This is a genomic window from Streptomyces sp. NPDC006643, from assembly GCF_042870175.1.
Lineage (GTDB): Bacteria > Actinomycetota > Actinomycetes > Streptomycetales > Streptomycetaceae > Streptomyces.
This window is the reverse complement of record NZ_JBIAHA010000040.1, coordinates 1-56,945: the sequence shown is the minus strand read 5'-3', so window position 1 is coordinate 56,945 and position 56,945 is coordinate 1. Positions and strand designations below refer to the sequence as shown.

The following is a 56,945-nucleotide window of genomic DNA, read 5'->3' as shown; positions in this document are numbered from 1 at the left end:
CATACGTTCAGGTTATGGCCTCATAGCCACGAAGGGGCTGGTGGGGAGCCCTTGGAGCGACGAGGCTGCGAGCATGCCCACCCTCGCCCCTGCCGCCCTCAATCCCCTGGTCAAGCCGGTCACCACGGCCCGCCCCGGCCGCTTCCCGGTCCTGCGCCACGTCGGGCCCAACTGGTACGCGAGCGTGATGGGCACCGCGATCGTGGCGAGCGCGGGCGCCGCACTCCCCCGGGACCCGGCGCCGGTACCCGTCCCCGGACTCCGCGCCTTCTGCGTCACCGTGTGGGCCCTGTCCGCGCTGATGCTCCTGGTCGTCCTGGCCGCCCGCGCCGGGCACTGGATCCACCACCGCGACCGGGCCCGCGCCCAGCTGCTCGACCCCGCCGTCGCGCCCTTCTACGGATGTCTCGCGATGGCCCTGCTGGCGGTCGGCGGCGCCACCCTCACCGTGGGCCGGCAGGTGATCGGCGAGAGCGCGGCCGTGGCGGTGGACGCCGTACTCTTCACGGCCGGCACACTCGTCGGCCTGGCGGCGGCGGTGGGCGTCCCGTATCTCATGGTGGTACGCCACCGGGTACGGGCCGCCGACGCGTCCCCGGTGTGGCTGCTGCCGGTGGTGGCGCCCATGGTGTCGGCGGCGCTCGGCCCGGCCCTGATCCCGTATCTGCCCGCCGGTCAGTGGCGCGAGGCCCTGCTGCTGGCCTGTTACGCCCTGTTCGGCATGAGCCTGCTCGCCACGCTCATCCTGCTGCCGCTGGTCTTCGGCAGGCTCGTGCTGCTCGGTCCGCTCCCCGTCGCCCTGACACCGGCGCTCTTCCTCGTGCTCGGCCCGCTCGGGCAGTCCACGACGGCCGTCGGCCACTTCGCGCGGGCCACGCCCGCCTTCGCCGTACCGGACACGTTCGCCGTCCTGTACGGCGTGCCCGTGCTGGGCTTCGCCCTGCTGTGGCTGGCCCTGGCGGGCGCCATGGTCGTGCGCGCGGTACGGCGCGGGATGCCGTTCTCGATGACGTGGTGGGCCTTCACCTTCCCCGTCGGCACCTGTGTGACCGGCGCCGCCGGGCTGGCCCGCGTCACGGGCCTGGCAGCCCTGTCATGGCTCGCCCTCGGTCTGTTCGCCCTGCTCACCGCCGCCTGGGCGGTCGCCTGGACCCGTACGGTCCACGGCCTGGTCAGCGGAGCGCTGCCCGCAGCGCCGCCGGTGCCTCGGCCAGTGACGGCCCGTACCAGGTGAGCAGCCGCCCGTCGACCAGCGCGACGGGCAGTGCGGGAAAGGCTTCCGGGCCGTCGTCGGCGGTGAAGCGGTACGGCTCGTCGGGCAGGACCACCAGGTCGGCGCCGGAGGCCCGCAGTTCGGCCAGGGGGATGCGCGGGTAGCGCTCGGCGTGGTCCGCGTAGACGTTGTGCACACCGAGCCTGGCCAGCAGATCACCGGCGAAGGTGTCCCGGCCGAGCACCATCCAGGGCCGGCGCCAGATCGGCACGACCGCCCGGCGTCCGTCTGCGCGTCCGTCTGCGCGTCCGTCTGCGTGTCCGTCTTCGTACGGAGGCGGTGCGGGCAACGCCGCCCAGGCGTCGCGCGCCTCGTCCAGCCAGCGCGGTACGGCGAGCCCGCAGCCCGTGACGAGCAGCCGCTCCAGTTCGGCGAACGCCTGGTCGAGCTCGCGCACCTCGGTGACCAGCACCTCGATGCCCGCCGCCCGCAGCGTGGCCAGATCCGGCGCGCGGTTCTCCTCCTCGTTGGCGACGACGAGGTCGGGGCGCAGCGCGGTGATGGCGGCGATGTCGGGGTTCTTGGTGCCACCGACGCGTACGACGTCGAGGCCGGCGGGGTGGCTGCACCAGTCGGTGGCACCCACCAGCAGTCCGGGCGCGGTGACCGCGACGGCCTCGGTGAGCGAGGGGACGAGCGAGACGATCCGGGGGCCGGTCGGCATGGCGCGGCGGGCCGCCCCTCAGCGCCGGGTGTCGAACGTCGCGTCGATGTGCTCCGCGACGGCGACGACCAGGATGCGCGTGCCGGGCTCGGTGGCGCGCCAGCGGTGCCGGACACCGCCGGAGAGATACAGCGTGTCGCCGCGCTCCAGGCGGTACGCGCGGCCTTCGGCCTCGACCTCCACCGAACCGTCGGCGATGTACATCACCTCGTCGTTGCGGTGCTGGTACTCACGTCCGGTGTCCAGCTCGCCCGTGTACTCCTTGGCGTGCAGCTGGTGTCCGCCGCGGGCCACCCTGCGTACGCCCGGAGCGCTGTCCGCGTCGGCCCGTACGACATCGACCGTGCGCGCCGAGTCGGCCGCGGCGTGCAGCGCGGCGGTGGTCGTCTCCAGGGCGTCGGCGACCCGCTCCAGCGAGCGGGCGCTCGGCCGGGCCCGTTCGTTCTCGACCTGGCTGAGGAAAGGTACGGACAGTCCGCTGCGGTCGGCGACGGCCGCCAGCGTCAGCCCGAGGGACCTGCGCCGCCTGCGGACGGCGGCGCCCACCCTGAGCGCTTCCTTGTCGTCCATGTCTGGGCTCCCTCCGGCCGGATCGTCATCTTCTCAGAGTTGACGGCCGTGCAAGGGCGGTCTGTCCGACCCGCCGTCGATCCGTCCCGATCCGGTTACCGGCCCGTAGGGGGTGACACATCCAATCTACGCGAGCCGCGCCGACGGGGTACGGGGAAGGCGGGCACCGCCTCTCGGGGTGCCCGCCTTCTCGCTTTCCGTGACCCGTTAGCCGGCCGGCCGGTTTCCGTCGCTCACTGCGGAGCGATCTCGTCCGCGATGCCGGGATTCTTCTCCATCCAGGCCTCGACCGCCTCTTCCTCATGACCCGTGCCGCGCTTCTGGATCTCGTTCTCCAGGCCGGCGAGCTGTTGCTCGCTCAACTTGAAGTCCTTGAACCACTTGGTCAGCTGCGGATAGTTCTTGGGGAAGTCCTTGTTGCCGACCGTGCGGATCTGGTCGCCCTCGCCGAAGGCCTTCTGCGGGTCCTTCAGCTTGGTCAGCTTGTACTCGTTGTACGCCCAGTGCGGGGTCCAGAGCATGACCGCGATCGGCTCCTTCTTGCCGTACGCGCGCTTCAGTTCGGCCAGCATGCCGGGTGTGGAGCTGTCGACGACCTCGTAGCCGCCGTCCAGGCCGTAGCCCGGCAGGACCTTGTTCTTGAGGATGTTCATGGTCTCGGTGCCGGGCTCGATGCCGACGATCCGGCCCTTGAACTCGTCCTCGCGGCCCTTGAGATCCGCCAGCGAGTCGACGCCCTTCACATAGGAGGGCACGGCGATCTCCAGGGAGGTCGGCCCGTACCAGGAACCGAGGTCGGAGAGTTTGTCGCCGTACTTGTCCCAGTACTTCTTCTGTGTGTTGGGCAGCCAGCCGTCGAACTGGACGTCGATCTGCCCCCGGGACATCGCCGTGTACATCGGACCGACCTCGAACTGCTTGAGGTTCATCTTGTAACCCCGGTCCTCCAGCACCGCCTTCCACAGATACGTGGCGGCGATGTCCTCCTCCCAGGGGAACCAGGCGACCTCGATGGGCCGGTCACGCTCGTCCTTGCCGTTCGCGCCCTTGCTGACGCCGGCGACCGGGGTCCACTTGTCGGCGAGTTCGGGATTCTGCTTCAGCCAGGCGCGGACGGCCTCCTGCTCCTTGCCCTTGCCGGCGCCCTGGATTTCCGCCTCAAGACTGGTGAGCTGGTCCTCGGTCATCTTGAAGTTCTTCAGCCACTTGGCGACGCCCGGGTTGTCGGCGGAGAAGCCCTTGCGGGTCAGCGTGTGCACGCCGTCGCCGGTGCCCCAGGTGCCCTTCGGGTCCTTGAGCTTCTTCAAGTCGTAGGTGTTGTAGGCCCAGTGCGGGGACCACAGCGTGACGACGACCGGTTCCTTCTTCTCGTACGCGCGCTTCAGCTCGGCCAGCATGCCGGGCGTGGAGCCGTCGACGACCTTGTACTCGCCTTCCAGGCCGTACTCCTTGAGGACCTTGTCCTTCAGGATGCCCATCTCGCCCGCGCTGGGCTCGATGCCGATGATCCGGCCCTTGAACTGGCTCGCCTTGCCCTTGAGATCCGCCAGCGAGTCGACGCCCTTGACGTAGCTGGGCACGGACAGCTCCAGGGACGTCTGGTCGTACCAGGAGCCCATGTCCTCCAGCTTGTCCTGGTACTTGTCCCAGTAGGTGGCGTGGGTGGTGGGCAGCCAGGAGTCGGTCTGGATGTCGATCTGGCCGTTGGCCTGGCCGGTGTAGAGCGCCCCGGCCTCGTACTGGGTGGCGTCGACCTCGTAACCGCGCCGCTCCAGCAGCTCCTTCCACAGGAAGGTGGAGGCGATGCCCTCGTCCCAGGGGATGTAGCCCATGCTGATCTTCTTGCCCTGGCCGACGTCGCCGTCGGCGGCCACCGTCGCGGACTTGTCGCCGCCGAAGATGCTCATGCCGCCCGCGACGAGCGCGAGGACGACCACACCGACCACCGCGACCGACGGGCGCGGGCGGTGGTCCGAGATCTTGAACGAACCGCGCATCGCCTGCGCCTTGGCCAGCGCGCGGCGGCCCAGGGGGGAGACCTGCCGGCCCAGCGCGCCGGTCAGCCGGTCCAGATACATCGCCAGGATGACGATGGAGACGCCCGCCTCGAAGCCGAGGCCGATGTCGACGTTGCCGATGGCGCGGTAGACGGCGCCACCGAGGCCGCCGCCGCCGACCATGCCCGCGATGACGACCATGGACAGGCCCAGCATGATCACCTGGTTGATGCCGGCCATGATCGTCGGGAGCGCGAGCGGGAGCTGGACACGCAGCAGGGTGTTGCGGGGGCTGGTGCCGAACGCCTCGGCGGCCTCGACCAGTTCGGCGTCGACCTGCCGGATGCCCAGCTCCGTCATACGGACACCGGGCGGCAGGGCGAAGATGATCGTGGCGATGATGCCGGGGACCACGCCGACGCCGAAGAAGATGATGCCGGGGATCAGATAGACCATCGCGGGCATCGTCTGCATGAAGTCGAGCACGGGCCGGATGACGGCGCTGACGGTGGCCGAGCGCGCGGCCCAGACCCCGAGCGGCACCGCGATGACCAGGATGACGATCGTCGCGACGAGCACGAGCGAGAGCGTCGACATCGCGAGTTCCCACAACTCGATCGAGTCGATGAGGGCGAAGCCGACGAAGGCGAGTACGGCCGCGAGGAGACCGCGCAGCCACCAGGCGAGTACGGCCAGGATGCCGGCGAGGAGCAGCGGTTCGGGACCGTTGAGCACCGCGTCGACGACGTCGAACATATTGGTGACGAGCGAGCTGATCGCGTCGAACAGCCAGGAGAGATGGCGCTGGAGGAAGTCGACTCCGCTGTCGACCCACTCGCCGAGCGGGAGCCTAGGCACTGGCCGCCTCCTTGCCGACGGACAGCGTGGCCGGGTCGCCGGCGGTCACCGGGGCGGACGCCGGCGCGGTCGCGTCCGCGGGCGTCATCGGCTCGCCGAGCACGGCGAGCAGTCTGGATCGCGGTACGACTCCGACGAGGCGCCCCTCGTCGTCGACGACGGCGACGGGGACCGAGCTGGTCGAGCAGGGGGTGAAGAGTTCGATGATCGGGGTGTCCGCGGTGACGGTGGCGGGCGCCGCGTCGAGCACGTCCTTGTCGGTACGCAGTTCCTTGCCGTCGTCCGTACGGGTGCCATGGGCGGTGTCGGCGTCCGCCATGATCGCGCCGGCGGTCAGGACGCGCGAGCGGTCGACGTCCTGGGTGAAGGAGGCGACGTACTCGTTGGCGGGTGTGACGAGGATGTCCTCGGCGGTGCCGAGCTGGACGATCTCGCCGTCGCGCATGACGGCGATCCGGTCGCCGAGCCGCATGGCCTCGTTGAGGTCGTGGGTGATGAAGACGATGGTCTTCTTCAACCGCTTCTGGAGTTCCAGGAGCTGGTCCTGCATGTCACGGCGGATCAGCGGGTCGAGCGCGCTGAACGACTCGTCCATGAGCAGCAGGTCCGCGTCGGTGGCGAGCGCGCGGGCGAGGCCCACCCGCTGCTGCATACCGCCGGACAGCTCGTCGGGCCAGGCCTTCTCCCAGCCGGCCAGGCCCGCGAGTTCGAGCGCCTCGGTGGCGCGCCGGTTGCGTTCGGCGCGGGGGACGCCCTGGACCTCCAGGCCGTAGCCCGCGTTCTCCAGCACACTGCGGTGCGGGAAGAGCGCGAAGTGCTGGAAGACCATGCTGATCTTGGTGGAGCGCACGGTGCGCAGCTCCGCCGGGCTCAGGGCGGTCAGGTCCTGGCCGTCGAAGAGGACGCGCCCCGCCGTCGGCTCCAGCAGTCCGTTGAGCATGCGCAGCAAGGTGGACTTGCCGGATCCGGAGAGTCCCATCACGACGAATATCTGACCGGGATCGACGGCGAACGAGGCGTCGATCACCGCTGCGGTCGTACCATCGGCGCGCAACTCGTCACGGTCTGTGCCGTTTTCGAGCTTTTTCACCGCTTCTTCGGGTCGTGCGCCGAATACCTTGTACAGGTGTTCCGCCTGCAGCCTGGACACATATACCTCACGCCGTCGAAATGAGAAACGGCCCGCCACCCCCGCCGGCGGGCCGTGGAGCGGCACGGAGTCTGCCCGTGGTGTCCGGTCGACGGTCTGTGGGAGTCCGTGTCCGGGTCCGCTCCGCCTGCGCGCCTGCCCCGGTCGGCATGACCCAAACACTTATGTGGTCCACACCACTCGAACATGCTCCCCCGCAGGTCAGATGGGATCGGATCCGCCGCCCGACCGCTCCCCTGTCGCCGGCCGGCCGCCGACCGACCGCCGCCCTGCCGCTGCCCGACCGCTGCCCTGCCGCTGTCAGTGGGATACGGCATCATCAGGGTTGTGACGCGACGCCTGATGCTCCTCGACACCGCTTCCCTCTACTTCCGGGCCTACTTCGGGGTCCCCGACTCCGTGCGCGCCCCCGACGGCACACCCGTCAACGCGGTCCGGGGGCTGCTCGACTTCATCACCCGGCTCGTCCAGGACCACCACCCGGACGATCTCGTGGCCTGCTGGGACGCGGACTGGCGGCCCCAGTGGCGGGTGGATCTGATCCCGTCGTACAAGGCGCACCGCGTGGCGGTGGAGACACCGGAGGGACCGGACGAGGAGGAGACGCCGGACACGCTGGCGCCGCAGGTGCCGATCATCGAGGCGGTGCTGGACGCGCTGGGTATCGCCCGGGTCGGCGTCGCGGGGTACGAGGCGGACGACGTGATCGGCACCCTCACCGGTGCCGCGTCGGGCCCGGTGGACATCATCACGGGCGACCGCGATCTGTATCAACTGGTGGACGACGCCCGCCAGGTGCGGGTGCTGTATCCGCTCAAGGGGGTCGGCTCGCTCCAGGTCACGGACGAGGCGTGGCTGCGCGAGAAGTACGGGGTGGACGGCTCCGGCTATGTGGATCTGGCCCTGTTGCGCGGCGATCCGAGCGACGGGCTGCCCGGCGTGCCCGGGATCGGCGAGAAGACGGCGGCCAAGCTGCTCGACGCGTACGGGGATCTGGCCGGGATCATGGCGGCGGTCGACGATCCCCGGTCCGGGCTCACACCCTCGCAGCGCAAGCGGCTGGACGAGTCCCGGGCCTATGTGGCGGTCGCGCCGACGGTGGTGCGGGTCGCCGGTGACGTCCCCCTGCCGGACTTCGACCCGGCGCTGCCCGCCGAGCCGCTCGATCCGGAGACGCTGGACGCGCTGGCGGCACGCTGGGGGATTCAGAACGCGCTGCACAGGCTGCTGGTCACGCTCGGGAAGTGACGGCGGGGGCGCACGGATCAGGCGTGCGCCGACGGCAGGGTGTTAACTTAGGCATGCCTAAGCACCACGCGACCGCCGAGCGGCGGCCGTGTGCCGCATGAGTCGAGGGAGACGCGCCGTGGCAGCACAGCAGGCCCGCAGATCACCGAAGGTCCACGAGGCGCGGGTGATACGCACTCAGCGCATCACGCCGCACATGGTGCGCCTGGTCCTCGGTGGCGACGGACCCGCCGGGCTCGAAGCGGGCGAGTTCACCGACCACTACGTCAAGCTGCTCTTCGCGCCGGAGGGCGTCAGCTACCCCGAGCCGTTCGACATGGACCGGGTCCGCGAGGACTTCCCGCGTGAGCAGTGGCCCGCGACGCGTACATACACGGTGCGCGAGTGGAACGCGGACGCCGGCGAGATCACGATCGACTTCGTGGTGCACGGCGACGAGGGCCTGGCGGGACCGTGGGCCGCCGCCGCGCGGCCGGGCGAGCCGGTGCTGTTCCTGGGCCCCGGTGGGTCGTACGCCCCCGACCCGGCCGCGGACTGGCATCTGTTCGTCGGCGACGAGAGCGCGCTGCCCGCCATCGCGGCCTCCGTCGAGCAGGCCCCCGAGGGTGCCAGGATCCAGGTCCTCGTGGAGGTCGAGGGGCCGGAGGAGGAGCAGAAGATCGCCGCCCCCGCCGGCGCCGAGATCGTCTGGCTGCACCGCGGGAGCCGTCCGGTCGGCGAGGCGCTGGTCGCCGCCGTGCGGGCGCTGGACTTCCCCGCCGGGGACGTGCACGCCTTCGTGCATGGCGAGGCCGGTTTCGTGAAGGAGCTGCGCCGCCATCTGCGGCACGACCGGCAGATCCCGCGTGAGCGGCTGTCGATCTCGGGCTACTGGCGGCTGGGCCAGAACGACGAGGCGTGGCGGGCGGTCAAGCGCGAGTGGAACGAACAGGTGGAGCGCGAGCAGGAGGACGGCTCGGCGGCCTGAGTCCCCTCGCGCCCCCGGGTGCCCCTGGTGACCGCCACCGGGGGCCACCAGGGGCAACGGCCGGGCTACTACACGGACTTCTGGTACGAGCGGAACGTCAGGGTCGAGAGCCCGACCGCGACGATCGCGAGCACCAGCAGCGCTCCCCCGCGGCTCAGCACGTCACCCCAGCCTGGCTCGGACGCCATCGCCGAACGGCCCGCGACCATCGCCCAGTTCACGGGGTTGAAGTCCGCGATGCGCGCCATCCACGACGGCATCTGCGCGGGCGCCATGAACGCCGACGAGAGGAATGTCAGCGGCAGCAGCAGGAACGTGTTGATGCCGATGATCGACTCCCGCTGCCGTACGAGCATGCCCATCGCGTTGGACAGCGCCCCGAAGACCGTGCCGAGCAGGATCGCGCAGAGCAGCAGCACGAGCAGGCCGCCCGCACCGCCCGGATAGTGGGCGCCGCCGAGCTTCCCGAGCAGCAGGATGATCACGGACTGCACGGCGGTGCCGATGCCGTTCTGCACGACGTTGGCGTTCATCAGCGCGCTACGGCTGACCGGCGTGGTCAGGAAGCGGTTCAGCGTGCCGCGTTCGATCTCCTCCAGCGTGCCCATGCCGGCCCACATGCTGGAGCCGAGCGCGCTCATCACCACGATGCCCGGGATCAGAGAGCGCTTTCACGAGCGGTCGGGTCTGGGGTTCGTCACCCTGGCGGGGCTGGGCCAACAGCACCGCCAGGGCTTTCTCGTCCGGTCTTCTCTCAGCGCCCGCGTCGGCGCCCTTCTCAGGGCTTCAGCGGGTCCTCGCCCTCCAATTTCCGCCACTCCTCGGGTGCCTCACCGGTCGCGTGGAACTGCCGCCAGTCGTCGAGCCCGCTGAGCGTGCCCTCGGCCATCTCCCTCAACAGGCCCCGGATCCAGTCGGCTTGAGCGGCCACCATGTGCAGTTGGTACTCCGTCTCCACGACGAAGAGCCGGGGCAGCGTCCTGCCGAGCTGCGCCAGGACGGCGCGGCCGGCCGCGTACTGGACGTCGAGCTTCGCGAGCCGTTCCTCCAGCAGCCCCACCACCTCGTCGGGCGGCAGGACGCCGACGAGCGAGAGCGCCGTCTCGAAGAGCGGGAACTCACGCGCCGGTACGGCCACGAGATCGGCCAGCCAGTCGAGCATCTCCTCGCGTCCGGCCCCGGTCAGGCCGTAGAGGGTGCGCTCGGGGCGGTTGCCCTGCCGCTGGACGTCGGCGACCTCCACGTAACCGTGCTTCTGCAAGTTCTGCACGACGGTGTAGAGGGAGCCGAAATTGATCTTGACGCTGTTCTCCTTGCCGCGCTGCCGCAGCGTCTGGGCGATCTCGTACGGATGCATGGGCCGCTCCGAGAGCAGTGCCATGACGGCGAGGGCCAGCGGATTGCTCAGCTTGCGCCGTTTCGCTCCCATGCCACGCCCCTCTCCTTCGCCCGCCGCACCAACTACCCTGATACGAATACTCGGCCACGAACATATCGCGAGTGACCACAAGCGTCAACCGCGCTATATCGCGAATTTGACCGCCTGTGACACCATCGGGCGAAGACCTGACCAATCCCTCGCGAACGCGGCTCCGAATAGACGGGTGAAACCGTCCGCTCCGCCGGACGGCGGGAACGCCCGCACGCCCGCACCGTGGAGGAACAGCCGCGTGAAACAAGCCGTACAGATCGGCGGCCCCGCTTCTGCCGGGCCGGACCTACAGGAATTGCTGGGCAGGGTGGCCCGGGGCGACCAGGAGGCCTTCGCCCATGTGTACGACATGGTCTGCGGGCCCGTACTCGGACTCGTCCGCTCCGTCCTGCGCGACCCCGCCCAGTCCGAAGAGGTGACCCAGGAGGTCCTGCTCGAAGTCTGGCGCAGCGCCCCGCGCTTCCAGGCGGCCAAGGGCAGCGGCATGACCTGGGTGCTCACCCTCGCGCACCGGCGCGCGGTGGACCGGGTCCGCTCCGCCCAGGCCTCCAGCGACCGCGAGCACCGGGCGGCGCTGCTGGACCGGACACCGGCCTTCGACGAGGTGACGGAACAGGTCGAGTCCCGGCTGGAGCGTGAACAGGTACGGCGCTGTGTACGTACCCTCACCGAACTCCAGCGCCAGTCGGTCACCCTGGCGTACTACCAGGGGCTCGCCTACCGGGAAGTGGCCGAACTGCTCGCCGTGCCGCTCGGCACGGTCAAGACACGACTGCGCGACGGACTCATCCGGCTGCGCGACTGCCTGGGGGTGAGCGCATGAGCAGCACAGCCGAACTGCACACGTTGACCGGCGCCTACGCGCTGCACGCCTTGGCGCCCGACGAACGCGCCGAGTTCGAACGGCATCTGGAGGTGTGCCCGGCCTGCGCCCAGGAGGTACGCGAACTGGCCGCCACCACCACGCGGCTGGGACTGGCCGTGGCCGTGACGCCGCCGCCCGCCCTCAAGGAGCAGGTGCTGCGGCGGATCGCCACCGAGCGCCAGGAGCCGCCCAAGGTGGCCCGCGAGTCACGCGGCGCCGGCGGCGGGGCCGCCAGGGGGCGGGCGCTGTCGCGCTTCGCGCTGGCCGCGTGCCTCGCCGCGGTCGCCGGTTTCGGCGGGGTCGCCGTGTGGCAGCACCAGGAGGCGCAGGACGCCCGCGCGCGGGCGTCGGCCTCGGAACAGCGGTCCTCGGCACTGGCCGCCGTACTCGCCGCGCCCGACGCCAAGATCCGTACGGGCGAGCTGTCCGACGGGGCGACCGGCACGGTCGTCGTGTCGCGGGCCGAGGACAAGGCGGCGTTCATCGCGTCGGGCATGCCCAAACCGCCCAGCGGCAAGGTCTACCAGCTCTGGTTCAACAACGCCGGCACGATGCGGGACGCGGGTCTGATGGACCCCTCCGCGACGTCGGACCCGGTGCTGATGGCCGGTTCCGTCGGGGCGGCGTCGGGCATGGGCATCACGCTGGAACCGGCGGGCGGCTCACCGCGGCCGACCTCGGACCCGCTGGCGCTGATGACCTTCCCGACCTGAACGGCGTACGGCCCGCACGCCCCTGAGGAGGGGGGTGCGGGCTACGGCTGTCGCGCCGCCGGGTCCTCGGTGTGTCAGCCCGCCTTGCGCGGCGGCAGCGGCAGGAAACCGCTCGTACGGGCGGCGTACTCGGCGAAGCCCGGCCGCCGCGCCATGTGCCGCTCCAGCAGCCGCTTGCCGCTCCCGCCGATCAGCAGGAAGCTCATCACGAGCGGGCCGACCAGCGTCGCCGCCGCGACGACGGGATCGTCGCAGACGATCAGGAACAGCCCCCACCAGACACAGAAGTCACCGAAGTAGTTCGGGTGCCGGGTCCAGCTCCACAGACCGCGGTCCATGATCCGCCCCCGGTTCGCCGGATCGGCCTTGAACCGGGCGAGCTGGGCGTCGCCGACCGCCTCGAAGACCAGACCGACGAGCCACAGGGCGCAGCCCGCGTACGCGACCGGGCCGAGGTCGCCCGGAAGGTACTGGGCGGCCTGTACGGGCAGCGAGACCAGCACGACCAGCAGCCCTTGCAGCAGATACACCATGCGCAGCGCGTACAGGTTCCGGTTTCCCGGCGCCTTGGCGAGCATCGCCTCGTACCGCGCGTCCTCACCGTGCCCGCGACCGCGCCGGGCGATATGGCCGGCCAGCCGCAGCCCCCAGACGGCGGTCAGCACGGTGACCAGCAGTCGGCGGGCGTCGTCCCCCTCCCCCGCCGACACCGCGTAGCCGGTCACGGCGACCGCCGCGAAGGCGATGCCCCAGGCGATGTCGACGATCCGGTGGAGGCCCTTGGTGACGGCGACGGCGAAGGTCACCAGCATGACGGCGAGCGCGGCGAGCGCCGCGAAGCCGATGCCCTGACCGAACGCGCCCCAGGGATATCCGTTCACCGTGCCCCGCCTTCCCTGGCCAGTACGAGCTGCTGCACATCGAGATAGCCGGACCTGAATCCGGCCTCGGAGTAGGCGAGATAGAAGGTCCACATACGCCGGAACGTCGCGTCGAACCCCAACGCGTCGACGCGCGCCGCCTGTTCGACGAACCTCTCACGCCACAGCCGCAGTGTCTGCGCGTAGTGCGGACCGAATCCGTCCCGCTCGACCACCCGCAACGACGTGTGGGAGGCGGTCAGTTGCTCGATCACCTCCACCGAGGGGGTCAGCCCGCCGGGGAAGATGTACTTGCCGATCCAGGTGTGCGTGGTGCGTGACACCAGCAGCCGGTCGTGCGGCATGGTGATCGCCTGGAGCGCGATCCGGCCGCCGGGCGCGAGCAGCCTGTCCAGCGTGGTGAAGTACTCCGGCCAGAACTCCTCCCCCACCGCCTCGATCATCTCGACGCTGACGACGGCGTCGAAGCTGCCCCGTACCTGGCGGTAGTCGCGCAGCTGGACCGTCACCCGGTCGGCGAGACCGGCCGCCGCGATCCGCTTCTCGGCGAGGACCAATTGCTCCTGGGAGAGCGTCACCGTGACGACCCGCGCGCCGCGTGCGGCAGCCCGGATCGCCAACTCGCCCCACCCGGTGCCGATTTCGAGCAGCCGTGTGCCGGGGCCGACGTGCGCCTCGTCCAGGAGCCGGTCGATCTTGCGGTGCTGCGCGGCCGGCAGCAGCGACGCGTCTGCGGGGAATCCGCGGAAGAGGGCGGCGGAGTACGAGAGGGTCTCGTCCAGGAAGAGCGCGAACAACTCGTTGGACAGGTCGTAGTGGTGGCTGATGTTGTCGCGCGAGCCCTCGGGGGTGTTGCGCCGCTCCTCGGGCCGCCTGGGCGCCCAGACCCGGCGCAGGCGTTGGAGCGGTGCGGGCACGAGGACGGCGGCGTTCTCGGCGAGGACGGTCAGGACGGCGACGAGGTCGTCGGCCTCCCACTCCCCCGCCATGTACGACTCGCCGAAGCCGATCAGACCGGTGGCCCCGATCCGGCGGAAGAACGCGTGGGGCTCGTGCACGACCATCAGCGGTCCGCCGAGGCCCAGCGTCTCGCCGTCCCCCAGCCTGACCCGCAGCGCGAGCCGGGCCAGGGCGTGGCGGACCACTCGTTCGGCGACGGCCGTACGGAGCCGGGAGGCCCTCGGCAGCCGGGCCACGTCCGGCCAGCGCCGCGCGTCGACGGCGGACGCCGGCGGCGCCTGGGAGGCAGGGGCCGGCACGTCGGACGTCGCCGGGGACGTCAGGGACTCGGACACACTCATCTCACACCCTCCTGGGGGCGGTGTCGGGGACGGGGACGCACGGGCAGACCGCGCAGATAGAGGCGGATGCCGTGGTAGCGGATGCCGGCGGAGACGACGGCGGTGGACAGCGGGTGACGCAGCGCGGTCCGCAGCAGGGCCCACGCGGTCGCCTCGCGCCGTACGCCCCGTACGGTCGCGGTGAACGGCCGCCCCCCGTCGCGTTCCAGATGGACCGTCAGCTTCAGGCGCTCCGCCGGTTCGGGCAGCCGCATCCGGTAGCCGCCGTCGACGGGGAAGAAGGGCGAGACGTACAGGGCCTTGTCCACCCAGAAGGTGTTCTCCTCGCCGTCGGCTCCCTCCTCGCCGGGCCGCAGCAGATAGCAGTGCCGCTCGCCGTAGGTGTTGTGCACCTCGGCGACGACACACAGTGGCGTGCCGCCGGGCGTGTGGCACCAGTAGAGGGTCAGCGGGTTGAAGACATGGCCGAGGACCCGGGCGTGGGCGAGCATCACCACCCGCCCGTCGCCCAGTTCGACGCCGCGCGACGCGAGGTAGCTCTCCAGTCCGGCGCGGATCGTCGGCGCCGTACCGCCGAAGTGGTCGCGCGGGTCGAAGCGGGCCAGCGGGCGCAGTATCCGGGGCGGCCTGGGCGGGCGGTCGGGGTCGATCAGCCACATATAGGTGCGCAGCCGCAGGCCGTAGCGGCTGGGCGAGGTGCGTACGTGCGTGACGGTGCAGGGGTAGAGCGCGGGAACGGGCGCCGGGGCGGCGCCGTTCGCGGGAGCGCCGGCGGTCACCACCTCACCCCCAGCGCTGCGGCGGCGTCCACACCCGAGCGGCAGCCGTCCTCGTGGAATCCCCAGCCGTGGTAGGCCCCCGCGTACGCCGTGACGGGTCCGCTCAGCGCGGGGAGCCGGCGCTGCGCGGCCACCGACTCCGGTGTGTAGACGGGGTGTTCGTAGGTCGTCCGGGCGAGCACCCGGTCCTCCCGCACCTGTTCCGCGGCGTTCAGCGACACCACGAAGTGCTCGGGGGCGTCGAGGCGTTGCAGCCGGTTCATGTCGTAACTGACCCGCACCCGGCCCGCGTCGGCGGTGCAGGACGGCATGGTGAGGTTCCAGGAGGCGCGGGCGCGGCGGGCGCGCGGCAGGACGCTCGTGTCGGTGTGCAGCAGGGTGGCGTTGCGTGAGTAGCGGAAGGCGCCGAGCACCTGGCGTTCGTCGCCGGTGGGGTCGGCGAGCAGTCGCAGGGCCTGGTCGGGGTGGACGGCGACGACCACCGAGTCGTGGCGCCGGGCCGTGCCGTCGGCGGTGGTGATCTCCACACCGCGCGGGCCGCGCCGTACGGACCGGACGGGCGCCGCCGTGTGGACGGTGTCCAGTTCCTTCGCGATCCGGTCGACGTACGCGCGCGAGCCGCCGGTGACGGTGCGCCACACCGGTGAGCCGGTCACCGACAGCAGGCCGTGGTGGTCCAGGAAGCGGAAGAGGTAGCGGGCCGGGTAGCGCAGGGCTGTCCCGGCGTCGCAGGACCAGACGGCCGAGACGAGCGGCGTCAGGAAGTGGGAGACGAAGTACGGCGAGAAGCCGCCGTCCGCGACGAAGCGCCCGAGTGTGGTCGCCTCGTCTCTCCCACCGGCCAGCAGCCGTCGCGCCCGGCGGTGGAAGGCGGGTACTTCGGTGAGCAGCCGCAGATACCGTCCGCGCAGCAGCTGACCGGGGCGCGGGAAGAGACCCGGCAGCCCCCGGGCGCCGGCGTACTCGAGCCCGCAGCCGTCGCACCGTACGGACATGCTCATCTCCGACTCCTGGGTGGTGACGCCCAGTTCACGGAAGAGCCGCAGCAGCAGCGGATAGGTGCGTTCGTTGTGGACGATGAATCCGGAGTCGACGTGGTGCACCCGGCCGTCCGACGACGCGAGGTCGTGGGTGTGGGCGTGGCCGCCGAGCCGTGTGTCCGCCTCGTACAGCGTCACCTCGTGCGTGCGCCGCAGTACGTACGCGGCGGTGAGCCCGGCCACTCCGGCGCCCACGACCGCCGTACGCCGGCGCTCGCCTTCCCCGCTCATACAGCTCCCTCCGGTCCGGCTTCGGGCATGGCCCCTCATGGGGGATTCGAGCCACGACGGCCGACGGATTGGTGCCGGAGGCGATCTTTCTTCTTCCGGTCCTACTTTTAATTCGTACGGGTGACAGACCAATCCACCTGGCATCTCGCGCCGAATGGCCGGTGTGAGCGAAGATCGGAAAGACCCGAGGAGCGCAACCGGCCGTGCGCCGCGTGGCGTACGAGTGGTGCGCGGCGCGCTGGCCGCGCTCGGCGGGTTGATCGCCGGGCTGGTGGCGCTGTGCGTCGCCGAGCTGGTTTCGGCGGGTGTACGGCCCGAGGCGGGTCCTGTCACGGTGGTGGGCGGCGCGGTCATCGACCGCACCCCGGCCCCGGTGAAGGACTTCGCCGTCCGGAATTTCGGGAACGACGACAAACTGGTCCTGCAACTGGGCATCCTGGCCCTCCTGGCGCTCTTCGCCATGGCGGTCGGAGTGGCCTCGCTGCGGTACCGGAAGGTCGGTCCGGCGGCGGTCCTGGTCTTCGGCGCGATCGGGGCACTGGCGGCGGTGGGACGGCCCGACGGCCGTCTCTCCGACGCCCTGCCCTCGGTCGTGGGCGCGCTGGTGGCCTGCGCGGTGCTGTATCTGCTGGCCGGCCGGCTCGCCCTCCGTCCGTCCCCCGACGGGGATCGGGGGACGGACGGGGCCGTCACGCCGACAACGCGGACCGCGCCCGCCCCGGGCGCGTTCGACCGGCGTGGCTTCGTCATCGCCGCGACGGCCGCAGCCGCGGCCTCGGCTGGAGCGGGACTGCTCGGCCGGCGGCTCAACGCGTCAGGTGCGGCCGAGGCCGCGGCCTCACGCGAGAGCGTCGCCCTGCCCGCCCCGTCCTCACCGGCCCCGCCGATACCGGCGGGCGCGGATCTGAAGGTCCGCGGCCTGAGTTCGTTCACCACGTCCAACAAGGACTTCTACCGGGTGGACACCGCCCTGGTCGTCCCCCGGGTGGACGCGGGCACCTGGCGCCTGCGGATCCACGGCAAGGGAGTCCCCCGGCCGCTCACCGTCAGCTTCCAGGATCTTCTCCGCCGGAAGCTGATCGAACGGGACATCACGCTGACCTGTGTCTCCAACGAGGTCGGCGGCCCGTACGTCGGCAACGCCCGCTGGATCGGCGTCCCCCTCGCCGAGCTGCTGGCCGAGGCCGGTGTGCGGCCCCCGTCGAAGGGCGGTCCCGCCGACCAGTTGGTGTCCCGCTCCGTGGACGGCATGACCATCGGCACCCCTGTCGACACGGTCATGGACGGCCGCGACGCGATGCTCGCGGTCGGTATGAACGGCCAACCCCTGCCGTTCGACCACGGTTTCCCGGTCCGCATGGTCGTCCCCGGCCTGTACGGATACGTATCGGCCTGCAAGTGGCTCGAAGACCTCGAACTGACCACGTTCGACGACTACGACGCGTACTGGGTCAAGCGCAGCTGGTCCCGCGAGGCACCGATCAAGACCCAGTCACGGATCGACACCCCGCGCCCCTTCGCCTCACCGAAGGCGGGCACGGTGCCCGTCGCCGGCGTGGCATGGGCGCAGCACCGCGGTGTCGAGCGCGTCGAGGTACGCGTGGACGGCGGCCGGTGGAACCGGGCCGAACTGGCCGCCGAGAACAGCGAGGACACCTGGCGCCAGTGGCTGTGGCGCTGGCCGGCGACATCCGGCAGCCACACCCTCGAAGTCCGCGCGACGGACCGGGACGGCAACACCCAGACGGACAAGCGCGTGGGGACCGTACCCGACGGCGCGACCGGCTGGCACTCGGTGGTGGTCGCCGTCGACTGACCCCGCCCCACCGCGTTCCCCACGACACCCTGTCGATTTGTCAACCGCACCACCTTCCAAGGAGATTCACATGAAGATCACCCGTTTCCAGCGTGCCGCCGTCACCGTCGTCGCCGCCGTCGCCCTTCCGCTGACGCTCACCTCCTGCTCCAGTGACGACGGCAAGGACACCAAGTCGGAGTCCTCGTCGGCGGCCGAGGAGACGGCGGCCCCGGAGGAGACGGCCGACGACTCGGCGGGCGACACGGCGGACGCCCCGTTCGGCCCGGCCTGCGCCTCGGTCCCGAAGACCGGCCCCGGCAGCTTCGACGGCATGGGCCAGGCACCGGTCGCGACGGCCGCGTCCAACAACCCGGAGCTGTCCACCCTGGTGACCGCGGTGAAGAAGGCCGGCCTGGTCGACACCCTCAACACCGCCGAGAACATCACGGTGTTCGCCCCGACGAACGACGCCTTCGCCAAGATCCCGAAGGCCGACCTGGACGCGGTCCTCGCGGACAAGGCCATGCTCACCAAGATCCTCACCTACCACGTCGTGGGCGAGAAGCTGGCCAAGAAGCAGCTGGCGAGCGGCACGTACGACACCCTCCAGAAGACCACGCTGACCACGGCGGGCTCGGGCGACGCGTACAAGGTGAACGACACGGCCAACGTCGTCTGCGGCGACGTCCCCACGGCCAACGCCACGGTGCACATCATCGACACGGTGCTGATGCCGAAGTAGTCCGCCGTCCGAGGGGGTTGTCCGGCCGTCCTATCCTGGCCGGATGTCCCCCGTGGATCAGCCGCCCCTCACGGGCGGAACAGCTCGAACGGACCGGGTGCTCGGAGCGGTCGTCGGCTCAGCAGTCGGCGACGCGCTCGGGGCACCTTTCGAGTTCGGCCCGGCCGGCGTTTTCACCGCCCGATTCCCCGACGGCGTGGGCGAGATGTGCGGCGGCGGTGGCTGGGATCCGGGCGAGGCCACCGACGACACACAGATGGCGGTGCTGATCGGCGAGTCGCTGCTGGAGCGGGGCGGCCTCGAACCGTCCGACATCTTCGACCGCTTCCGACGGTGGGCCAACGCCGATCCCAAGGACATCGGTCTCCAGACGGAACAGGTTCTCCTGGGCGGCGATCCGTGGGACCTCGCGGCCTCCATCCACTTCCAGCGCTCCGGACGGGCCGCCGGGAACGGCTCGTTGATGCGTGCGGCCACCCCCGCCGTGCACTTCGCCGCCGCGGGCCGCGCCGCCACCATGGCCGCCGCCCGACGGATCGCGGCGCTCACCCACGGCGACCCGGCGGCCTGGGAGGGCACGGCCGTACTGCACGAGCTGATCCGGGTGGCACTGGACGGCGTCGATCCGGTGGCCGCCGTGCCCGGCGTCCTTGGTCACGTACGCGAGGAACACCGGCCGCGCTGGGCCACGGTCCTCGAACCCGGCTGGCACCCGGACGACGCGACGGAGTTCAACGGCGCGGTGTGGCCGTGCCTCGGCTCGGCGCTCTGGGCGCTGCGGACGACCCGTTCGTTCGAGAGCTCCCTGGCGGCGGCCGTCGATCTGGGCGGTGACACGGACACGGTCGCCGCGGTCACCGGCGCGCTCGCGGGCGCCGTGTACGGCTTCGCCTCGATCCCCAGCCGCTGGACGGAGCCGCTCCATGTCCCCCTGCCCGGTTACGGCGACCGGGTGCTGCGTACACCGGAACTGGCCCGGCTGGCCCAGCGGTTGTCGGACGTCGAGTCGCCGGACGTCGAGTAGGAAGCACACGGCGTCATGGCGTCAGCGCGACCGAAGGGGCGGCGGTCGCGGCGAGTGGCCGCACGCGCGTGCGGCCATTCGCGTCGGGCGTGAGACCCGCGCACTGAAGCCGCTGGCGCGGGCGCAGCGTCGCAGCCCACCACGCCTCACCCCGCCGCCCCTCACCCCACCGAGCTGTACGCCACCACCCCGCGCAGCACCCCGTCGACCGCCTTGCGCGCGTTCTTGGCGACGGTGCTGTTCTCGCGGGGGGCCGCCGCCGCGATCTGGCCCAGGACGTCGATCACCTGCTTGCACCAGCGGACGAAGTCGCCCGCCGGCATCTCGGCGTCGCGCAGCACCTCGTCGAGACCCTTGCCGGACGCCCACATGTGTACGGCCCAGGCGAAACCGAGGTCGGGTTCGCGCTGGCCGACCCCCTCCGCCTGGTTGATCTTGAAGTCCTCCTCCAGGGCGTCGAGCCGGCCCCAGATACGGACCATCTCGCCGAGCGCCGTCTTCGAGGGGCCGCTCGGGAGCCGGGGTGCCACCGCGTCGTCCGACTGGCGGGCCTCGAAGACCAACGCCGAGGCGCACGCGGCCAGTTCCGCAGGGGAGAGCCCTTCCCACACGCCTTCGCGCAGGCATTCGCTGGCGAGCAGGTCCAGTTCGCCGTAGAGCCGCGCGAGCCGCTTGCCGTTGCCCGTGACCTCGTCGCCGCGCAGATAGTCCATCTCCGTGAGGAGGGCGACGATCCGGTCGAAGGTGCGGGCGATGGTGTTCGTACGGCCCTCGATCCGCCGCTCAAGCTGCCGGGTGTCCCGCTGGAGGCGGTGATAGCGCTCCGCCCAGCGCGCGTGGTCCTCTCGCTCGTCGCAGCCGTGGCACGGATGCGCGCGCAACTCCGCGCGCAGCCGGGCGATCTCGCGGTCGTCGGCGGCCGGCGCCCGCCCCTTGCGGTGCCGCTCGGGCACCACGTGGCCGGCCTTGGTGCGCAGCGCGGACGCCAGGTCGCGGCGCGACTGCGGCGAACGCTGGTTGAAGCTCTTGGGGATCCGCATCCGGTCCAGCGCCTCGACCGGCACCGGGAAGTCCATCGACGCGAGCCGCTTGACCTGCCGCTCGGCGGTCAGGACCAGGGGCCGCGGGCCGTCGTGGTATTCCACGCCCCGGTGGCCGCCCGCCCGCCCGGCCGGCAGTCCCGGGTCGAGCACCAGCGCGAGTCCGGCGAACTTGCCGGTCGGGACATGGATGACATCACCCGGCTTGAGCTTCTCCAGGGAGGACGCGGCGGCGGCCCGCCGCTGCACGGCGCCCTGCTTGGCCAGCTCCGTCTCGCGGTCCTTGAGGTCGCGGCGCAGCCGCGCGTACTCCTCGAAATTCCCCAAGTGGCAGGTCATTCCCGCCCGGTAGCCTTCCATCCCCTCTTCGTTCTTCTGGACCTGCCGGGAGATCCCGACCACCGACTTGTCCGCCTGGAACTGCGCGAACGACGTCTCCAGCAGCTCCCGCGAGCGGTGCCGGCCGAACTGCTGCACCAGATTGACCGCCATGTTGTACGACGGGCGGAAGCTGGAGCGCAGCGGATACGTACGGGTGCCCGCGAGTCCGGCGAGCGCGCCCGGGTCCATGCCGCGCTGCCACAGGACCACCGCGTGGCCCTCGACGTCGATGCCACGCCGGCCCGCCCGGCCGGTCAGCTGCGTGTACTCACCGGGCGTGATGTCGGCGTGCTGCTCGCCGTTCCACTTGACCAGCTTCTCCAGGACGACGGACCGGGCGGGCATGTTGATGCCGAGCGCCAGCGTCTCCGTGGCGAACACGGCCTTGACCAGGCCCCGGACGAACAGCTCCTCGACGACTTCCTTGAAGGTCGGCAGCATGCCGGCGTGGTGGGCGGCGATGCCGCGCTCCAGGCCCTCCAGCCACTCGTAGTACCCCAGGACATGCAGGTCCTCGGTGGGGATGGACGCGGTGCGCGCCTCCACGATCTCGCGGACCCTGGCCCGCCGCGCGTCGTCGTTGAGCCGCAGCCCGGCGTACATGCACTGCTGTACGGCGGCCTCGCAGCCGGCCCGGCTGAAGATGAAGGTGATGGCGGGCAGCAGATCCTCGGCGTCGAGCCGCTCGATGACCTCGGGCCTGCCTGGCGTCCAGATCCGGCCGCGCTGTCTGCGCTCGCGCTCCCGGTCGGCCTCGCGGACCATCTTGCCCCGGCGGCGGTCCTTGGGGTTGTACGTCTTCTGGTTCTCCATCCGGGCGAGGCGCACCAGGTCCGGGTTGACCTCGCGCCGGGCGCCGCCCCGGCCTCCGTGGTCGGTGCTCTCCTCGAAGAGGTCGTACATCCGGCGGCCCGCGAACACGTGCTGCCACAGCGGCACGGGGCGGTGCTCGGAGACGATCACCTCGGTGCTGCCGCGGACGGTGTCCAGCCAGTCGCCGAACTCCTCGGCGTTGGAGACCGTCGCCGACAGGGACACCAGGGTCACGGACTCGGGGAGATGGATGATCACCTCTTCCCAGACGGCGCCGCGGAAGCGGTCGGAGAGGTAGTGCACCTCGTCCATCACCACATAGCCGAGCCCGGCCAGCGACTGGGAACCCGCGTAGAGCATGTTGCGCAGGACCTCGGTGGTCATGACGACGACCGGCGCATCGGAATTGACGCTGTTGTCGCCGGTGAGCAGTCCGACCTTGTCGGCCCCGTAGCGCTTCGCCAGGTCCGCGTACTTCTGGTTGGACAGCGCCTTGATGGGTGTGGTGTAGAAGCATTTACGGCCTTCGGCGAGCGCCAGGTGCACGGCGAACTCACCGACGATCGTCTTGCCGGAGCCGGTGGGCGCCGCCACCAGGACGCCCTTGCCCGACTCCAACGCCTGGCACGCCTCGATCTGGAAGGGATCGAGGCCGAAGTCGTACATCTCGCGGAACGGCGCGAGTGCGGTGGCCTGCTCGGCTGCGCGGATCCGAGCTGCGGCGTAACGCTCGGCCGGTGTGAGGTCCTCTGTCATCTTGCTCACGAGCCTACCCGCCACCTCTGACAGTCAGCGGATCTTTATGAGGGGTGCGTACGAGGGGTCCGCCGAGACCCGTCAGCGGCCCGGGGCCAGTACCCGTACGGCCCCGGCGACGCACTGGGCCGTGAGGGGCAGCGGGCCGAGCGGCTCGCCGTCGGCGTAGCCGGTCAGACCGGGGGCGGCCAGGGTGATCTTCGCGGTGCGGTGGACGGTGACCACGGGGTGGCTCAGATGCGTGCCCCGGTAGACCCGGGGAAAGACCTTCAGCAGCGTGGCCCGGCTGCAGTCGCCGACGACCGTCACGTCGAACAGTCCGTCGTCCATGGCGGCGTCAGCGCAGATCCGCATGCCGCCTCCGTAGGAGGGTCCGTTGCCGACGGCGATCAGGGTCGCCTCGATCTCCCGCTCGATGCCGTCGTCCAGGGTGACGCGGTAGGGGACGGGCCGGAAGGCGGCCAGTTCGGCCACCATGGCCAGGTCGTACTTGAACCGGCCGGTGGGCCAACGCATGCGGTTGCCGCGGTCGTTGACGCGTGAGTCGAAGCCGGAGGCGAGGACGGTGCCGAACCAGCGGCCCCCGACACGGCCGAGGTCCAGCTCCCGGACCGTGTGGTTCTTGAGCGCGTCGGCGGCGATCCGGCCCGCCGCCGCGGGGTCGCGGACCGGCAGTCCGAGTGCCCGGCCGAAGTCGTTGCCGGTGCCGACGGCGACGACGCCCAGCGGGGTGTCCGTACCGGCCACGGCCTGGAGCGCGAGGGAGACCAGCCCGTCGCCGCCGACGGCTATCAGCGCGCCGGTGCCCGCCGCGACGGCCTCGCGTGCGCGCCGCAGCGCGTCGTCGGCGTCGGATCCGAGCACCGTACGGACGGAGTATCCGGCCTCCCTGAGGGCGCGGGCGGCCGGCTGCGCGGCACGCGCGCCCCTGCCGCGCCCGGCGGTGGGATTGACGAAGAGGCTGATCTCGCTGGTCACAGGTCAGGTCGGATCAGGTCGGATCGGATCAGGTCAGGTCAGGTCAGGTCAGGTCGGATCGCGCCAGGTCAGGTGACGTCGTCGTAGCCGTTCACCCGGGCCGTACGGTTGCTGTCCGCCTGCTCGGGCAGCGCGGCCACCGACGACACCGGTTCGACACTGCCGACGCTCTCCGGCGTGTGCTCCAGATCGGACGCCTCGTCGTCGTCCAGCTCGGCGTCGGGGTTCTTGCGCCGCCTGCGCCGGTCGTTGACGAGCGAGAAGCCGACCGCGCCGAAGTACAGGATCACGATGGGGCCCGCGAGGGCGAGCATGCCCACGGGGTCGGTCGTGGGGGTGATCACCGCGCCGAAGACGAAGACGCCCATGACGACACCGCGCCACCAGCCGACCATTCTGCGGCCGGTCACGATGCCGGTCATGTTGAGCATGACCAGGACCAGGGGCAGCTCGAAGGCGAGACCGAAGACCAGCACCATGCGGGTGGTGAAGTCGAGGACCTCGTCGAGCGAGAGGATGTTGGACGAGCCTTCCGGCGTGAGGCTGATGAGCACCTTCACGCTGATCGGCAGGATGATGTAGGCGAGGTAGGCACCGGCCGTGAAGAGCGGTACGGCGCTCGCCACGAAGGCGTACGTGTACTTCTTCTCGTTCTTGTGCAGGCCGGGCGCGATGAACGCCCACAGCTGGTAGAGCCAGACCGGGCTGGCCACGATGATGCCGGCCGTGAGGCTGACCCGGATCGTCGTGGTGAACGGCGAGGTGAGGGTGTTGAACGAGACGACCGCGCAGTTTCCGCCGTCGCTCTCCTGGAGCCCGTTCTCACACTTGGGCACCGACTCGGAGAGGAAAGACATGATCTGCTCGCTGTAGAACACCGCGACGATCGTCACCACGACGATCGCGAGCAGCCCTTTCGACAGCCGGTTGCGCAGCTCACGAAGGTGCTCCACGAGCGGCATACGCCCCTCGGGATCCTTTTCCTCTGTGCGGGCAGACTTGGGCAACCCACGTCCTCATCTCGTGCGGCAGGCCGTCACCGTGCCCGGTGCGTGCTCGGCCCAGGGGGTCGGATCAGCGCTTGGTCGAGTCGGTCGGCTCGGCGACGGGGCGCGAGCTGGTGACGTCGCCGGGCGCCGCCTGGATGGTCCGGGGGGCGGGCTGGTCCGCGTCGGCGGAGGCGGTCGGCGGGTCCGTCGGAGCCGTGCCGGTCTTGTTCTCGTCGGACTTCATCGCCTTGGCCTCGCTCTTGAGGATGCGCGCCGACTTGCCGAGCGAACGGGCCATGTCGGGAAGCTTCTTGGCGCCGAAGAGCAGGATGATGACGACGAGAATAAGGATGATCTCGGTGGGGCCGAGCCTACCCATAGCATTACCTTCTTCACCGAGGCGACAGAGTCTGGGACGACAGTCGGACCGATGTCCGACCATCGCGCTGGCAGCGATCGTAACCCGCAGGGGTAAACGCAGGGCAATGCCTGTGCGTACTCCCTACGACGGCCCCCGCCTCCAGTCCGAGACCGCTTCGTCACCCTACCGCCCGAACTGGTGATGGAGGGAGGGTGCATTCATTTATCGGATGGCATCGCCGGTCTTCGCGAGATGGGTGGCGGCCAGCTCCAGCTCCTCCGCCGCCCGGTTGATCCGCCGTGTCGTGGAGGCGACCTGATGGCCGAGACGCTGGGCCTCGACGAACACCCGGACCGCGAGGACACCGAGAACGGCGATCCCGCAGAACCCGAGGGCGATGGCGAGCATGGGCCAGAACATGCGAGGGGCCTTCTCTGCTAGGAGGTCGAATGCAGGCGCAACGTCCGGACACCGCCGCCTGTGAGCAGTTCGACGATGCGTTCGCCCGCGGGTTTGCGCACGACCGTCTCGCACTCGGGGCAGGTGAACGAGTAGAACGTCGTACGGCGGCTGGCGCCGATCGCGAGCCGTAGCGCGCCGGCCGACAGCTCGAAGCGGGCCCGGCACTCGGGACAGGCGGCCTGGAAGAGGACAGGCACCACGGGCGGCGGCGACGTTGTCGTCGACGTCGGCGAGAAACCACTCATCACGGACATACCCCCCAAATCCCCTAGTTCTGCCGGTGCGCGTCGTCGGAGTCGTACGCCGCCAGCGCCTCACGAGCCGCCCGCCGCGCGCTCTCCGCCAGCTCCTGCGGGGCGGTGATACGCCCGTCCCTGCCCAGCCGCAGCGCGAGCCGCCGCAGCGAGGCGGGCGCCGGTGTACGGAGCGTGATCCGCAGCCCGCCGTCGGGCAGCTCCTCCGCGCTGTCGTGCGGGTAGTACTCGGCGACCCAGCGCCCGCCGGGACCGACCTCCACCACCACCTCCGGATCGTCCGCCGACGGCTGCACCAGCCCCGCCGACAGATCACGCAGCTCCAGCTCCGGCGGCGCGGCGGGCGCGTCGAGGAGCTTGATCTCCGCGACCCGGTCGAGCCGGAACGTGCGCCGCGCCTCCGACAGCCGGCACCAGGCCTCCATGTACGTGTGGCCCACCGCGAACAGCCTGATCGGATCGACTTCGCGCTCGGTCAGCTCGTCCCGCGCCGGGGAGTAGTAGCGCAGCCAGAGCCGCCGCCGCTCCGAGATCGCCCGGTCCACATCGGCGAACACGCCCCCCTCCGACTCGAAGGTCACCGAGAGCCGCGAGCTGGCACCCGCCACCTCCCCGGCGGCGGCCTCCAGCTTCGCGGTGGCGCGCAGCAGCGCCTGCCGGTCGCTCTCCCGCAGCCCCGGCAGCGTCGCGACGGCGCGCGCGGCCACCAGCAGCGCGGTGGCCTCGTCCGCGGCCAGCCGCAGTGGCTCGGCGACGTCGTCCGGGTTGTGCCACCAGATGCGGTCACCGTCGGTGTCGATGTCGAGAAGGTCCCCGCCGCGGAAACTGGTCCCGCACATGGGCAGGACGTCGAGGTCGGAGATCAGCTCGTCCTCGGTGATACCGAAGGCACGGGCGACATCACTCACGTGTGCGCCCGGTCGCTCACGCAGATATGTCACCAGCGAGAGCATCCGGCGTGTCTGGTCGATGGCGTTGACTGCCATGGTGTGTCCGCGTTCCCCTCAGGCCTTGGCCACGGCGCGCAGCCGGTCCACGACATCGGCCCGCAGATCCGCGGGCTCCAGCACGACGACGTCGGGGCCGAACTCCACCAGCCAGGCGTCCAGGCCATGACCGTACGGGATCTCCAACTCGTCCCAGCCGTCGCCCAGTTCCCGGGACGACACCGCCCGGGCGCGCAGCGGATAGCCGCTCTCCGAACGCAGCCGGATCAGGGCCGAACGCGTCGCCGTCTCACCTGCCCAGCTCTCCACCGTCTCGCGTACGGTCACCACGTCGGGTACGGGCGCGGTGAACTCCCCCGTCCTGGACCGGACCCGGCCGCTGATCCGCGAGAGCCGGAACACCCGCTCGGCCCGGCGCTCCCGGTCCCAGCCGGCCAGATACCAGTGGCCGCGCCAGCACTCCAGCGTCCACGGCTCCACCTGACGCTGCTCCGGCTTGGCCGCATTCGCCTTGCGGTAGTCGAAGACGACGGGTCTGCGGTCACGGCAGGCGAGCATCAGCGGTTCGAACGCGGCCTCGTGGACGGGGATGCGCGGCTCCAGGGCGCTGTGGTGCGCCTCGTACGAGTCCTCCGCCTCGGGCATGCCCGCCGCCCGCAGCTTCTGGAGCGCCCCGCTGGCGGCGCCCGCCAGCCGCGCCTGCTGCCACACCTTCGCGGCGAGCCCGAGCGCGGCGGCCTCCTCGGCGTCCAGGGTGATGGCGGGGAGCCGGTTGCTGTCCCGGCGGGCCAGATAGCCGGTCTCGCCGTCCAGATTCTCCACCGTCTCGATGACCAGGCCGAGTTCGCGCAGATCGTCCTTGTCGCGCTCGAACATCCGGTTGAAGGAGTCGTCGGTGCCGGCTTCCAGATACGCCTCGATGGACTCGCGCAACTCGCGCTTGCTGAGCGGGCGCCGGGTGCCGAGCAGGCACAGCGCGAGATTCATCAACCGCTCGGCCTTGGCAATGGCCATCGACGCCCCACACCTCATTTGATAGTGCCGCACCCGAGCGTCGACCGTACCGCCCGGGAGTACCGAGGTAAAAGCCGAGGGCCCATGCCGGACAGCATGGGCCCTCGGTGTGTCCGTAACCGATCGGACAAGATCGTCGATCAGACGGAGACCAGGTCGCAGACGAAGATCAGCGTCTCGCCGGGGGCGATGGCGCCGCCGCCCGCGCCACGCTCGCCGTAGGCGAGGTGCGAGGGGATCGTCAGCTGACGACGGCCGCCGACCTTCATGCCCTGGACGCCCTGGTCCCAGCCGGAGATGACCTTTCCGGCACCGAGCTGGAACGACAACGGCGCACCGCGGTTCCAGGAGGCGTCGAATTCCTCACCGGTGGAGAAGGCCACGCCGACGTAGTGGACGGAGACGGTGTCGCCCGCCTTGGCGACGGCGCCTTCGCCCTCCCAGATGTCCTTGATCTCCAGGTCGGCCGGCGGCTCGCCACCCGGGAAGTCGATCTCGGGCTTCTCGATGCTCACTGAACTGCTCCTCTAAATGATGAACGGGGCAACCGGGACAGTCTTACACCTTCGCCAGGATGTCCACGGCGAACACCAGAGTGGAGTTCTTGGGGATGCCCTGCTGCTCCTTGTCGCCGAACGCCTCGGCCGGCGGGATCACGACCAGCACCCGGCTGCCGACCTTCTTGCCCACGACGCCGTCCTTCAGACCCTTGAGGGTCAGCTGCGGCAGCGGGAACGTCACGGTCTTGCCGTTCTTGTACGTGCTGTCGAAGGTCTTGGCGTCCTTCCACAGCAGCGCCTCGTAGTTCAGCACGACCGTGTCGGTGGCCTTGACGACCTCGCCCTTGCTCTCCAGCACATAGTTGGAGACGAGCTTCTTCGGCGGGTCCGTCTTCGGGATGGTGACCTTGGGGGCCTTGCCGTCGGCGTTGACCCCGACCTTCGGCAGGTCCACGTTGTCCTGCGCGACCTCGGTGCCCTTGGCGGTGGTCGGGACGGCGGTCGCCTTCAGGATGTCCACGACGAAGACCAGCGTGGAGTTGGGCTTGATGTCGCCCTGGCCCTGCGCGCCGTAACCGAGGTCCGGCGGAATGACCAGCTCGACACGGCTGCCGACCTTCTGGCCCTCCAGGCCCTTGTCCCAGCCCTGGATGACCATGCCGGCGCCGAGCGTCAGATCGAAGGGCGCCTTGCGGTCGAAGCTGTTGTCGAAGGGCTTGGTCGAGTCCCACGACTGGCCCAGGTAGTTGACCTGGATCGCGTCGCCCTTCTTGAGCTTCGCTCCGTCGCCCTCGCTGACGACGTCGGTCTGCAACTCCTTCGGCGGAGTCCCCTCACCTTTCCCGAGGGTCGGCTTCTCACCGAACTTGGCACCCGCTGTGATCTCGGGAAACCCGTTCTTGGACGAGGTGGAGTCGGAGCCTCCGTCGTCACCGCACGCCGCCACGGACAGCAGCAGTAGGGGGATGACGACGAGGCCGGCAAGTCGGCGCACGAATTCCTCAGATCTCAGACGGAAGATTTTGGGTCCTCGACACTCTAGGGCGTGGCAAGGGCCCCGCACGAGGAACGTACGGGGCCCGAGGCGTGTTCCGGGGCGGCGGAGATGCCGCCCGTTGACGCCTACATACCGGCGATCAGTTTTTCGACCCGGTCGTCGACCGAGCGGAACGGGTCCTTGCACAGCACGGTGCGCTGCGCCTGGTCGTTGAGCTTGAGATGGACCCAGTCGACGGTGAAGTCCCGTCGCTGCTCCTGCGCCCGGCGGATGAAATCGCCGCGCAGCCGGGCCCTGGTGGTCTGCGGGGGCACCGACTTGCCCTCGAAGATCTTCATGTCGTTGCAGATCCGGGCCGCCTGGCCGCGCTTCTCCAGCAGGTAGTAGAGCCCGCGTCGGCGGTGGATGTCGTGGTAGGCGAGGTCTATCTGGGCGACCCGGGGGTGGGACATGGTCATGTTGTGCTTGGCCCGGTACCGCTCGATGAGCTTGTACTTCATGACCCAGTCGATCTCGGTGCCGATCCGGTCCAGGTCCTCCGCCTCGATCGCGTCGAGCGTACGGCCCCAGAGCTCCAGGACCTGCTCCACGGTGCCGGTGCGGATGCCCCGGCGGTCCACGAAGTCCACGGCCTTCTCGTAGTACTCCCGCTGGACCTCGATGGCGGACGCCTCGCGACCACTGGCCAGGCGCACCTTGCGCTGACCGGTGATGTCGTGGCTGACCTCGCGGATGGCCCGGATCGGGTTCTCCAGGGTGAGGTCACGCATGACCGTGCCCGCCTCGATCATGCGCAGCACGAGATCCGTGGCACCGACCTTGAGGAGCATCGTCGTCTCGGACATGTTCGAGTCGCCGACGATGACATGCAGCCGCCGGTACCGCTCCGCGTCGGCGTGCGGTTCGTCGCGGGTGTTGATGATCGGACGCGAACGGGTGGTGGCGGAGCTGACACCCTCCCAGATGTGCTCGGCACGCTGACTGACGCAGTAGACCGCGCCACGCGGGGTCTGTAGCACCTTTCCGGCGCCGCACAGCAGCTGCCGGGTCACGAGGAACGGGATGAGGATGTCCGCGAGCCGGGAGAATTCCCCGTGGCGGGCGACGAGATAATTCTCGTGGCAGCCGTAGGAGTTCCCCGCCGAATCGGTGTTGTTCTTGAACAGATAGACGTCGCCCGCGATTCCCTCCTCGTGCAGGCGGCGTTCGGCGTCGACGAGCAGGCCTTCGAGAATGCGCTCGCCCGCCTTGTCGTGCGTGACCAGCTCGGTCACGTTGTCGCATTCGGGTGTCGCGTACTCCGGATGCGATCCCACGTCGAGGTAGAGGCGGGCGCCGTTCCGCAGGAAGACGTTGCTGCTGCGGCCCCATGACACAACACGGCGGAAGAGGTAGCGCGCCACTTCGTCAGGTGACAGCCGGCGCTGTCCCCTGAAGGTGCACGTGACGCCGTACTCGTTCTCCAGCCCGAAAATGCGGCGGTCCATGTCTGAACATTACGCCTGATGGCCTGAGCTGAAACCGTGTTGGGCCGCACCGTTGCGATCATTTTCGTAACCGACCGCCCCGGCGAGGTCGCTCCCGGTACCGGCGACGGGAGCCGCGAGGACCTTCCGGGTGGCCAGCAGAACCAGCAGCGCGGCGACACCGCCCGCCCCCGCGACGGCGAAGCCCGCCGACGTCCCGGCCAGTTCGACGGCCGGGCCGGCCACCCCCGTACCGAACGCGGTGCCGACGCCGAAGGTCGTCACGAGCCAGGAGAACGCCTCCGTGACCGTGCCGCGCGGCGCGTGCCGGTCGACCACGATGAACGCGCAGGCCAGCGCGGGCGCCAGGAAGACCCCGGCGAGCGCGGCGAGCCCGGTCATCGCCACCACGCCCGGGGTGAGCGCCAGCGGCAGATAGCCGGCCGCGAGCAGCGCGGTGATCCACAGCAGCCTGCGCTCGGGAGTGCCGGTCCACTGCCGCGCTCCGTACGCGAGACCGCCCACCAGCGCGCCGAGACCGAGGGCGGCCATCAGCCAGCCGTACACCGACTCGCGGCCCTGGTCGTCGGCGTACGCGACACCGGCGACGGTGATCGAGCCGAGCGCCAGACCGATGAAGAGGAAGGCGGCGAGCAGCGCGAGGAGTCCCGGCGAGCGCAGGGCGCCGAGCCAGTGCGCCTCCCGGGGCGCCGAGCGCCACGCGCGCGAGGGCTTGGACAGCACCACGGTGAGCGCGCCGAGGACGCCTATGGCGTTGATGACCAGGAGCGCGGCGGCCGGGGACCAGAGGGAGACGAGGAGGGTGACGAGCAGCGGGCCCGCCGTGAACATCACCTCCTGCGCCACGGCGTCCATGGCGTACGCCCGGTGCACCCGGTCCTCGCGGCCCAGGACGCTCGGCCACAGGGCCCGCAGACCGCCTTCGAGCGGCGGGGTGAAGAGGCCCGCGACGACGACCGCCGCGAAGGCGAGGGGCAGCGGGTCGATTCCCATGACGGCGAGGAGGAGCGTGCCGAGGGCGGAGACGATCGCGGCGGGGAGCTGGACGCGCGGCTGGCCGACCAGGTCCACGGCCCGGCCGAGGAGCGGCTGGCCTATCGCGGTGGCGAGTCCGTAGACGGCCGTCAGGGCGCCCGCGAGGGTGTAGCTGCCGCCCGCGTCGCGGGTGAACAGGACGATGGCGATATGGCCGGTGGCGCTGGGCAGCCGCCCGACGAGCGTGCCGGTGAGCAGCCGTGCCGCGTGCGGTGCTCTGAGAATCTCCACATAGCCGGCGGCCATGGGTCCCCCTTCTCTCGCCCGGTTCACCCGGCCCAACGAAGTTTTACGTATAACGTCCGGCGTCATACGTACCATGTCCGCAGCCCGCGGGTCCACCGACTTGACGGCCACACGGTCCGGCGCCCCGCGCCCGCGACAGTCACCACGAAGGACGACACCCATGGCAGAGCCGCCCCGTACGGACCGGCCCGGTCCCGGCACGGCCGCGCGGCCGTCCAGGCCGACCAGCAGGGACGTCGCGCACGCCGCCGGGGTCTCGCAGGCCACCGTCTCGCTCGTCCTCGGCGACAAGTGGCGGGGCCGTGTCTCGGAACGTACGGCCGGACTCGTCCGGAACACCGCCCGCGAGCTCGGCTACCGGCCCAACCTCGCCGCCCGCAACCTCCGCCTCGGCCGCACCAGGACCGCCCTGCTGGTCGTCCCCGCGCTCACCCACGAGTTCTTCGCCCGCGTCTACACCGGCGCCGCGTCGGTCGCCGCCGAGCACAGCTTCGGTGTGGTCCTCTACCCCTCGCCGGAGGGCATCGGGCCCGCCAAGGACCCGTTCGCCTCCGCGCGGGCGGCACTGGACGGAGTCATCGCCTCGTCCATCGCCGCCGAGGCGCTCGCCGCGATCCGCGGCACCGATCTGCCCCTGGTCATGCTCGACAGCGACCCCGCGGGATCCGGCGCCGCCGCACATGTGAACCTCGACATCGCCGACGCCATGCGGCAGGTGACGGACCATCTGCTCGGCCTCGGCCACCGCCGTATCACGCACCTCGCCTCCGCCGTCGCCTCATGGACGTTCACCGTCCGGGCCGACACCCTCGCCGAGGCCGTGCGTGGGGTGCCCGGTGCGGTCGTACGCACCGTGCCGTCGGCCCTGGAGGTGCACGCGGCCCGGGAGGCGGCCGAGCGGGCGCTCAGCGGCCCGGGGCCCCGCCCCACGGCCCTGATCTGCGACAGCGACGTCCTGGCGGCGGGCGCCGTCAAGGCCGTACGGAAACTCGGGCTGCGGGTGCCTGACGACGTCTCCGTCACGGGCTTCGACGACCTGGCTCTCGCGACGGCGGTGGAGCCGGAGCTGACCACGGTGCGCCTGCCCGCCGAACAGGTCGGCGAGCACGGGATGTCGGCGCTGCTCGCCATCCTCGAAGGACGCGAGCCCGACAACACCGTGCTGCCCGTCTCGTTGGTGGTCCGCGGCTCGACCGCTCCCCCGCCGGGCCCCTGACGCACCGGTGCCCCGAACCCTTGCGCGGTCCGGGGCACCTGGAGTATCCCGCCGGTCACTTCTCGGCGTCGCCCGATTCCTCGGACTCCTCGGTGTCGGAAGGCGCGTCCGTCGGCGTGGACGCCGCACCGTCCGCCTCCAGCAGACGCGCCAGCTGACGGCCGACGACCCGCTTGAACTTCCGCTGCTGCGGCCGGGTGCGGTCCAGCACCGCCACCTCCAGCCGCTCGGCGGGAATCTCCCGCTCGCTCCCGTTGGTGTCCCGGGACAGCGCCTGCACGGCCAGCTTCAACGCCTCGGCGAGCGACATCCCGTCACGGTGCTGCTGATCGAGGAAGGTGCTGATCTGCTCGGAGTTGCCACCCACGGCGACCGAACCGTGCTCGTCCACGATCGACCCGTCGTGCGGCAGCCGGTAGATCTGATCCCCGTCGGCCGTCGGGCCCACCTCGGCGACGACCAGCTCCACCTCGTACGGCTTCTCGCCGGCGCTGGAGAAGATCGTGCCCAGCGTCTGCGCGTAGACGTTGGCGAGCCCACGGGCCGTCACATCGTCGCGGTCGTAGGTGTATCCGCGCAGATCCGCGTACCGCACGCCGCCGATGCGCAGATTCTCGTACTCGTTGTACTTACCGGCGGCGGCGAAACCGATCCGGTCGTAGATCTCGCTGAACTTGTGCAAGGCGCGGGACGGATTCTCACCGACGAAGACAATGCCGTCGGCGTACTGCAACACAACCAGGCTGCGACCGCGGGCGATGCCCTTGCGGGCGTACTCCGCCCGGTCGGCCATGGCCTGCTGGGGTGAGACATAGAACGGCGTCGACACCGGCTATCCGTCCCTTCCTGTCAGTGACATGTCTATTCAGCGGATGCCGGGCGTCAGAGCAACTCGGCGCGCGGGCCGTCCGGCTGCGCCAGCCGGCGCTCGATGATCGAACGGGCAACCTCCGAGGACTCCTCGTCGGTGACCCGCCGGAAGCCCTCGTCACTCATGATGTTGACGATGGGGTAGATCTTGCGCGCGACATCCGGACCACCGGTCGCCGAATCGTCGTCCGCCGCGTCGTAAAGCGCCTGGATCACGAGGGTGATGGCCTGCTCCTCCGTCAGCCCCTCACGGAACAGCTTCTTCATCGAGCCCCGCGCGAAGAGCGAACCCGACCCCGTCGACGCGTACCCGTGCTCCTCCGACCGGCCGCCGGTGACGTCGTACGAGAAGATACGTCCCTGCCCGCGGTCCACGTCCCAGCCGGCGAACAGCGGAACCACGGCCAGACCCTGCATCGCCATGGCGAGATTGCTGCGGATCATGGTGGACAGCCGGTTGGCCTTGCCCTCGAACGAGAGCTGCGCGCCTTCGACCTTCTCGAAGTGCTCCAGCTCCAGCTGGAACAGCTTCACCATCTCCACGGCGAGACCCGCCGTACCGGCGATGCCCACCGCCGAGTACTCGTCGGCCGGGAAGACCTTCTCGATGTCGCGCTGCGCGATCATGTTGCCCATGGTCGCCCGCCGGTCGCCGGCGAGGATGACCCCGCCGTCGAACGTCACGGCGACGATCGTCGTCCCGTGCGGCGCCTCGATCGCGCCCTGGACGGGCGGCAGCACCCGGTTGCCGGGCAGGATCTCCGGCGAGTGGACGGACAGGAAGTCCATGAACGAGGCCGACCCGGGCGTCAGGAAGGCAGCCGGCAGACGCCCGGTGCTACGAGTGTTGGCTTCCACGCGTTTCCCTCCAGGTATGCGATGGCACGGCGCACCGTGTCGGGATCCTCCCCCAACTTGCCAATGGCCGAATTGCAGTTGAAGCACAGTACGCCTCGGACCCTACCCGTCTCGTGGCGGTGATCCACCTGCGTGGCGGACGCGGATCGCCCTGTCGCGCCGGGCCTGCGTGCCGCGTTGCGAATGGACGCGCCCAGGGGGAAGGTGCTCCCGTCCTCGGGAGCACCTCCTCAACCCTTGGTCACGCCGTGACTACTGTCCGCCCTTTTGCACGAAGCTTCGAACGAAGTCCTCGGCGTTCTCCTCGAGCACGTCGTCGATCTCGTCCAGCACGGAGTCCACGTCGTCCGACAGCTTCTCCTGGCGCTCCTTGAGGTCCTCGGACTGCTGTACGTCCTCGGTCTGCTCCTCGACGTCCTCGGTGGAACGCGTCGCCTTCTGCTGTCCGCCGCCGGTGTCCTTGGTCGCCATATCCCTCACCCCGCTCGGTTGCCCCGCTCGATGTGACCTTCAAGATCCGACCCTACAAGCAGGGTCCGACATCGGCCCCGCAGTTCTTACAACGTCCGGGGGCCACCTCCATGATTCCCTCACCGGGACCATTTCAGCCGCCTGAGAGCACCCGGACCAGGTCTTCGGCCGTGCGGCACCGGTCCAGGAGCGCTTTCACATGGTTACGGGTGCCCCGGAGAGGTTCCAGGGTGGGCACCCGCTGGAGCGAGTCCCGGCCCGGCAGATCGAAGATGACCGAGTCCCAGGAGGCGGCGGCCACGTCGTCCGCGTACTGCTCCAGACAGCGGCCCCGGAAGTAGGCCCGGGTGTCCTCCGGAGGCTTTGTCTCGGCCCGTTCGACGTCCGGTTCGTCCAGGAGCCTGCTCATCTTGCCGCGGGCCACCAGACGGTTGTACAGGCCCTTCTCGGGGCGTACGTCCGAGTACTGGAGATCCACCAGGTGCAGCCGTGCGGCGTCCCATTCCAGGCCGTCACGGCGGCGGTAGCCCTCCAGGATCTCCTTCTTCGTGACCCAGTCCAGCTCGCCCGACAGACTCATCGGATCGTTCTCCAGGCGGTTGAGCGTGTCCTCCCAACGGCCCAGTACGTCTCTGGTCTGCTCGTCGGCGTCGGCGCCGTAGCGCTCCTCGACGTATTTGCGGGCCAGTTCGAAATACTCCATCTGGAGCTGTACGGCGGTGAGTGTCCGGCCGCTGCGGAGCGTGACCAGCTGGGCCAGCGAGGAGTCGTGCGACACCTGGTGGAGCGTGCGCACGGGCTGGTCGACGGCCAGGTCGACGTTGATGAACCCGTCCTCGATCATGGACAGGACCAGGGATGTCGTGCCGAGTTTCAGATAGGTGGAGATCTCCGACAGATTCGCGTCGCCGATGATCACATGGAGCCTGCGGTACTTCTCGGCGTCTGAGTGCGGTTCGTCCCGGGTGTTGATGATGGGCCGTTTGAGGGTGGTCTCCAGTCCGACCTCGACCTCGAAGTAGTCGGCGCGCTGGCTGATCTGGAAGCCGTGCTCGTTGCCGTCCTGGCCGATACCGACACGGCCCGCGCCGGTGACGACCTGCCGTGAGACGAAGAACGGCGTCAGATGGCGCACGATGTCCGAGAACGGGGTCTCCCGCTTCATCAGGTAGTTCTCGTGCGTGCCGTACGAGGCGCCCTTGTTGTCGGTGTTGTTCTTGTACAGCAGGATCGGCTGGGCGCCGGGGAGCTGTCCCGCGCGCTCGGCGGCCTCGGCCATGATGCGCTCGCCGGCCTTGTCCCACAGGACGGCGTCGCGCGGGTTGGTGATCTCCGGGGAGCTGTACTCGGGGTGCGCGTGGTCGACGTAGAGCCGCGCGCCGTTGGTGAGGATCACATTGGCCAGCCCGATGTCCTCGTCGGTGAGCTGGCTGGACTCGGCGGCCTCGCGGGCGAGGTCGAAGCCTCGTGCGTCCCGCAGCGGGTTCTCCTCCTCGAAGTCCCAGCGGGCGCGGCGCGCCCGGTGCATCGCCGCCGCGTAGGCGTTGACGATCTGGGACGAGGTGAGCATGGCATTGGCGTTCGGTTGGCCGGGGACGGAGATCCCGTACTCCGTCTCGATGCCCATTACTCGCCGTACGGTCATGCGGCCCTCCTTGCCCGGCGGCGTTCCCCTTCGGGAACGGCGCTCAAGTACCGCTGTCTCTCCGGTGCGTGTGCGGTGCCCGTCCCCGCACTGCGCGCCGCGGCGGTACCGAAGAGCCTAGAACGCCTCTGCACTGGTGGGGAGATCGTTTCCGTCATTGGCCTGGTGTCGTGAAAGGTACGGGGAAAGCAACCGGCTGCGGATGCCCGTCCGGACATCCGCAGCCGGTCTGTTTCTTACAGGTACTGTCCGGTGTTGGCCACCGTGTCGATGGAGCGTCCGGTGTCCGCGCCCTGTTTTCCGGTGACGAGGGTGCGGATGAAGACGATCCGCTCGCCCTTCTTGCCGGAGATACGGGCCCAGTCGTCGGGGTTGGTGGTGTTCGGCAGGTCCTCGTTCTCCTTGAACTCGTCCACGCAGGCCTGGAGGAGGTGGTTGACGCGGAGTCCTCGCTGGTTCTCGTCGAGGAAGTCCTTGATCGCCATCTTCTTGGCCCGGTCGACGATGTTCTGGATCATCGCGCCGGAGTTGAAGTCCTTGAAGTAGAGGACTTCCTTGTCGCCGTTGGCGTACGTGACTTCGAGGAAGCGGTTCTCCTCGGACTCGGTGTACATCCGCTCGACGACCGACTGGATCATGCCCTGGACCGTGGACTCGGGTGAGCCCTTGTGTTCGGAGAGGTCGTCCTCGTGGAGAGGCAGCGAGGACCGCAGGTACTTGGCGAAGATGTCCTTCGCCGCCTCCGCGTCGGGACGCTCGATCTTGATCTTCACATCGAGCCGGCCGGGGCGCAGGATCGCCGGGTCGATCATGTCCTCGCGGTTGGAGGCGCCGATCACGATGACGTTCTCCAGGCCCTCCACACCGTCGATCTCGGCGAGCAGCTGGGGGACGATGGTGTTCTCCACGTCCGAGCTGACACCGGATCCGCGGGTGCGGAAGAGGGACTCCATCTCGTCGAAGAAGACGATGACGGGGGTGCCCTCACTGGCCTTCTCACGGGCGCGCTGGAAGACGAGGCGGATGTGCCGCTCGGTCTCGCCGACGTACTTGTTGAGAAGCTCGGGGCCCTTGATGTTGAGGAAGTAGCTCTTCCCCGCGGGCCGGCCGCTGACTTCGGCGACCTTCTTGGCGAGGGAGTTGGCCACGGCCTTGGCGATGAGAGTCTTGCCGCAGCCGGGCGGACCGTAGAGCAGGATGCCCTTGGGCGGGCGCAGTTCGTGCTCTTTGAAGAGGTCCGGGTAGAGGTAGGGGAGCTCGACCGCGTCGCGGATCATCTCGATCTGGCCGCCGAGGCCGCCGATCTTGCTGTAGTCGACGTCCGGGACTTCTTCGAGGACGAGCTCCTCGACCTCGCTCTTGGGGACCACTTCGTAGACGTACCCGGAGCGCGGTTCGAGCAGGAGGGCGTCGCCGGCGCGGATGGTGATGTCGAGCAGGGGCTCGGCGAGGCGTACCACTCTTTCCTCGTCGGTGTGTCCGACGACCAGGGCGCGCTCGCCGTCCTCAAGGATCTCCTTGAGGGTGACGATGTCTCCGGCCCGCTCGAACTCCATGGCCTCGACCACGTTGAGGGCCTCGTTGAGCATGACTTCCTGGCCGCGCCGGAGCTCTTCGAGCTCGACGCCCGGACTGACGTTCACCCGGAGCTTGCGGCCCCCGGTGAAGATGTCGGCCGTGCCGTCCTCGTTGGCGTGCAGGAAGACGCCGAAACCGGCCGGCGGCTGTGCGAGCCGGTCGACCTCTTCCTTGAGGGCCACGATCTGGTCGCGGGCCTCACGCAGCGTATTGGCGAGCCGCTCATTCTGCGCGGACACGCCTGCGAGGTTTGTCTGTAGTTCGACGATCCGCTCTTCGAGAATCCTCGTATGACGCGGAGAGTCGGCGAGCTTACGTCGCAGGACGGCGATTTCCTGCTCAAGATAGGCAACCTGGCCGGCCGGGTCTTCGGACCCTCGTCCGGGCCGGATGCCGCGGTTGTTGTCGTCGTGGGCTGCCACGGTCCTCACCTCCTCCAAGGGGAGCTGGACGCTTCCTGACCCTACCTGGGTAGGTGGTGATTAAAACCCCTAGATCACAAAGACTGTCGGGGCGTGTCCGATCTTCACCCTTGCGCTCTCCCTCACGCCAGGGGAATACCCACCGTTCAACATCGGAAAGCGGCCGGTTGTATCGTCGAAGTGTTCAACACCCGTCAGGGCTGGCGTGACTTGCCCGCGATTGCTTCGTCCGACGCAGGAAACGGCAGGAGATATGACCGTGCAGCAGCAGGCTCCGAGCGACGCAGTCACCGAGGGCGGTGAGCCCCTGGAGGTCTGGATCGACCAGGACCTGTGCACCGGGGACGGGATCTGCGCGCAGTACGCGCCCGATGTCTTCGAGCTGGACATCGACGGGCTGGCGTATGTGAAGAGCGCGGACGACGAGCTTCTCCAGTCGCCCGGTGCGACGACGCGCGTGCCGCTGCCGATCCTGAAGGATGTCGTCGACTCGGCCAAGGAATGCCCGGGCGACTGTATTCATGTGCGGCGCGTTTCGGACAGCGTCGAGGTGTACGGGCCCGACGCGGAGTGAGCGTGCCGGCGGGTGAGTGAGGGCGGGTTACGCCGTCGGCGTACCGGGCGGCGCGGTCACCGGGTGTGAGGGGTCAGACGCTCTGTGACTCGTTCTGGGCGCTTCGTACGAAGGCGCCGTTCTTCCACTGCCAGGTGAGGCGCTGGTCCTCGTCGGGGCAGCAGGCGGGGACGTCCGGGCCCGAGTAGCCGAGGAGCCGGGCGCGGACGACGCCGTCGCTTATGTCCAGGTCGGCGACGCTCTGCCGGTCGGCGGGGTCGACGAGGGTGGCCACGACGCGGGGCGCGCCGGCGTCCTTGCCGGCGGTGAGGACGTACACGCCGTTGGGCGGGGTGCCGGAGCCGGCGTCGCAGCGGGCGGCGGCCACGGTCTCGGGGCGGCCGTCGCCGTCGAGGTCGCCGGTGGCTTCCTTGGTGACGAGTGCTTTCGCGCCACCGCATTCGAGCGGGAAGTCGACGGCGGCGGTGTCGGGCGCCGGCTGCGGCGCCGTCTTGGGGGCGGTGCGCCCGGCGGGTCCGGAGCCCGACTGGTTGGCGGTGGCGGCGTCGGGCTGGAGCAGACCGGCGGCGGCCACCACGGCGGCCATCGCGGTGGCCGTGGCGAGCCAGTGCACGGGACGCGGGCGGGTGTGCGCGAGGTCCGGGACGTCGGAGATCTGCACGCGGTGTCTCCTGTGAAGGCAGTGCCGGTGGGGGTGGCGTGAATCGTGCCACACGTCACAGTGCGGTGGAACAGCGGGGTCGTTAAGGCCAACGTAAAGTCGCCGCCGCCGAGTTCGCGTCGGGTGGACGTGAACTCGGCGGCGGCGCCGATGTGTTGCGGGGAAGGTGACGCCGGGTCAGTCCCGGGAGCCGCTGCCGGGGCCGTCGTAGTCGTCGCCGTACGCGCCCTTCGAGGGGCGGCGCCGGCGCAGGGGCGGCTCCACGCCGTCGGCGAGGCGGCGGGCGGTGATGAGGAAGCCCGTGTGGCCGATCATGCGGTGGTCGGGGCGTACGGCCAGCCCTTCGACGTGCCAGTTGCGGACCATCGACTCCCAGGCGGCGGGCTCGTTGAACGAGCCGTGCTCGCGGATCGTCTCGACGGTGCGGGCGAGCTGGGTGGTCGTGGCGACGTACGCGCAGAGGATGCCGCCGGGCACGAGGGCCTTCGACACCGGTTCGACGCACTCCCACGGGGCGAGCATGTCGAGGATGACCCGGTCGACCTCGGTGTCGCTGAGGTTGTCCTGGAGGTCGCCGACGGTGAGCTGCCAGGCGGGGTGCGGACCGCCGAAGTAGCGCTCCACGTTCTGCTGGGCGATGTCGGCGAAGTCCTGCCGGCGCTCGTAGGAGTGCAGCATGCCCTGGTCGCCGATGGCGCGCAGCAGGAAGCTGCTGAGCGAGCCCGATCCCACTCCGGCTTCGACGATGCGGGCGCCGGGGAAGATGTCGGCGAAGGCCAGGATCTGGCCCGCGTCCTTGGGGTAGACCACGGCGGCGCCGCGGGGCATGGACAGGACGTAGTCGGGGAGCAGGGGGCGCAGCGCGAGGTAGGCGACGTTTCCCGTGGTGCGGACAACACTGCCCTCGGGAGCACCGATCAGCTCGTCGTGGGGGAAGGAACCCTTGTGGGTGTGGAAATTCTTCCCCGCTTCGAGCGTGAAGGTGTAGTGGCGTCCCTTGGGGTCGGTGAGCTGGACCTGGTCCCCGACCTTGAAGGGGCCGCGACGACGGGCGGCACCGGTCGGTTCGGACATGCGGTCAGACTACCTGCTTCTTTTGAGGCTCCCTCACCTGGCGTGGGGCGGTGCTACTTGGCGTCGGGCCTGGCCATGGCGGCGACGAAGGCGCGTTCGACGTCGGCGGTGGACAGGACTCCGTAGATCTCGCCGGTGTCCTCGACGACCAGATACTCGGTGGCGGGGTTGGCCCTCAGACGGTCGAGGAGGGCTTCTCCGGCCAGCTCGGCGGGGACCTTCATACCGTCGGTGAGGTCGTTGGCGAGGCCGCTGACGGCGACCCAGGGACGGCGGTGGGTGGGGACGCCGACGATGGCGGCCTCGCGGACCAGCGCGGTCGGTTCGCCCTGGCCGTCCACGACGACGAGTGCGCGGGCTCCGGCCTCGTTGGCGCGGCGCAGCGCCTCGGAGAGCGGGGTGGCCGATTCGACGGGGACGGCGCGCCGGGTGAGGGCGCGGGCCCGCAGATCGGGCAGGTGTTCGCGGAGGCGCGCCATGCGCAGGCTGTTGCCCGCGCCGGTCCAGATGATCGCGGCGAGGATGGCGGCGAGGAGCGCGTCGGTGACGGTCTCGACGCCGCCGATGTCCTTGGTGGAGTTGCCGAGGGCGCCGGTGTGGGTGAGGAGCGGCAGGCCGATGAGGACGGCGACGGCGAGGGCCCGGCCGACCCAGGCGGCGGCGACGGTGCCGGCCATGGGCTTGCCGGTGATCTTCCACACGACGGCGCGCAGCATCCGGCCGCCGTCCAGCGGGAGCCCGGGGAGCAGATTGAAGGCGGCGACGATGAGGTTGGAGATCATCAGTCCGGCGAGGAGGACGCCGGGGACGGTGCCCGGTTCGACGGCGGCCATCGTGAGATAGAAGAAGCCGGCGAGGACCAGGGAGAGCAGCGGGCCGACGAAGGCGAGCATGAATTCGCGGCCGGGTGTCTCCGACTCCTTCTCGATCTCGGAGACACCGCCGAAGAACTGGAGCTGGATGCGGCGCACGGGCAGTTTGTAGCGCAGCGCGACGACCGTGTGGGCCAGTTCGTGGACGAGTACGGAGGCGTAGAAGGCGACGGCGAAGAAGAGCGCGACGAGATAGCTGACCCCGCCGAGGTGGGGCAGTACGCGGTCGAGCTGGCCGCCGAAGACCCAGGTGATGAGCGCGGCCACCAGGAACCAGCTGGGGGCGACGTAGACGGGCACGCCGAAGGGGCGGCCCATGAGAATTCCGCCGCCGGGGTCTTCGGGGCGCTTCCGCTTGCCGCCGGGTGGCGCGTCCTCAGGACCGGACCGCGGCCTCCTGCTCTCGCCGCTCTCGTCGTCCTTTTTCACGTCGTCCCTTCGTTGCGGCACCGTCGCTCGCTCGATGATGCTGTGCGCGAGGTTCTTACGTCGATGGTATTCCGCTCGCTGTCAGTGGCGGGCCGTAGGGTCTGCGTCATGAGTACGAGTCAGCAGCCCACTTCGCTGTCGCCGTCGCGTGCGAGCGACTTCATGCAGTGCCCTCTGCTGTACCGGTTCCGGGTGATCGACAAGCTGCCGGAGAAGCCGAGCGAGGCGGCGACCCGGGGGACGCTGGTGCACGCGGTGCTGGAGAGACTGTTCGACGACCCCGCTGTGGAGCGTACGGCGCCGCGCGCCAGGTCGATGGTTCCCGGGCAGTGGGACCGTCTGCTGGAGTCGCGGCCGGAGTTGGGCGAGCTGTTCACGGGGGAAGACGGCGGCGAGCGGCTGACGCGCTGGCTGTCGGAGGCCGAGCAGTTGGTGGAGCGGTGGTTCTCTCTGGAGGATCCGACGCGTCTTGAGCCGGCCGAGCGTGAGCTGTTCGTGGAGACGGAGCTGGAGTCGGGGCTGCGGTTGCGCGGGGTGATCGACCGGGTGGACGTGGCCCCGACGGGCGAGGTGCGGATCGTCGACTACAAGACGGGCAAGGCACCGCGTCCGGAGTACGCGGAGGGCGCGCTGTTCCAGATGAAGTTCTACGCGCTGGTGATCTGGCGGCTGAAGCGGGTGGTGCCGCGCCGGCTCCAGCTGGTCTATCTGGGCAGTGGGGATGTTCTGACGTACGACCCGGTGGTGGCCGATCTGGAGCGGATCGAGCGCAAGCTGCTGGCGCTCTGGGAGGCGATCAGGCTGGCGACGGAGACGGGCGACTGGCGGCCCCGGCCGACGAAGCTGTGCGGTTGGTGCGACCACCAGGCGGTGTGTCCGGAGTTCGGTGGCACGCCGCCGGTGTATCCGCTGACGGTGCCGCCGGCGCGGGACGCCGAGCCGGTCGCGCCCGACGCGGGGGCGGCGGTCTCCGCCGAGCCCGCTCAGGGGGGCTAGGGCGTGTCGTGTCCGTGCCCGCCGAGGTCGTGGCCGGGCGCTCAAGGCAGAATGGACCGGGATCACGTCCCGTCGAAGGAGTTCCCGTGGCGATCCGCGTCCTACTGGTCGATGACCAGCCACTGCTGCGCACCGGCTTCCGGATGATCCTGGAGGCCGAGCAGGACATCGCGGTCGTCGGTGAGGCCGGCGACGGTCTCCAGGCCATCGACCAGGTCCGGGCGCTCCAGCCCGACGTGGTGCTGATGGACATCCGTATGCCGCGTATGGACGGTGTCGAGGCGACCCGCCAGATCACCGGTCCCGGCAAGGACGGCCCGGCGAAGGTGCTGGTGCTGACGACGTTCGATCTGGACGAGTACGTGGTGGAGGCGCTGCGCGCCGGGGCGAGCGGCTTTCTGCTCAAGGACGCGCCCGCGAACGAGCTGGTGCAGGCGATCCGGGTGGTGGCCGCCGGTGAGGCGATGCTGGCGCCGAGCATCACCCGCAGGCTGCTCGACAAGTACGCGGACCATCTGCCGTCGGGCGACGAGCAGGTGCCGGACACCCTGCACACGCTGACCGAGCGCGAGGTGGAGGTGCTGAAGCTGGTGGCGCGCGGACTGTCCAACGCCGAGATCGCGGCGGACCTCTTCGTCAGCGAGACGACGGTCAAGACGCATGTGGGTCATGTGCTGACGAAGCTGAGCCTGCGCGACCGCGTCCAGGCGGCGGTGTACGCCTACGAGAGCGGTCTGGTGCGCCCCGGCGCCCAGTAGCCCGACGCGCGGACGGACGGTCGGCACGAGGATGGTCGGCACGAGAGAGGTCACCGGCATCGCACGGATGCCGGTGACCTCTTCTCGTACGGCGGACTGGCCGGTCAGACGGCGCTGCCGGTGCCCAGCTCCCAGAACAGCAGTTCGCCCGAGGGGTTGAGGGCCCACTCCACACCGGAGATGTCGTCGGCGGCGGCGACGTACTGCTTGCCCTGCCAGAGCGGCAGCACGGGCACCTCCTCGGCGACGATGTTCTGGATCTCCACGAAGGACTTCGAGGCGGCGCTGCGCTCGGCCTCGCGGCGCGACTGCGGGATCAGGTTGCCGATCACCTTCTTGTTGGCGTACGGCGCGTTGAGGAAGTTGTCCTCGTCGAGGAACGGCGCGACGAAGTTGTCCGGGTCCGGGAAGTCGGGGAACCAGCCCATGCCGTAGACGGCGTACTCACCGCGCGTCTGGGCGGGCCGGAACTTCGACCACTCGGCGCCCTTGGTGTCGACGTCGAAGAGCCCGCTGGAGTTGAGCTGCTTCTTCAGCGTCTCGAACTCCTTGGCCGTGGCCTCGCCGTAGTGGTCGGTGGTGTAGTTCAGGGTGAACTTCACCGGCGTCTCGACCCCGGCGTCGTCGAGGAGTTTCTGCGCCTCGGCCCGGTCGGGCTCGCCGTACTTGTTGAAGAACGAGTTGGTGTGCGCCGTGACGGTCGCCGGGATGAGCGAGTAGAGGGGCTCGGCGGTGGAGCCGTACACCTCGGAGGCGATCTGGCCGCGGTCCACGAGGGCGGCGACGGCCTGGCGTACGGCCTTCTCCTTCACGGCGGGCTCCTCGGTGTCGAAGGCGAGGTAGCGGATCTCCAGCCCCGGCATCTCGGTCAGCGCGATGCTGTCCTTGGGCTTGGCGGCCATCTCCTCGATCTGGTCCGGCGACATGGTGCGTGCCATCACGTCGATCTCGCCGGAGTCGAGGGCCTTGCCCATGGCGGCGGCGTCGGGGTACGAGCGCAGCTCGACCTTGTCGTTGCGGAGCTTGAGGTCGCCCTTGTACGAGTCGTTCTTGGTGAAGACGGCCTTGACGATCCGGTCGTCCTCCACCTCGGCCTTGAAGTTGTACGGGCCCGAGCCGTTGACCTCGAAGCCGTCGCGGAGCTTCTTGCCGTCGTACGACTGAGGGTCGACGATGCCGGTGATGGGCGTCGAGAGCTTGTACGGGAACGTGGCGTCGGAGGTCTTGAGGTGGAAGATGACCTCGGTGTCGCTGGGCGTCTCGATCGTGTCGATGTTCGCGAGCAGGCCCACCGCGCTGGCCTCGGAGTCGATGTCGATGACACGCCCGATGGAGAACTTCACATCCTCCGAGGTGACGTCGGCGCCGCTCGCGAACTTCAGCCCGTCGCGCAGTTCGCAGCGGTAGCTCTCGTTCTGGTTGTCGGAGAACCGGCAGTTGGACGCGGCCTCGGGGACCGGGGCGCCGCCGCCGCGCGGGACGTGCATCAGCGTCTGGAGGGACTGGCGCAGGACGTTCCAGGAGCCGTTGTCGTACGCGAACGCCGGGTCGAAGGGCGCCGGAGACTCCTTGGTGGCGGTGAACTGGTCCGTCGTGCCCACGACAATGGCGTCACCGCTGCCGGACGAGCCGTCCGAGCCGCCGCAGGCGACGAGCACCGGGGCGAGCAGACCGGCCACAACCGGCAGCACGAGACTCTTGCGCTTCATCCTGGACGTACTCCCTCATCCGAACCCCGAGCGGTACAACGGCGGTTGAGAATTTCGCGACGTGATTGACCGTCGGAACACACCGTTGAGACGGGCGAACGGGTGGCGAAGTTCTCGCGACGAGATTAGTCGGCGGGTGCGGATCTTATGAACCGGGCCTGGTACAGGCGTAATCGCAAAGCGATCAGCAATAGAGGTGAAGCGGTATCGGCCCAGCAGAATGATTCGCACATCAGGTAATGAATCGGGACACATGGGTGCCCGATTCGGCGCGGCGAACGGGCAGACCAGGGACACGGAACGGGCACGGTCACCCTCGGTGGCAACACGGAGGGTGACAAACGTCACGCACATTTCCCTCAGGTTGCCACGATCGGGACCGAAATGATCAACGAACGGCCTCCGCAAGCGCTTACCGCAATGCCCGTCGACTTTCGATAGTTTCAGGGGCCACGCTCTGTGCGCGTATCAGTGCTTGTGTGTCATCAGACCACGTAGGAATACCAGGTCGACCTCTTCGAGAGAGTTCACGATCACCCGGCCCGCGGCGGCGGCGATGGGCGCGACGGACGGTACGGCCACCACGCGGCAGCCCGCCGCCTCGGCCGACGCCACTCCGGTCGCCGTGTCCTCGATGACGGCGCATCTGGACGGGGCGGCGCTCAGTCCGCTCGCGGCCAGCAGATACGGGTCGGGGTGCGGCTTGGTGTTCAGCACCTCGTCACCGGCCACGGTGAGGCCGAAGTGATGGCGTCCGACGGACTCCAGCACCCGGTCGATGATGCGCCGGTGGGAGGCGGAGACCAGGGCCGTGGGCACGCCGTGGTGGGCCAGCTCGGCGAGGAGCCTGGCGGCTCCCGGCATCATCGGCACGTCGACGGTGATGCGCTCCTCGAAGCGCTCGTTCAGCAGCACGGTCAGCTCCGCGAGCGTGATGTCGGCGCCGGTGGCCTCGATGAGATAGCCGGCGCTCCTGGTCATCGGCCCGCCTACGACCACGTCGCGCCAGGTGTCGTCGAGGGTGTGACCGAGGTCCTTGAAGACCGCCACCTCGGTGTCCCACCAGAAGCCCTCGGTGTCGACCAGGGTGCCGTCCATGTCGAGCAGCACGGCCTCGAGAGCCGATCCTTCGGCCGTACGGGTCATGGACGCGGGAACCGTACTGGTCATCCGGCACACCTCCGAGAGGGACGAGAAGGCCGGTCGCCTTGTCCGACGGGAATCCCGCCAGGTCCGGCAACCGGCCAACACTGGACCGACAAGCATACGACCTGCCCGCGCGAAATGCGCGTTCAGTGCCTTATCGGGCGTTGAAGTACTTGGCTTCGGGGTGGTGGATGACGATGGCGTCGGTGGACTGTTCGGGGTGGAGCTGGAACTCCTCCGAGAGTTCGACACCGATCCGGCCGGGCTCCAGGAGGTCGGCGATCTTCGCCCGGTCCTCCAGGTCGGGGCAGGCGCCGTAACCGAGCGAGAATCGCGCGCCCCGGTACTTCAGCGCGAACATGTCCTCGACGTCGGACGGGTCCTCCCCCGCGAAGCCCAGCTCGGAGCGGACCCGGGCGTGCCAGTACTCGGCGAGGGCTTCGGCGAGCTGGACCGACAGGCCGTGCAGTTCGAGATAGTCGCGGTAGGCGTTCTTCTCGAAGAGTTCGGCCGTCGCGCCGCCGATCTTCGACCCGACCGTGACGACCTGGAGGCCGACCACATCGGTCTCCCCGGACTCCTCCGGCCGGAAGAAGTCCGCCAGGCACAGCCGCCGGCCCCGGCGCTGGCGGGGGAAGGTGAACCGGGTGCGCTCCGAGCCGTCATCGCCGAGCAGGATCAGGTCGTCGCCCTTGGACACACAGGGGAAGTAGCCGTAGACCACGGCCGCCTCCAGGAGGTTGCGGGTCTGGAGCTGCTCCAGCCAGCCCCGCAGACGCGGCCGGCCCTCAGACTCCACCAGCTCCTCGTACGACGGCCCGCCCTTGCGCGCCTCCTTCAGCCCCCACTGCCCCTTGAAGAGCGCGCCCTCGTCCAGCCAGGAGGCGTACTCCTTGAGCTGGATGCCCTTGATGACGCGCGTGCCCCAGAACGGCGGTTCGGGGACGGGGTTGGTCACCGAGACGTCGGAGCGCACCGCGCCTTCCTCGGGGCGTTCGACCACGGCTGCGGCGGGAACCTGCTTGACGCGGCGCTGCTTCAGCTCGGGGAGTACGGCTCCGGGGACGCCGCGCTTGATGCCGATCAGCGCGTCCATCAGCCGCAGTCCCTCGAACGCGTCGCGGGCGTAGCGGACTTCACCCTCGTAGATCTCGTGCAGGTCCTGCTCCACATAGGCACGCGTGAGGGCCGCGCCGCCGAGGATGACGGGGAAGTCGGCCGCCATCTTGCGCTGGTTCAGCTCCTGGAGGTTCTCCTTCATGATCACCGTGGACTTCACCAGCAGCCCCGACATCCCGATCACATCCGCCCGGTGCTCCTCGGCGGCCTCCAGGATCGCGGACACCGGCTGCTTGATACCGAGGTTGACCACGGTGTAGCCGTTGTTGGAGAGGATGATGTCGACCAGGTTCTTCCCGATGTCGTGCACGTCCCCGCGCACCGTGGCCAGGACGATCGTGCCCTTGCCGTCGTCGTCGGTCTTCTCCATGTGCGGTTCGAGGAATGCCACGGCCGTCTTCATGACCTCGGCCGACTGGAGCACGAACGGCAGCTGCATCTGACCGGAGCCGAACAGCTCGCCGACGACCTTCATCCCGTTCAGCAGGGTGTCGTTGACGATCGCGAGGGCGGGACGCTCGGCGAGAGCGGCGGTGAGATCGTCCTCCAGACCGTTCTTCTCGCCGTCGATGATGCGCCGCTCCAGGCGTTCGTTCAGCGGGAGGGCGAGCAGTTCCTCGGCCCGCCCGTCCTTCATCGACTTGGTGTTGACGCCCTCGAACAGCTCCATCAGCTTCTGGAGGGGGTCGTAACCCTCTTCGCGCCGGTCGTAGATGAGGTCGAGCGCGACCTTGACCTGCTCCTCCTCCAGCCGGGCGATCGGCAGGATCTTCGAGGCGTGGACGATCGCCGAGTCCAGACCGGCCTTCACGCACTCGTCCAGGAACACCGAGTTGAGGACGATACGCGCGGCCGGGTTGAGGCCGAAGGAGATGTTCGACAGACCGAGCGTGGTCTGGACGTCGGGGTGGCGCTCCTTCAGCCGGCGGATCGCCTCGATGGTGGCGATGCCGTCCTTGCGCGACTCCTCCTGACCGGTGCAGATCGTGAAGGTCAGGGTGTCGATGAGGATGTCCGACTCACGCACACCCCAGTTCCCCGTCAGATCCGCGATCAGCCGCTCCGCGACCGCCACCTTGTGCTCCGGCGTACGGGCCTGCCCCTCCTCGTCGATCGTCAGCGCGATCAGCGCGGCGCCGTGCTCCACCGCCAGCTGGGTCACCAGCGCGAAGCGTGACTCCGGGCCGTCGCCGTCCTCGTAGTTGACGGAGTTGATGACCGCGCGCCCGCCGAGCTTCTCCAACCCCGCCCGCAGGACCGGCAGTTCCGTGGAGTCCAGCACGATGGGCAGCGTGGAGGCGGTGGCGAACCGGCCCGCCAGCTCCGCCATGTCCGCGACACCGTCCCGGCCCACGTAGTCGACGCAGAGGTCCAGCAGATGCGCGCCCTCACGGATCTGGCCCCGTGCCATCTCCACGCAGTCGTCCCAGCGGCCTTCCAGCATCGCCTCGCGGAACTTCTTCGACCCGTTGGCGTTCGTCCGCTCACCGATCGCCAGATACGAGGTGTCCTGGCGGAACGGCACGCTCTGGTAGAGCGACGCCGCGCCCGGCTCCGGCCGCGGTTCCCGCTCCGTCACGGCCGCGCCCCGCACCCGCTCGACCACCTGCCGCAGATGCTCGGGAGTCGTACCGCAGCAGCCGCCGACCAGGGACAGGCCGTAGTCGCGTACGAAGTTCTCCTGCGCGTCGGCGAGTTCGCCCGCGGTCAGCGGATAGTGCGCCCCGTCCTTGCCGAGGACGGGCAGCCCGGCGTTGGGCATGCAGGAGATCGGGATACGCGAGTGCCGGGCCAGATAGCGCAGGTGCTCGCTCATCTCCGCCGGGCCGGTGGCGCAGTTCAGACCGATCATGTCGATGCCGAGCGGCTCCAGCGCGGTGAGCGCGGCGCCGATCTCCGACCCCAGCAGCATCGTCCCCGTCGTCTCGACGGTCACCGAGCAGATGACCGGCAGCTTCGTGCCCGTGGCGTCGAGAGCCCGTCGGGCGCCGAGGATCGCGGCCTTCGTCTGGAGGAGATCCTGCGTCGTCTCCACCAGCAGCGCGTCCGCGCCACCGGCGATCATGCCCTCGGCGTTGCGCTGGTAGGCGTCGCGCAGCGTCACATAGTCCACGTGTCCGAGTGTCGGCAGCTTCGTGCCCGGGCCCATCGAGCCCAGCACCCATCGCTGCTGCCCGGTCGAGACCGTGAACTCGTCCGCGACCTCGCGGGCGATGCGCGCGCCCGCCTCCGACAGTTCGAAGACGCGCTCGGGGATGTCGTACTCGGCCAGCGCGGCGAAGTTCGTACCGAAGGTGTTGGTCTCCACGCAGTCGACACCGACCGCGAAGTACTCCTCATGGACCGAGCGCACGATGTCCGGGCGGGTCACATTGAGGATCTCGTTGCAGCCTTCCAGGTCCTGGAAGTCCTCCATGGTCGGGTCCTGCGCCTGGAGCATCGTGCCCATCGCCCCGTCAGCCACCACCACACGGGTGGCGAGCGCTTCGCGCAGCGCTTCGATTCGGGTCCGGCTGTCGGCGGAAATGCTGGAGGACGGGGCCATGAAAATACTCCCGGGGATGCGACGGCTGTCGGCTTTGCCCCTTCCGGTGGAAGGGGCACCCGGCCAGGGTAGCGGTGCCCGGCTCCGTACGGCGCAGCGTTTCACGGGGCGGACGGTCGCGCCCCCGGGCGCGGGGAGCGGGCGGCGAGGAATCCGTCATCCGTAACGGCGAGTCGGCATGGACCGATAATGTTCAGCATTGTCGAACGACTGGCATTACGGAGGTCCGGCCGATGGCGAAGAGTATCCAGTCTCTCCAGCGCGCGGCGGCGGTACTGCGGCTCCTGGCGGGCGGCGAGCGCAGGCTCGGCCTGTCCGACATCTCCTCCTCCCTCGGGCTGGCCAAGGGCACGGCGCACGGCATTCTGCGCACCCTCCAGGAGGAGGGTTTCGTGGAGCAGGATCCGGCCTCCGGCCGCTATCAGCTGGGCGCGGAGCTGCTGCGGCTGGGCAACAGCTATCTGGACGTCCATGAGCTGCGGTCCCGCGCCCTGGTCTGGACGGACGATCTGGCGCGGTCCAGCGGCGAGAGCGTGCATGTCGGGGTGCTGCATCTGGAGGGCGTACTGATCGTGCACCACGTCTTCCGGCCCGACGACAGCCGGCAGGTGCTGGAGGTGGGGGCGATGCAGCCGCTGCACTCCACGGCCCTGGGGAAGGTGCTGGCGGCGTACGACCCGGTGGCCCGCGGTGAGGCGGTCAGGGGTACCCGTGAGCGGCTGACCGCGCGCACCGTCACCGATCTGGAGCAGTTCGAGTCGATTCTCGAACTCACGCGGTCGCGGGGGTGGGCGACGGACGTCGAGGAGACATGGGAGGGGGTGGCCGCGGTGGCCGCGCCGATCCATGACAGGCGGCGGATGCCGGTCGGCGCCATAGCTCTCACCGGAGCGGTGGAACGACTGTGCGAGGACGGCGAGATTCGTCCGGAGCTGATCACGGCGGTGCGCGAATGTGCGCGTTCGGTGTCCAGGGATGTCGGCGCCGGGCGGTTTTGAGTCGCATGGCTGATGATCTGAGAAGTACAAGGTTCCGGCGACGGGACCCTTGACGACTCCTTCACCCCAGGATGACACTGCCGTGCAGCGGTCGGCATTGTCGAACATTGATCGACGGGTCAACATGTGTGCACGACAAGGCCAGAGGCCGGCAACGCCCTCACCTGAGGGCTCGGACCATCGGTGCGAGCCGCTGGTCCGCCTTCCCCTGGACGAAGGAGTCTTGGGTGTCACACTTCGACATCTTCATAGGCGAGACCGTTGGTACCGCTCTCCTGATCCTGCTCGGCGGTGGCGTGGTGGCGGGCGTCGTCCTCAAGCGCTCCAAATCGCACGACGCGGGCTGGGTCGCCATCAGCTTCGGATGGGGATTCGCGGTCCTCACCGGGGCGTATCTCGCCGCCGGCGTCTCGGGCGCCCATCTGAACCCCGCGGTCACCCTCGGTCTCGCGATATCCGGCGGTACGGAGTGGAGCGATGTCCCGCTCTACATGGCGAGCGAGTTGCTGGGCGCCATGATCGGCGCTTTCCTGGTTTGGGTGACGTACATGGGGCAGTTCAAGGCCCATCTGACCGACCGGGAGATCCTCGCCCAGCAGCCGGCGATCGAGGGCCTGGTCGACCAGAAGGCGGCGCCCAAGGCCGGTCCGGTCCTGGGCATCTTCTCGACGGGTCCGGAGATCCGGCACACCGTGCAGAACGTCCTCACCGAGATCATCGCCACCTTCGTCCTGGTCATCGCGATCCTCACCCAGGGCCTGAACGACGAGGGCAACGGCCTGGGTGTGCTGGGCGTACTGATCACCGCCCTGGTCGTGGTGGGCATCGGCCTCTCGCTCGGTGGCCCCACCGGATACGCGATCAACCCGGCCCGTGACCTCGGCCCCCGTATCGTCCACGCGCTGCTGCCGCTGCCCAACAAGGGCGGCTCCGACTGGACGTACGCGTGGATCCCCGTCGTCGCCCCGCTGATCGGCGCCGCCGCGGCGGCCGGTCTCTACAACTGGGCCTTCAAGTAGGCCGCCAGCCCCGACTTCCTCCGCCCTCCGCACCGAGCAGGAGCAGACACCGTGAGTGAGACACAGAGCACCGGGACTTCCTCCCACGGAACGGGCCCGTTCATCGCGGCCATCGACCAGGGCACCACGTCCAGCCGCTGCATCGTCTTCGACGTCGACGGGCGCATCGTCGCCGTCGACCAGAAGGAGCACCAGCAGATCTTCCCGAAGCCGGGCTGGGTCGAGCACGACGCCAAGGAGATCTGGACCAACGTCCAGGAAGTCGTGGCGAACGCCATCGAGAAGGCCGGCATCACCAAGGCCGACGTGCTGGCGATCGGGATCACCAACCAGCGCGAGACCACCATGCTCTGGGACAAGAACACCGGTGAGCCCGTCCACAACGCCATCGTCTGGCAGGACACCCGCACCAGCGGGCTCGTGAAGGAACTGGGCCGCAACGTGGGCCAGGACCGCTTCCGCCGGGACACCGGGCTGCCGCTGGCGACCTACTTCGCCGGGCCGAAGGCCCGCTGGCTGCTGGACAACGTCGAGGGCCTGCGCGAGCGCGCCGAGAGCGGCGACATCCTGTTCGGCACGATGGACTCCTGGGTCATCTGGAATCTGACCGGCGGCACCGACGGCGGCGTGCACGTCACGGACGTCACCAACGCCTCCCGCACGATGCTGATGCGCCTCGACACGCTGGAGTGGGACCCGAAGATCTGCAACTCCATCGGGGTCCCGATGGCGATGCTCCCGAAGATCCGTTCCTCCTCCGAGGTGTACGGCACGGCCAAGGGCGGCCCGCTGAACGGGATTCCGGTCGCCTCGGCGCTCGGTGACCAGCAGGCGGCCCTGTTCGGCCAGTGCTGCTTCGCCGAGGGTGAGGCCAAGTCGACGTACGGCACCGGCACGTTCATGCTGATGAACACCGCCCACAAGCCCATCAATTCCTACAACGGGCTGCTGACCACGGTCGGTTACCGCATCGGGGACCAGCCCGCGGTGTACGCGCTGGAGGGCTCCATCGCCGTCACCGGCGCCCTCGTGCAGTGGATGCGCGACCAGATGGGCCTGATCAAGACCGCGCCCGAGATCGAGACACTGGCCTCCTCCGTGGAGGACAACGGCGGCGCGTACTTCGTCCCCGCCTTCTCGGGGCTGTTCGCGCCCCACTGGGACTCGGCCGCCCGCGGTGTGATCGCCGGTCTCACCGGCTATGTCACCAAGGCGCACATCGCCCGCGCGGTGCTGGAGGCCACGGCCTGGCAGACCCGTGAGATCAGCGACGCGATGACCAAGGACTCCAAGGTGGAGCTGACGTCCCTCAAGGTCGACGGCGGTATGACCGCCAACAACCTGCTGATGCAGACGCTCTCCAACGTCCTCGACGCGCCCGTCGTACGCCCGATGGTCGCCGAGACGACCTGTCTGGGCGCCGCGTACGCCGCCGGGCTCGCCGTCGGCTTCTGGCCGGACACCGACGCGCTGCGGGCCAACTGGCGCCGTGCCGCGGAGTGGACGCCGGACATGGACGCCACGAAGCGCGACCGTGAGTACAAGAACTGGCTCAAGGCCGTGGACCGCACCAAGGCCTGGGTGGACGACGACGAGAACTGACCCGGGTCCGTCCGTCCGAGCGAGGAGGCACCATGACCACCCTTCACAGCGGTCCCGCCCTGGGGACGCATCCGGCCGGCGGCTCCCTCCCGAGCCGTGCCGAGACCCGGGAGCAACTGTCCCGTGCCACCTATGACCTGCTGGTCATCGGCGGCGGCATCCTCGGGATCTCCACTGCCTGGCACGCCTCCCAGTCGGGACTGCGGGTGGCCCTGGTGGACGGTGGCGACTTCGCGGGCGCCACCTCCTCGGCCTCCTCCAAACTGCTCCACGGCGGTCTGCGCTACTTGCAGACCGGTGAGGTGAAGCTGGTCGCCGAGAACCACTTCGAGCGCCGCGCGGTCTCCCGCCGCGTGGCGCCGCACCTGGCGAACCCGCTCACCTTCTATCTGCCCGTCTACAAGGACGGGCCGCACAGCGCGGCCAAGCTGGGCGCCGGTGTCTTCGCGTACTCGGCGCTGTCCGCCTTCGGCGACGGCGTGGGGCATCTGCTGAGCCCGGCGAAGGCCCGGCGCGCGGTGCCCGAGCTGCGGACGGACAATCTGCGGGCCGTGGCCGTGTACGGCGACGACCAGATGAACGACGCGCGGATGGCCGTCATGACGGTCCGCGCGGCCGTCGAGTCGGGCGCGGCCGTCCTCAACCACGCCGAGGTGACCGGGCTGCGCTTCACCGGCGGGCGCGTGACGGGCGCGGACCTCAAGGACGCCATGGACGGTACGGAGTTCGGGGTCGACGCCCGGCTCGTACTGAACGCCACCGGCCCCTGGGTCGACCATCTGCGCAAGCTGGAGGACCCGAGGTCCGAGCCGTCCATCCGGCTCTCCAAGGGCGCGCATCTCGTCCTGAGGCGCACCGCACCGTGGAACGCCGCGCTCGCGACGCCGATCGACAAGTACCGCATCACCTTCGCCCTCCCCTGGGAGGACATGCTGCTCCTGGGCACGACGGACGAGATGTACGAGGGCGACCCGGCGGACGTGGCGGTCAACGACGCGGACATCCACCAGATCCTGGACGAGGCGTCGCTGTCGGTGCGGGACCAGCAGCTCTCACGCGATCTGATCACCTACTCGTTCGCCGGTCTGCGGGTGCTGCCCGGCGGTCCCGGTGACACGTCCACCGCCAAGCGGGAGACGGTCGTCACCGAGGGCAGCGGCGGCATGCTGTCGGTGGCCGGCGGCAAGTGGACGACGTTCCGCCATATCGGCCGTACGGTGCTGGACAAGCTGGAGACCCTGCCGGGCCGGCCGCTCGGCTCGGACATCGAGCCCATCTCGCGGCTGCCGAAGATGCTGCCGCTGCCCGGTATCGCCAATCCGCACGCGGTGGAGCACCGGCTGCTGATCGACGGCGGCGCGCACGGCGACGGCATGGCGCGCGACACCGCCCACCATCTCGCCCGGCACTACGGGTCGTTGGCGTTCGACATCGCGCGCCTCGCGTACGAGCGTCCCGAGCTCGGTGAGCGGATCCATCCGGACGCGCCGGAGATCTGGGCGCAGGTCGTGTACGCCCGCGACCACGAGTGGGCGGAGACGGCGGACGACGTGCTGCGGCGCCGTACGACGCTGACGATCCGGGGGCTCGCGACGGACGGGATCCGGGCGCGGGTCGAGGAACTGCTCGGGCAGCGTCACGACTGACGTACCACCGACGTACGAGCGGCGTACGACCGACGGCGCCGTTCAGTCGTCATGCCTCGAACCAAGTTCCGAAACAACACCGGAGAACTCCGGTGGAACGGAGCGCCGGACGTGCACGGAGACGCATAATGGAGGCTGATACATCGGATGTATGGAGGTCGCCCATGGCTGTCACCGACGAGGCCATCGAGAAGATCAAGGGAATGATCGTCTCGGGCGCGCTGCGCCCGGGGGACCGCCTTCCCAAGGAGAGCGAGCTCGCCGCCGAACTGGGCCTGTCGCGCAACTCGCTGCGCGAGGCGGTACGCGCCCTGTCGCTGATCCGCATTCTCGACGTACGGCAGGGCGACGGCACGTACGTCACCAGCCTTGATCCCCAACTGCTCCTGGAAGCGCTGAGTTTCGTCGTCGACTTCCACCGCGACGACACCGTGCTGGAGTTCCTGGCGGTACGGCGGATCCTGGAGCCGGCCGCGACGGCGATGGCCGCCTCGCGGATCAAGGACTCCGAACTGGACGTGCTGGGCGAGCAGTTGGACGCGCTCGGGGAGGATCCCTCGGTGGAGGAGCTGGTCGCGTCCGATCTGGAGTTCCACCGGGGCATCGTGCAGGGATCGGGCAACTCGGTGCTCTGTTCGCTGCTTGACGGGCTGTCAGGGCCGACCACCCGGGCCCGGGTGTGGCGCGGGCTCACCCAGGAGGACGCGGTCAGCCGCACGCTGCACGAGCACCGGGCGATCCTGGCGGCGCTGCGTGACCGGGACGCGGAGGCGGCCAGGGCGTGGGCGACGGTGCATGTCGCGAGTGTGGAGCAGTGGCTGCGTTCGACGCTCTGACCGGCCACGGGGTGGGGGGGGGGGGGGGGGGGGGGGGGGGGGGGGGGGGGGGGCCCCGCCCCCCCCCCCCCCCCCCCCCCCCCCCCCCCCCCCCCCCCCCCCCCCCCC

At 69.7% G+C, this 56,945-nt stretch carries 50 protein-coding genes and 2 pseudogenes (1 of these 52 running past the window's edge); 17 read left to right on the top strand and 35 right to left on the bottom strand.

From position 1 onward, the window contains the following. Nucleotides 1-3 carry the start of a LysR family transcriptional regulator gene (locus ACFYNU_RS37135; protein WP_388768568.1) on the bottom strand. The gene continues 921 nt to the left of window position 1, outside the view, so 3 of the gene's 924 nt are visible here — the first part of the coding sequence; its start codon is at nt 1-3; its stop codon lies beyond the left edge, outside the window. Between the two features lie 70 nt (nt 4-73). Here ACFYNU_RS37135 and ACFYNU_RS37130 point away from each other — a divergent pair, with 70 nt between their 5' ends. Then, entirely contained in the window at nt 74-1,234 is a 1,161-nt protein-coding gene (locus tag ACFYNU_RS37130; RefSeq protein WP_356596092.1) for a TDT family transporter, read from the top strand. Here ACFYNU_RS37130 and ACFYNU_RS37125 read toward each other — a convergent pair. The 4 genes from ACFYNU_RS37125 to ACFYNU_RS37110 form a co-directional block, all read right to left on the bottom strand. After that, nucleotides 1,173-1,937, bottom strand: a complete 765-nt coding sequence (locus ACFYNU_RS37125) for a helical backbone metal receptor (protein ID WP_356596094.1) — start codon at nt 1,935-1,937, stop codon at nt 1,173-1,175. The two genes, ACFYNU_RS37130 and ACFYNU_RS37125, sit on opposite strands and share 62 nt — an antisense overlap. An 18-nt stretch (nt 1,938-1,955) precedes the next feature. Next, nucleotides 1,956-2,507 (bottom strand): XRE family transcriptional regulator, encoded by a 552-nt coding sequence (locus ACFYNU_RS37120; RefSeq protein ID WP_356596096.1) that lies wholly within the window; start codon nt 2,505-2,507, stop codon nt 1,956-1,958. A 233-nt stretch (nt 2,508-2,740) separates the two neighbouring features. Further along, nucleotides 2,741-5,362 (bottom strand): ABC transporter permease/substrate binding protein, encoded by a 2,622-nt coding sequence (locus ACFYNU_RS37115; RefSeq protein WP_356596098.1) that lies wholly within the window; start codon nt 5,360-5,362, stop codon nt 2,741-2,743. Further along, the gene (locus ACFYNU_RS37110; RefSeq protein WP_356596100.1) at nt 5,355-6,452 is read right to left on the bottom strand and encodes a glycine betaine/L-proline ABC transporter ATP-binding protein; all 1,098 of its coding nucleotides are present in this window, start codon (nt 6,450-6,452) and stop codon (nt 5,355-5,357) included. Before ACFYNU_RS37110 ends, ACFYNU_RS37115 begins: the two co-directional genes overlap by 8 nt. Before the next feature lie 402 nt (nt 6,453-6,854). Here ACFYNU_RS37110 and ACFYNU_RS37105 point away from each other — a divergent pair, with 402 nt between their 5' ends. Then, a complete protein-coding gene (locus ACFYNU_RS37105) occupies nt 6,855-7,760 on the top strand; it encodes a 5'-3' exonuclease (RefSeq protein ID WP_356596179.1) in 906 nt (301 codons plus the stop codon). Nucleotides 7,761-7,878: 118 nt separating this feature from the next. After that, complete coding sequence (locus ACFYNU_RS37100; RefSeq protein WP_356596102.1) at nt 7,879-8,727, top strand: siderophore-interacting protein; 849 nt, start codon at nt 7,879-7,881, stop codon at nt 8,725-8,727. 68 nt (nt 8,728-8,795) lie between these two features. Here the strand turns inward: ACFYNU_RS37100 and ACFYNU_RS37095 are convergent. Both ACFYNU_RS37095 and ACFYNU_RS37090 read right to left on the bottom strand, forming a co-directional pair. Then, nucleotides 8,796-9,389 (bottom strand): annotated as a pseudogene (locus ACFYNU_RS37095) (ABC transporter permease); the annotation flags it as partial. Nucleotides 9,390-9,505: 116 nt separating this feature from the next. Further along, complete coding sequence (locus tag ACFYNU_RS37090; protein ID WP_356596105.1) at nt 9,506-10,156, bottom strand: PadR family transcriptional regulator; 651 nt, start codon at nt 10,154-10,156, stop codon at nt 9,506-9,508. Between the two features lie 241 nt (nt 10,157-10,397). Between ACFYNU_RS37090 and ACFYNU_RS37085 the strand changes: the two genes are divergently transcribed. Together ACFYNU_RS37085 and ACFYNU_RS37080 are read left to right on the top strand one after the other, a co-directional pair. After that, nucleotides 10,398-10,982, top strand: a complete 585-nt coding sequence (locus ACFYNU_RS37085) for a sigma-70 family RNA polymerase sigma factor (RefSeq protein ID WP_356596107.1) — start codon at nt 10,398-10,400, stop codon at nt 10,980-10,982. Then, entirely contained in the window at nt 10,979-11,737 is a 759-nt protein-coding gene (locus tag ACFYNU_RS37080; protein ID WP_356596109.1) for an anti-sigma factor, read from the top strand. The genes ACFYNU_RS37085 and ACFYNU_RS37080 overlap by 4 nt, the downstream gene beginning before the upstream one ends. A 74-nt stretch (nt 11,738-11,811) precedes the next feature. Here the strand turns inward: ACFYNU_RS37080 and ACFYNU_RS37075 are convergent, their stop codons facing one another. Genes ACFYNU_RS37075 through ACFYNU_RS37060 form a run of 4 tightly spaced genes read right to left on the bottom strand, consistent with a single transcriptional unit; the run spans nt 11,812 to nt 15,969 of the window. Further along, nucleotides 11,812-12,618, bottom strand: a complete 807-nt coding sequence (locus ACFYNU_RS37075) for a DUF1295 domain-containing protein (RefSeq protein ID WP_356596110.1) — start codon at nt 12,616-12,618, stop codon at nt 11,812-11,814. After that, a complete protein-coding gene (locus ACFYNU_RS37070) occupies nt 12,615-13,919 on the bottom strand; it encodes a class I SAM-dependent methyltransferase (RefSeq protein ID WP_356596112.1) in 1,305 nt (434 codons plus the stop codon). Before ACFYNU_RS37070 ends, ACFYNU_RS37075 begins: the two co-directional genes overlap by 4 nt. Beyond that, complete coding sequence (locus ACFYNU_RS37065) at nt 13,916-14,698, bottom strand: DUF1365 domain-containing protein (RefSeq protein ID WP_356596114.1); 783 nt, start codon at nt 14,696-14,698, stop codon at nt 13,916-13,918. Before ACFYNU_RS37065 ends, ACFYNU_RS37070 begins: the two co-directional genes overlap by 4 nt. Next, a complete protein-coding gene (locus ACFYNU_RS37060) occupies nt 14,695-15,969 on the bottom strand; it encodes an FAD-dependent oxidoreductase (RefSeq protein WP_356596116.1) in 1,275 nt (424 codons plus the stop codon). The genes ACFYNU_RS37065 and ACFYNU_RS37060 overlap by 4 nt, the downstream gene beginning before the upstream one ends. A 163-nt stretch (nt 15,970-16,132) precedes the next feature. On the opposite strand from ACFYNU_RS37060, the gene ACFYNU_RS37055 reads away from it, so the two are divergent. The 3 genes from ACFYNU_RS37055 (at nt 16,133) to ACFYNU_RS37045 (ending at nt 19,533) form a co-directional block, all read left to right on the top strand. Then, nucleotides 16,133-17,785, top strand: a complete 1,653-nt coding sequence (locus ACFYNU_RS37055; RefSeq protein ID WP_388768561.1) for a molybdopterin-dependent oxidoreductase — start codon at nt 16,133-16,135, stop codon at nt 17,783-17,785. Nucleotides 17,786-17,855: 70 nt separating this feature from the next. Next, entirely contained in the window at nt 17,856-18,509 is a 654-nt protein-coding gene (locus ACFYNU_RS37050) for a fasciclin domain-containing protein (RefSeq protein WP_356596120.1), read from the top strand. Nucleotides 18,510-18,552: 43 nt separating this feature from the next. Beyond that, complete coding sequence (locus ACFYNU_RS37045) at nt 18,553-19,533, top strand: ADP-ribosylglycohydrolase family protein (protein ID WP_356596122.1); 981 nt, start codon at nt 18,553-18,555, stop codon at nt 19,531-19,533. Between the two features lie 161 nt (nt 19,534-19,694). On the opposite strand, the gene ACFYNU_RS37040 is transcribed toward ACFYNU_RS37045, so the two are convergent. The 12 genes from ACFYNU_RS37040 to ACFYNU_RS36985 all read right to left on the bottom strand — a co-directional run bounded on the left by ACFYNU_RS37040 (nt 19,695) and on the right by ACFYNU_RS36985 (nt 31,793). Then, entirely contained in the window at nt 19,695-22,523 is a 2,829-nt protein-coding gene (locus ACFYNU_RS37040) for a DEAD/DEAH box helicase (protein ID WP_356596181.1), read from the bottom strand. A gap of 81 nt (nt 22,524-22,604) precedes the next feature. Further along, on the bottom strand, nt 22,605-23,501 hold the full coding sequence (locus ACFYNU_RS37035) for a diacylglycerol kinase (protein ID WP_356596124.1): 897 nt from the start codon (nt 23,499-23,501) through the stop codon (nt 22,605-22,607). Nucleotides 23,502-23,569: 68 nt separating this feature from the next. Further along, the gene (tatC, locus tag ACFYNU_RS37030) at nt 23,570-24,463 is read right to left on the bottom strand and encodes a twin-arginine translocase subunit TatC (protein ID WP_356596126.1); all 894 of its coding nucleotides are present in this window, start codon (nt 24,461-24,463) and stop codon (nt 23,570-23,572) included. Nucleotides 24,464-24,575: 112 nt separating this feature from the next. Further along, the gene (tatA, locus tag ACFYNU_RS37025; RefSeq protein ID WP_356596128.1) at nt 24,576-24,869 is read right to left on the bottom strand and encodes a Sec-independent protein translocase subunit TatA; all 294 of its coding nucleotides are present in this window, start codon (nt 24,867-24,869) and stop codon (nt 24,576-24,578) included. 204 nt (nt 24,870-25,073) lie between these two features. Beyond that, nucleotides 25,074-25,271, bottom strand: a complete 198-nt coding sequence (locus ACFYNU_RS37020) for a hypothetical protein (RefSeq protein WP_356596130.1) — start codon at nt 25,269-25,271, stop codon at nt 25,074-25,076. A gap of 17 nt (nt 25,272-25,288) precedes the next feature. Then, nucleotides 25,289-25,558, bottom strand: a complete 270-nt coding sequence (locus ACFYNU_RS37015) for a hypothetical protein (RefSeq protein ID WP_356596183.1) — start codon at nt 25,556-25,558, stop codon at nt 25,289-25,291. Nucleotides 25,559-25,581: 23 nt separating this feature from the next. Next, nucleotides 25,582-26,553 carry a WYL domain-containing protein gene (locus ACFYNU_RS37010; protein WP_356596132.1) on the bottom strand — a complete coding sequence of 324 codons (972 nt, stop codon included), beginning with the start codon at nt 26,551-26,553 and terminating at the stop codon, nt 25,582-25,584. 18 nt (nt 26,554-26,571) lie between these two features. After that, a complete protein-coding gene (locus tag ACFYNU_RS37005; protein ID WP_356596134.1) occupies nt 26,572-27,528 on the bottom strand; it encodes a WYL domain-containing protein in 957 nt (318 codons plus the stop codon). Nucleotides 27,529-27,668: 140 nt separating this feature from the next. Then, nucleotides 27,669-28,043 carry an FKBP-type peptidyl-prolyl cis-trans isomerase gene (locus ACFYNU_RS37000; RefSeq protein WP_356596136.1) on the bottom strand — a complete coding sequence of 125 codons (375 nt, stop codon included), beginning with the start codon at nt 28,041-28,043 and terminating at the stop codon, nt 27,669-27,671. A 43-nt stretch (nt 28,044-28,086) separates the two neighbouring features. Beyond that, nucleotides 28,087-29,022 (bottom strand): FKBP-type peptidyl-prolyl cis-trans isomerase, encoded by a 936-nt coding sequence (locus ACFYNU_RS36995; protein ID WP_356596138.1) that lies wholly within the window; start codon nt 29,020-29,022, stop codon nt 28,087-28,089. Nucleotides 29,023-29,150: 128 nt separating this feature from the next. Continuing rightward, the gene (gene pafA / locus ACFYNU_RS36990) at nt 29,151-30,512 is read right to left on the bottom strand and encodes a Pup--protein ligase (RefSeq protein WP_078078166.1); all 1,362 of its coding nucleotides are present in this window, start codon (nt 30,510-30,512) and stop codon (nt 29,151-29,153) included. A 9-nt stretch (nt 30,513-30,521) separates the two neighbouring features. Next, the gene (locus ACFYNU_RS36985) at nt 30,522-31,793 is read right to left on the bottom strand and encodes an MFS transporter (protein WP_356596140.1); all 1,272 of its coding nucleotides are present in this window, start codon (nt 31,791-31,793) and stop codon (nt 30,522-30,524) included. Between the two features lie 160 nt (nt 31,794-31,953). Between ACFYNU_RS36985 and ACFYNU_RS36980 the strand changes: the two genes are divergently transcribed. Beyond that, nucleotides 31,954-33,009, top strand: coding sequence for a LacI family DNA-binding transcriptional regulator (locus ACFYNU_RS36980; RefSeq protein WP_356596142.1), 1,056 nt, complete (start codon nt 31,954-31,956; stop codon nt 33,007-33,009). 55 nt (nt 33,010-33,064) lie between these two features. Here ACFYNU_RS36980 and prcA read toward each other — a convergent pair whose 3' ends face one another. The 6 genes and pseudogenes from prcA to arc all read right to left on the bottom strand — a co-directional run bounded on the left by prcA (nt 33,065) and on the right by arc (nt 38,853). Further along, nucleotides 33,065-33,838, bottom strand: a complete 774-nt coding sequence (gene prcA / locus ACFYNU_RS36975) for a proteasome subunit alpha (protein ID WP_356596144.1) — start codon at nt 33,836-33,838, stop codon at nt 33,065-33,067. A gap of 53 nt (nt 33,839-33,891) precedes the next feature. After that, nucleotides 33,892-34,737: a proteasome subunit beta gene (gene prcB, locus ACFYNU_RS36970; protein WP_356596146.1), complete on the bottom strand. Its 846-nt coding sequence runs from the start codon at nt 34,735-34,737 to the stop codon at nt 33,892-33,894. Continuing rightward, nucleotides 34,689-34,880: pseudogene (locus ACFYNU_RS36965) on the bottom strand (endonuclease domain-containing protein); the annotation flags it as partial. The pseudogene ACFYNU_RS36965 and the gene prcB, both read right to left, overlap by 49 nt. Before the next feature lie 109 nt (nt 34,881-34,989). Further along, nucleotides 34,990-35,208, bottom strand: a complete 219-nt coding sequence (locus ACFYNU_RS36960) for a ubiquitin-like protein Pup (RefSeq protein ID WP_356596148.1) — start codon at nt 35,206-35,208, stop codon at nt 34,990-34,992. A gap of 133 nt (nt 35,209-35,341) precedes the next feature. Beyond that, nucleotides 35,342-36,853, bottom strand: a complete 1,512-nt coding sequence (gene dop, locus ACFYNU_RS36955; RefSeq protein ID WP_356596150.1) for a depupylase/deamidase Dop — start codon at nt 36,851-36,853, stop codon at nt 35,342-35,344. A 236-nt stretch (nt 36,854-37,089) separates the two neighbouring features. Further along, the gene (gene arc / locus ACFYNU_RS36950) at nt 37,090-38,853 is read right to left on the bottom strand and encodes a proteasome ATPase (RefSeq protein ID WP_356596152.1); all 1,764 of its coding nucleotides are present in this window, start codon (nt 38,851-38,853) and stop codon (nt 37,090-37,092) included. Between the two features lie 253 nt (nt 38,854-39,106). Between arc and ACFYNU_RS36945 the strand changes: the two genes are divergently transcribed. Next, complete coding sequence (locus ACFYNU_RS36945) at nt 39,107-39,427, top strand: ferredoxin (protein WP_329080564.1); 321 nt, start codon at nt 39,107-39,109, stop codon at nt 39,425-39,427. A gap of 73 nt (nt 39,428-39,500) precedes the next feature. Here the strand turns inward: ACFYNU_RS36945 and ACFYNU_RS36940 are convergent, their stop codons facing one another. The 3 genes from ACFYNU_RS36940 to ACFYNU_RS36930 form a co-directional block, all read right to left on the bottom strand. Beyond that, nucleotides 39,501-40,088: a hypothetical protein gene (locus tag ACFYNU_RS36940; RefSeq protein WP_356596155.1), complete on the bottom strand. Its 588-nt coding sequence runs from the start codon at nt 40,086-40,088 to the stop codon at nt 39,501-39,503. 177 nt (nt 40,089-40,265) lie between these two features. After that, entirely contained in the window at nt 40,266-41,162 is an 897-nt protein-coding gene (locus ACFYNU_RS36935) for a tRNA (adenine-N1)-methyltransferase (RefSeq protein WP_356596157.1), read from the bottom strand. A gap of 53 nt (nt 41,163-41,215) precedes the next feature. Then, nucleotides 41,216-42,463 (bottom strand): site-2 protease family protein, encoded by a 1,248-nt coding sequence (locus ACFYNU_RS36930; RefSeq protein WP_356596159.1) that lies wholly within the window; start codon nt 42,461-42,463, stop codon nt 41,216-41,218. Between the two features lie 108 nt (nt 42,464-42,571). Between ACFYNU_RS36930 and ACFYNU_RS36925 the strand changes: the two genes are divergently transcribed. After that, nucleotides 42,572-43,459 (top strand): PD-(D/E)XK nuclease family protein, encoded by an 888-nt coding sequence (locus ACFYNU_RS36925; protein WP_356596161.1) that lies wholly within the window; start codon nt 42,572-42,574, stop codon nt 43,457-43,459. A gap of 86 nt (nt 43,460-43,545) precedes the next feature. Then, a complete protein-coding gene (locus tag ACFYNU_RS36920; RefSeq protein ID WP_023542799.1) occupies nt 43,546-44,217 on the top strand; it encodes a response regulator transcription factor in 672 nt (223 codons plus the stop codon). A 104-nt stretch (nt 44,218-44,321) separates the two neighbouring features. On the opposite strand, the gene ACFYNU_RS36915 is transcribed toward ACFYNU_RS36920, so the two are convergent. The 3 genes from ACFYNU_RS36915 to metH form a co-directional block, all read right to left on the bottom strand. Further along, nucleotides 44,322-45,926 carry an ABC transporter substrate-binding protein gene (locus ACFYNU_RS36915; protein WP_356596163.1) on the bottom strand — a complete coding sequence of 535 codons (1,605 nt, stop codon included), beginning with the start codon at nt 45,924-45,926 and terminating at the stop codon, nt 44,322-44,324. Nucleotides 45,927-46,394: 468 nt separating this feature from the next. Then, entirely contained in the window at nt 46,395-47,096 is a 702-nt protein-coding gene (locus ACFYNU_RS36910) for an HAD family phosphatase (protein ID WP_356596165.1), read from the bottom strand. Nucleotides 47,097-47,226: 130 nt separating this feature from the next. Then, the gene (gene metH / locus ACFYNU_RS36905; protein WP_356596167.1) at nt 47,227-50,736 is read right to left on the bottom strand and encodes a methionine synthase; all 3,510 of its coding nucleotides are present in this window, start codon (nt 50,734-50,736) and stop codon (nt 47,227-47,229) included. 233 nt (nt 50,737-50,969) lie between these two features. On the opposite strand from metH, the gene ACFYNU_RS36900 reads away from it, so the two are divergent. From ACFYNU_RS36900 to ACFYNU_RS36880, 5 genes are all read left to right on the top strand, one after another. Next, complete coding sequence (locus ACFYNU_RS36900; protein WP_356596169.1) at nt 50,970-51,734, top strand: IclR family transcriptional regulator; 765 nt, start codon at nt 50,970-50,972, stop codon at nt 51,732-51,734. 227 nt (nt 51,735-51,961) lie between these two features. Continuing rightward, the gene (locus tag ACFYNU_RS36895; RefSeq protein WP_356596171.1) at nt 51,962-52,753 is read left to right on the top strand and encodes an MIP/aquaporin family protein; all 792 of its coding nucleotides are present in this window, start codon (nt 51,962-51,964) and stop codon (nt 52,751-52,753) included. Nucleotides 52,754-52,804: 51 nt separating this feature from the next. Next, entirely contained in the window at nt 52,805-54,355 is a 1,551-nt protein-coding gene (gene glpK, locus ACFYNU_RS36890) for a glycerol kinase GlpK (RefSeq protein WP_356596173.1), read from the top strand. A gap of 32 nt (nt 54,356-54,387) precedes the next feature. Further along, on the top strand, nt 54,388-56,001 hold the full coding sequence (locus ACFYNU_RS36885) for a glycerol-3-phosphate dehydrogenase/oxidase (RefSeq protein WP_356596175.1): 1,614 nt from the start codon (nt 54,388-54,390) through the stop codon (nt 55,999-56,001). 164 nt (nt 56,002-56,165) lie between these two features. Beyond that, nucleotides 56,166-56,837 (top strand): FadR/GntR family transcriptional regulator, encoded by a 672-nt coding sequence (locus tag ACFYNU_RS36880; protein ID WP_356596177.1) that lies wholly within the window; start codon nt 56,166-56,168, stop codon nt 56,835-56,837. The last annotated feature ends 108 nt before the right edge of the window (nt 56,838-56,945 follow it).

Coding starts and splice junctions, on each gene's coding strand:
- ACFYNU_RS37130 (WP_356596092.1), top strand. CDS start 74: ATGCCCACCCTCGCCCCTGCCGCCCTCAATCCCCTGGTCAAGCCGGTC.
- ACFYNU_RS37125 (WP_356596094.1), bottom strand. CDS start 1,937: ATGCCGACCGGCCCCCGGATCGTCTCGCTCGTCCCCTCGCTCACCGAG.
- ACFYNU_RS37120 (WP_356596096.1), bottom strand. CDS start 2,507: ATGGACGACAAGGAAGCGCTCAGGGTGGGCGCCGCCGTCCGCAGGCGG.
- ACFYNU_RS37105 (WP_356596179.1), top strand. CDS start 6,855: ATGCTCCTCGACACCGCTTCCCTCTACTTCCGGGCCTACTTCGGGGTC.
- ACFYNU_RS37090 (WP_356596105.1), bottom strand. CDS start 10,156: ATGGGAGCGAAACGGCGCAAGCTGAGCAATCCGCTGGCCCTCGCCGTC.
- ACFYNU_RS37080 (WP_356596109.1), top strand. CDS start 10,979: ATGAGCAGCACAGCCGAACTGCACACGTTGACCGGCGCCTACGCGCTG.
- ACFYNU_RS37070 (WP_356596112.1), bottom strand. CDS start 13,919: ATGAGTGTGTCCGAGTCCCTGACGTCCCCGGCGACGTCCGACGTGCCG.
- ACFYNU_RS37060 (WP_356596116.1), bottom strand. CDS start 15,969: ATGAGCGGGGAAGGCGAGCGCCGGCGTACGGCGGTCGTGGGCGCCGGA.
- ACFYNU_RS37050 (WP_356596120.1), top strand. CDS start 17,856: ATGAAGATCACCCGTTTCCAGCGTGCCGCCGTCACCGTCGTCGCCGCC.
- ACFYNU_RS37045 (WP_356596122.1), top strand. CDS start 18,553: ATGTCCCCCGTGGATCAGCCGCCCCTCACGGGCGGAACAGCTCGAACG.
- ACFYNU_RS37040 (WP_356596181.1), bottom strand. CDS start 22,523: ATGACAGAGGACCTCACACCGGCCGAGCGTTACGCCGCAGCTCGGATC.
- tatC (WP_356596126.1), bottom strand. CDS start 24,463: ATGCCGCTCGTGGAGCACCTTCGTGAGCTGCGCAACCGGCTGTCGAAA.
- tatA (WP_356596128.1), bottom strand. CDS start 24,869: ATGGGTAGGCTCGGCCCCACCGAGATCATCCTTATTCTCGTCGTCATC.
- ACFYNU_RS37020 (WP_356596130.1), bottom strand. CDS start 25,271: ATGTTCTGGCCCATGCTCGCCATCGCCCTCGGGTTCTGCGGGATCGCC.
- ACFYNU_RS37015 (WP_356596183.1), bottom strand. CDS start 25,558: ATGAGTGGTTTCTCGCCGACGTCGACGACAACGTCGCCGCCGCCCGTG.
- ACFYNU_RS37010 (WP_356596132.1), bottom strand. CDS start 26,553: ATGGCAGTCAACGCCATCGACCAGACACGCCGGATGCTCTCGCTGGTG.
- ACFYNU_RS37005 (WP_356596134.1), bottom strand. CDS start 27,528: ATGGCCATTGCCAAGGCCGAGCGGTTGATGAATCTCGCGCTGTGCCTG.
- pafA (WP_078078166.1), bottom strand. CDS start 30,512: ATGGACCGCCGCATTTTCGGGCTGGAGAACGAGTACGGCGTCACGTGC.
- ACFYNU_RS36985 (WP_356596140.1), bottom strand. CDS start 31,793: ATGGCCGCCGGCTATGTGGAGATTCTCAGAGCACCGCACGCGGCACGG.
- ACFYNU_RS36980 (WP_356596142.1), top strand. CDS start 31,954: ATGGCAGAGCCGCCCCGTACGGACCGGCCCGGTCCCGGCACGGCCGCG.
- ACFYNU_RS36960 (WP_356596148.1), bottom strand. CDS start 35,208: ATGGCGACCAAGGACACCGGCGGCGGACAGCAGAAGGCGACGCGTTCC.
- dop (WP_356596150.1), bottom strand. CDS start 36,853: ATGACCGTACGGCGAGTAATGGGCATCGAGACGGAGTACGGGATCTCC.
- ACFYNU_RS36945 (WP_329080564.1), top strand. CDS start 39,107: ATGACCGTGCAGCAGCAGGCTCCGAGCGACGCAGTCACCGAGGGCGGT.
- ACFYNU_RS36935 (WP_356596157.1), bottom strand. CDS start 41,162: ATGTCCGAACCGACCGGTGCCGCCCGTCGTCGCGGCCCCTTCAAGGTC.
- ACFYNU_RS36925 (WP_356596161.1), top strand. CDS start 42,572: ATGAGTACGAGTCAGCAGCCCACTTCGCTGTCGCCGTCGCGTGCGAGC.
- ACFYNU_RS36915 (WP_356596163.1), bottom strand. CDS start 45,926: ATGAAGCGCAAGAGTCTCGTGCTGCCGGTTGTGGCCGGTCTGCTCGCC.
- ACFYNU_RS36910 (WP_356596165.1), bottom strand. CDS start 47,096: ATGACCAGTACGGTTCCCGCGTCCATGACCCGTACGGCCGAAGGATCG.
- metH (WP_356596167.1), bottom strand. CDS start 50,736: ATGGCCCCGTCCTCCAGCATTTCCGCCGACAGCCGGACCCGAATCGAA.
- ACFYNU_RS36900 (WP_356596169.1), top strand. CDS start 50,970: ATGGCGAAGAGTATCCAGTCTCTCCAGCGCGCGGCGGCGGTACTGCGG.
- ACFYNU_RS36885 (WP_356596175.1), top strand. CDS start 54,388: ATGACCACCCTTCACAGCGGTCCCGCCCTGGGGACGCATCCGGCCGGC.
- ACFYNU_RS36880 (WP_356596177.1), top strand. CDS start 56,166: ATGGCTGTCACCGACGAGGCCATCGAGAAGATCAAGGGAATGATCGTC.